The sequence below is a fragment of the Dyella sp. SG609 genome (assembly GCF_012275375.1).
Taxonomy (GTDB): domain Bacteria; phylum Pseudomonadota; class Gammaproteobacteria; order Xanthomonadales; family Rhodanobacteraceae; genus Dyella_D; species Dyella_D marensis.
Map to the genome: position 1 here is coordinate 115343 of NZ_JAAZQJ010000007.1, position 57671 is coordinate 173013.

The 57671-nt window shown below is 67.8% G+C and carries 38 protein-coding genes (2 of these 38 running past the window's edge); 23 read left to right on the forward strand and 15 right to left on the reverse strand.

Features of this window, described 5'->3' with window-relative positions; translation table 11 throughout:
- From FHW85_RS14245 to FHW85_RS14255, 3 genes are all read left to right on the forward strand, one after another.
- Positions 1-6388, forward strand: the 3' portion of a protein-coding gene (locus tag FHW85_RS14245; RefSeq protein ID WP_168648677.1) for an Ig-like domain-containing protein. Its footprint begins 32024 nt before the window's first position; only the last 6388 of its 38412 coding nucleotides appear in the window; its start codon lies off the left edge, out of view; it ends in the stop codon at positions 6386-6388.
- Positions 6389-6513: 125 nt separating this feature from the next.
- Positions 6514-7038, forward strand: a complete 525-nt coding sequence (locus tag FHW85_RS14250) for a hypothetical protein (RefSeq protein ID WP_168648678.1) — start codon at positions 6514-6516, stop codon at positions 7036-7038.
- A gap of 17 nt (positions 7039-7055) precedes the next feature.
- Positions 7056-7703 (forward strand): hypothetical protein, encoded by a 648-nt coding sequence (locus tag FHW85_RS14255; RefSeq protein ID WP_168648679.1) that lies wholly within the window; start codon positions 7056-7058, stop codon positions 7701-7703.
- 30 nt (positions 7704-7733) lie between these two features.
- Here the strand turns inward: FHW85_RS14255 and bamE are convergent, their stop codons facing one another.
- Positions 7734-8051 (reverse strand): outer membrane protein assembly factor BamE, encoded by a 318-nt coding sequence (bamE, locus tag FHW85_RS14260; RefSeq protein WP_168648680.1) that lies wholly within the window; start codon positions 8049-8051, stop codon positions 7734-7736.
- 567 nt (positions 8052-8618) lie between these two features.
- Between bamE and FHW85_RS14265 the strand changes: the two genes are divergently transcribed.
- Genes FHW85_RS14265 through FHW85_RS14280 form a run of 4 tightly spaced genes read left to right on the forward strand, consistent with a single transcriptional unit; the run spans position 8619 to position 15992 of the window.
- Entirely contained in the window at positions 8619-10019 is a 1401-nt protein-coding gene (locus tag FHW85_RS14265; RefSeq protein WP_168648681.1) for a TolC family protein, read from the forward strand.
- Positions 10016-11863 carry an HlyD family efflux transporter periplasmic adaptor subunit gene (locus tag FHW85_RS14270; protein WP_168648682.1) on the forward strand — a complete coding sequence of 616 codons (1848 nt, stop codon included), beginning with the start codon at positions 10016-10018 and terminating at the stop codon, positions 11861-11863. The genes FHW85_RS14265 and FHW85_RS14270 overlap by 4 nt, the downstream gene beginning before the upstream one ends.
- A gap of 3 nt (positions 11864-11866) precedes the next feature.
- The gene (locus FHW85_RS14275; protein WP_168648683.1) at positions 11867-14011 is read left to right on the forward strand and encodes a peptidase M50; all 2145 of its coding nucleotides are present in this window, start codon (positions 11867-11869) and stop codon (positions 14009-14011) included.
- Entirely contained in the window at positions 14004-15992 is a 1989-nt protein-coding gene (locus FHW85_RS14280) for a preprotein translocase subunit SecA (protein ID WP_168648684.1), read from the forward strand. The genes FHW85_RS14275 and FHW85_RS14280 overlap by 8 nt, the downstream gene beginning before the upstream one ends.
- Before the next feature lie 74 nt (positions 15993-16066).
- On the opposite strand, the gene FHW85_RS14285 is transcribed toward FHW85_RS14280, so the two are convergent.
- Positions 16067-16981, reverse strand: a complete 915-nt coding sequence (locus tag FHW85_RS14285) for a LysR substrate-binding domain-containing protein (protein WP_168648685.1) — start codon at positions 16979-16981, stop codon at positions 16067-16069.
- A 120-nt stretch (positions 16982-17101) separates the two neighbouring features.
- On the opposite strand from FHW85_RS14285, the gene mdcA reads away from it, so the two are divergent.
- The 9 genes from mdcA to mdcH are packed head-to-tail and all read left to right on the forward strand — an operon-like array spanning position 17102 to position 24408.
- Positions 17102-18754, forward strand: coding sequence for a malonate decarboxylase subunit alpha (mdcA, locus tag FHW85_RS14290; protein WP_167256119.1), 1653 nt, complete (start codon positions 17102-17104; stop codon positions 18752-18754).
- On the forward strand, positions 18754-19614 hold the full coding sequence (locus tag FHW85_RS14295) for a triphosphoribosyl-dephospho-CoA synthase (protein WP_168648686.1): 861 nt from the start codon (positions 18754-18756) through the stop codon (positions 19612-19614). Before mdcA ends, FHW85_RS14295 begins: the two co-directional genes overlap by 1 nt.
- 11 nt (positions 19615-19625) lie before the next feature.
- Positions 19626-19928, forward strand: a complete 303-nt coding sequence (locus tag FHW85_RS14300) for a malonate decarboxylase subunit delta (protein WP_167256123.1) — start codon at positions 19626-19628, stop codon at positions 19926-19928.
- A 3-nt stretch (positions 19929-19931) separates the two neighbouring features.
- The gene (locus FHW85_RS14305; RefSeq protein WP_168648687.1) at positions 19932-20783 is read left to right on the forward strand and encodes a biotin-independent malonate decarboxylase subunit beta; all 852 of its coding nucleotides are present in this window, start codon (positions 19932-19934) and stop codon (positions 20781-20783) included.
- Positions 20780-21589: a biotin-independent malonate decarboxylase subunit gamma gene (gene mdcE / locus FHW85_RS14310; protein WP_168648688.1), complete on the forward strand. Its 810-nt coding sequence runs from the start codon at positions 20780-20782 to the stop codon at positions 21587-21589. The genes FHW85_RS14305 and mdcE overlap by 4 nt, the downstream gene beginning before the upstream one ends.
- 46 nt (positions 21590-21635) lie before the next feature.
- Positions 21636-22034 (forward strand): malonate transporter subunit MadL, encoded by a 399-nt coding sequence (gene madL / locus FHW85_RS14315; protein WP_167256128.1) that lies wholly within the window; start codon positions 21636-21638, stop codon positions 22032-22034.
- 10 nt (positions 22035-22044) lie between these two features.
- Entirely contained in the window at positions 22045-22809 is a 765-nt protein-coding gene (gene madM / locus FHW85_RS14320; protein ID WP_168648689.1) for a malonate transporter subunit MadM, read from the forward strand.
- A 4-nt stretch (positions 22810-22813) separates the two neighbouring features.
- Complete coding sequence (locus FHW85_RS14325) at positions 22814-23488, forward strand: malonate decarboxylase holo-ACP synthase (RefSeq protein ID WP_210427806.1); 675 nt, start codon at positions 22814-22816, stop codon at positions 23486-23488.
- Entirely contained in the window at positions 23485-24408 is a 924-nt protein-coding gene (gene mdcH, locus FHW85_RS14330) for a malonate decarboxylase subunit epsilon (RefSeq protein WP_168648690.1), read from the forward strand. Before FHW85_RS14325 ends, mdcH begins: the two co-directional genes overlap by 4 nt.
- 90 nt (positions 24409-24498) lie before the next feature.
- On the opposite strand, the gene FHW85_RS14335 is transcribed toward mdcH, so the two are convergent.
- The 4 genes from FHW85_RS14335 to FHW85_RS14350 all read right to left on the reverse strand — a co-directional run bounded on the left by FHW85_RS14335 (position 24499) and on the right by FHW85_RS14350 (position 28776).
- Positions 24499-26247: a M4 family metallopeptidase gene (locus FHW85_RS14335; protein ID WP_246866766.1), complete on the reverse strand. Its 1749-nt coding sequence runs from the start codon at positions 26245-26247 to the stop codon at positions 24499-24501.
- 547 nt (positions 26248-26794) lie between these two features.
- On the reverse strand, positions 26795-27196 hold the full coding sequence (locus FHW85_RS14340) for a hypothetical protein (RefSeq protein ID WP_168648692.1): 402 nt from the start codon (positions 27194-27196) through the stop codon (positions 26795-26797).
- Positions 27197-27341: 145 nt separating this feature from the next.
- The gene (locus FHW85_RS14345) at positions 27342-27791 is read right to left on the reverse strand and encodes a nuclear transport factor 2 family protein (protein ID WP_167256138.1); all 450 of its coding nucleotides are present in this window, start codon (positions 27789-27791) and stop codon (positions 27342-27344) included.
- Between the two features lie 226 nt (positions 27792-28017).
- Positions 28018-28776 (reverse strand): SDR family NAD(P)-dependent oxidoreductase, encoded by a 759-nt coding sequence (locus FHW85_RS14350; protein WP_168648693.1) that lies wholly within the window; start codon positions 28774-28776, stop codon positions 28018-28020.
- A gap of 147 nt (positions 28777-28923) precedes the next feature.
- Between FHW85_RS14350 and FHW85_RS14355 the strand changes: the two genes are divergently transcribed.
- From FHW85_RS14355 to FHW85_RS14370, 4 genes are all read left to right on the forward strand, one after another.
- Complete coding sequence (locus tag FHW85_RS14355) at positions 28924-29517, forward strand: TetR/AcrR family transcriptional regulator (protein WP_168648694.1); 594 nt, start codon at positions 28924-28926, stop codon at positions 29515-29517.
- 82 nt (positions 29518-29599) lie between these two features.
- Positions 29600-30004: a response regulator transcription factor gene (locus FHW85_RS22510; RefSeq protein ID WP_343203706.1), complete on the forward strand. Its 405-nt coding sequence runs from the start codon at positions 29600-29602 to the stop codon at positions 30002-30004.
- 108 nt (positions 30005-30112) lie between these two features.
- Positions 30113-30649 (forward strand): DUF4199 domain-containing protein, encoded by a 537-nt coding sequence (locus tag FHW85_RS14365; RefSeq protein WP_168648696.1) that lies wholly within the window; start codon positions 30113-30115, stop codon positions 30647-30649.
- A gap of 52 nt (positions 30650-30701) precedes the next feature.
- Positions 30702-30959: a hypothetical protein gene (locus FHW85_RS14370; RefSeq protein WP_167256147.1), complete on the forward strand. Its 258-nt coding sequence runs from the start codon at positions 30702-30704 to the stop codon at positions 30957-30959.
- An 80-nt stretch (positions 30960-31039) separates the two neighbouring features.
- On the opposite strand, the gene FHW85_RS14375 is transcribed toward FHW85_RS14370, so the two are convergent.
- From FHW85_RS14375 to FHW85_RS14385, 3 genes are all read right to left on the reverse strand, one after another.
- Complete coding sequence (locus tag FHW85_RS14375) at positions 31040-32860, reverse strand: hypothetical protein (protein WP_246866767.1); 1821 nt, start codon at positions 32858-32860, stop codon at positions 31040-31042.
- Between the two features lie 254 nt (positions 32861-33114).
- Positions 33115-35004 (reverse strand): alpha/beta fold hydrolase, encoded by a 1890-nt coding sequence (locus tag FHW85_RS14380; RefSeq protein ID WP_168648698.1) that lies wholly within the window; start codon positions 35002-35004, stop codon positions 33115-33117.
- Positions 35005-35100: 96 nt separating this feature from the next.
- Positions 35101-35817: a GNAT family protein gene (locus tag FHW85_RS14385; protein ID WP_168648699.1), complete on the reverse strand. Its 717-nt coding sequence runs from the start codon at positions 35815-35817 to the stop codon at positions 35101-35103.
- Positions 35818-35858: 41 nt separating this feature from the next.
- Between FHW85_RS14385 and FHW85_RS14390 the strand changes: the two genes are divergently transcribed.
- Complete coding sequence (locus tag FHW85_RS14390) at positions 35859-37406, forward strand: PLP-dependent aminotransferase family protein (protein ID WP_210427807.1); 1548 nt, start codon at positions 35859-35861, stop codon at positions 37404-37406.
- 10 nt (positions 37407-37416) lie between these two features.
- Here FHW85_RS14390 and FHW85_RS14395 read toward each other — a convergent pair whose 3' ends face one another.
- Positions 37417-38940, reverse strand: coding sequence for an FAD-dependent monooxygenase (locus FHW85_RS14395; protein ID WP_168648700.1), 1524 nt, complete (start codon positions 38938-38940; stop codon positions 37417-37419).
- Between the two features lie 95 nt (positions 38941-39035).
- On the opposite strand from FHW85_RS14395, the gene FHW85_RS14400 reads away from it, so the two are divergent.
- Positions 39036-39680, forward strand: coding sequence for a TetR/AcrR family transcriptional regulator (locus tag FHW85_RS14400; RefSeq protein WP_168648701.1), 645 nt, complete (start codon positions 39036-39038; stop codon positions 39678-39680).
- An 86-nt stretch (positions 39681-39766) separates the two neighbouring features.
- Here the strand turns inward: FHW85_RS14400 and FHW85_RS14405 are convergent, their stop codons facing one another.
- The 5 genes from FHW85_RS14405 to FHW85_RS14425 form a co-directional block, all read right to left on the reverse strand.
- Positions 39767-41233, reverse strand: a complete 1467-nt coding sequence (locus tag FHW85_RS14405) for a carbohydrate-binding protein (protein ID WP_210427808.1) — start codon at positions 41231-41233, stop codon at positions 39767-39769.
- Between the two features lie 332 nt (positions 41234-41565).
- On the reverse strand, positions 41566-52452 hold the full coding sequence (locus tag FHW85_RS14410) for an autotransporter-associated beta strand repeat-containing protein (RefSeq protein ID WP_168648702.1): 10887 nt from the start codon (positions 52450-52452) through the stop codon (positions 41566-41568).
- A 714-nt stretch (positions 52453-53166) separates the two neighbouring features.
- Entirely contained in the window at positions 53167-54711 is a 1545-nt protein-coding gene (locus FHW85_RS14415) for a sodium:proton antiporter (protein ID WP_168648703.1), read from the reverse strand.
- Between the two features lie 40 nt (positions 54712-54751).
- Positions 54752-55474, reverse strand: a complete 723-nt coding sequence (locus FHW85_RS14420; RefSeq protein WP_168648704.1) for a FadR/GntR family transcriptional regulator — start codon at positions 55472-55474, stop codon at positions 54752-54754.
- A 194-nt stretch (positions 55475-55668) separates the two neighbouring features.
- Complete coding sequence (locus FHW85_RS14425) at positions 55669-56871, reverse strand: glycoside hydrolase family 27 protein (protein WP_208399779.1); 1203 nt, start codon at positions 56869-56871, stop codon at positions 55669-55671.
- A gap of 396 nt (positions 56872-57267) precedes the next feature.
- On the opposite strand from FHW85_RS14425, the gene FHW85_RS14430 reads away from it, so the two are divergent.
- Positions 57268-57671: the 5' portion of a DUF488 domain-containing protein gene (locus FHW85_RS14430; protein WP_168648705.1), read on the forward strand. Its footprint extends 145 nt past the window's final position; 404 of the gene's 549 nt are visible here — the first part of the coding sequence; its start codon is at positions 57268-57270; the stop codon falls past the right edge of the window.

A 57671-nucleotide genomic window follows, 5' to 3' on the forward strand; every position in this document is an offset into this window, starting at 1 on the left:
GACCTTCACCGAGACCGACAAGGACAAGAGCAACCAGACCATGGTGGCTGGCAACGACAAGGCCATCGATCTGACCGCCGCCCTGGTTACCTTGAAGACCACACCGGGTTTCGACCTGGCCGCCTTTACCGGCAATACCTGGAGCTACGGCAATGCAGCGGCGCTCACGGCGCTGCTGCCCAAGGTCAACAACACCAAGGGTGCCGACAACGAACAGGCTGCGCTAAGCGACTTCCTGTCGGTATATGGCACGACCCAGAACGAAGGCGCGGCCGGAGCCGGCAACCATGACGGCTCATGGGAGGAATTGAGCGGCTTGATCCACAACGGCAATGCCAGCCAGGCGGTGTCGTCGCTGTTCGGCGACGGCACGCAAGGTGGCGGCCTGATCAATGCGTCCAACGTAGGCCTGGGCGGCCTGGGCTGGTCGTGGCCGCTCACGGCCGAATCGCTGGCCCATGCGTTCAACCACTCGGTGGACAGCATGACGCCGTGGGTGAGCTCCATGAACAAGATGCTGACGGAGTTCCAGATCAATACGCCGGACCGGGCCGCTGCGTTCTTCGCCCAGGTCACGGCGGAGAGCGCCGGGCTGAGCCTGCTCATCGAAGATCCTGGTTACTCGGTGAGCTTTATCCTCAAAGCCTGGGGCAAGTACTTCCAGTACAGCGCGGCCAATGCAGCGGAATGCCCTAATCAGCCGGTGATTCCGCCCAACGCCACCACCGCGCAGAAGGACGCGGCGATCAAAGCTGCCGAGCAGAAGAACATCGAGTACTTCAAGGCCCACCACACCGCCGATCCGCTGGACCTGCTCGACTGGGTCTATTCGACCGATAAGGGCAACGGCACATCCAAGGGCACCTATTCGCAGCAGACGGGACGCTTGTATCGAGGCCGCGGCGCGACCCAGCTGACCGGCTGGACCAACTATCACAACTTCGCCCTGTACATGCAGGCCAATCATCCGGATATCGCAAAGGCCCCGGGTGGCGGCGACTTCGTCACCGACTTCATGAAGGATCCGGGCAAGTACATGAACCTCGACTCGGAGAGTGGACGGTTCTTCCTGCTAGCGGCCGGCGGCTGGCATTGGGATGTGAACCATGTAAATGCGATCGCCGATCGCGGTGCCAGCGCCATCAACGACGTCACGCTGGCGATCAACCCTGGCTTTGCCGGCAACGCGGCCAAGCTTACCGAGCGCGCAACCATCTACGCCGCTGTCCGCAAGGCCATCTTCGAAGGCGGCAATTCGTACAGCAACATGCGCCTGCTGCTCGGCAAGCTGGGCATCACGACCAAGGTCAGCCAAGGCGGACAGAGCGACTTCACCATCCACCTGCGCCGCCCCGCGTCCGCACCGACGGCGATTGCTCCACGCCGCGACACCGCCGCCGCGCCGGCCGATGCGCCGAACGGCCCGGTGCAGTCCACCAGCACGCAAGCCGTGGGCACGTGGACCAGCAGCCAGGCCAGCACCGGCTCCACGCTGGACACGCTGGTGCAGCAGGCCGCCGCGGCGACCACCGTCGCCAGCCTCGATGCCGGCGCGCTGGGCGAGGAACAGGGCACGGCGATCACGCTGGACGACGACGGCAACGGCTATGGCTGGTACATGGGTTCGATCGACGGCGCGGACGATTTCCTGCCGACGGCTGACCCCAATGTATGGATCGCCAAGGCCGGCAGCGCCGCCGACGGCAAGATGGACATGCTCAGCGTGCTGCTGCACGAATACGGCCACCTGCTCGGCTTCGAGCACAGCCCGGACGGCCGCGATTTCATGAACGCGACCCTGCAGCCGGGCGTACGCCGGCTGCCGACCCAGGCCGAACTGGCCGCCATGCTGCAACTGGCGGCGCAGTTGAAGTCAGCGCCAGCGAGTGCATCGAACGACAGCCACTACGACGTGGTCGTAGCGCCGTCCGGTTCGACGCCGTCCGCTTCGGCCACGCCGGCGGCGAACGCCGCCGGTCCCGCCCAGGCCTTGTCGGGCACGCTCGATGTCAACAACGGCTGGAGCAGCACGGGCAACGTCGCCATCGCCAACGGCACCGCGACCCTGGGCGAAAGCACCGGCACGCAGACGCGCATCAGCCAGAGCTTTATCGTCACGGCCGACGAGCAGTTCCTGCACTTCACCGTCAGCGGCGTGCAGCTGCAGAACCCGGGCGACATGCCCGAGGACGCCTTCGAAGCCGCCCTGCTCGATGCCACCACGGGCGCTTCGCTCGGCGGTGCGATCGGCCTGAGCCGTACCGCCTCGATGCTCAACCTGCAGGGCGACGGCAGCTCGTACCTCGGCCAGGGCGTCAGCTACGTCACCAACGCCGACGGCAGCCGCACCTACCTGGTCGACCTGCGCGGCATCGCCGCCGGCACGGCGGTGAACCTGTCGTTCGACCTGCTCGGCTTCGGCCCCGCCGGCAGCCACGTCACGGTCAGCGACGTGGCCCTGATGGGCCTGCCGCAGGCCAACGACGACCTGGTGCAAGGCCAGGAAGACAGCAGCGTCAACGTCAATGTGCTCGGCAACGACGTCAACGCCACCGGCGCCACGCCCTCCGTGGTCACCGGCCCCGCGCACGGCACGCTGACCTTCAACGCCGACGGCAGCTTCACCTACGTGCCCGACGCGCTGTACTACGGCAACGACAGCTTCACCTACCTGCTCGACAACGGTAAGGCGCAGTCCAACCTCGCCACGGTCAACCTCGCCATCGCGCACGTGAACCATGCGCCAGGTGCGAACGACCTGACGGTGACGCTGCAGGAGGACGGCACGGCGATCGTCGACCTGCGTCCGTTGAGCTCGGACGTGGATGGCGACGCCCTCACCTACCGCATCGTCAACCAGCCGCAGCACGGCTCGCTGACGCAGAACGCCGACGGCACCTACACCTACACGCCGGGCGCGCTGTTCTACGGCGACGACAGCTTCACCTACGTCGCCAACGACGGCACCGCGGATTCGCCGGTGGCCACCGTCAGCCTGGTGGTGATCCACGTCAACCACGCGCCGATCGCCATCAACGCGCAGGTGCATACGCCGGAGGAACAGGCCTACAGCGGCCAGGTGCTGAGCTACGGCACCGACGTCGACGGCGATCCGCTCACCGCGGTGCTGGTCAGCGGCCCGCAGCACGGCAGCCTGCAGTTCAACGCCGACGGCAGCTTCACCTACACGCCGGACGCGCTGTACCGCGGCACCGACAGCTTCAGCTACCAGCTGAGCGACGGGCAGCTCACCTCGGCCGTGGCGACGCTGACCTTCACCATGGATCCGGTGAACCACGCGCCGACCGTTGCCGACCTCAACGCCGTCGTTGCCGAGGAAGGCCTGCTGGCGATCGATCCGCGCAGCGGCGCCAGCGACGTCGACGGCGATGCATTGAGCACGGTGATCGTCAGCGGCCCGCAGCACGGCACCCTCACCCGCCTGGCCGACGGCAGCTACCAGTACGTGCCGGATGCGCTGTACCGCGGCGACGACAGCTTCAGCTACAAGGTGAACGACGGCACGGTGGATTCGAACGTCGCCACGGTGAAGATCACCGTGACGCCGATCAACCACGCGCCGACCGCCGCCAATGCCAGCGCCACCCTGCCGGAGGACGGCCGCCTGACGCTGGATCCGCGCAGCGATGCCAACGACGTCGACGGCGATGCGCTCACCGCTGTCATCGTCAGCGGCCCGGCCCACGGCACGCTCACGCAGAACGCCGACGGCAGCTTCACTTACGTGCCGGACGCGCTCTACCGCGGCAGCGACAGCTTCAGCTACAAGGTCAACGACGGCAGCGCCGATTCCAACGTCGCCACCATCACCTTGACCGTGACGCCGGTGAACCATGCGCCCACGGCCCAGGACGGCAGCGCCACGGTGGCCGAGGACGGCGCCGTCGTGCTCGACCCGCGTGGCAACGCCAGGGATGTCGACGGCGATCCGCTGTCGGTGGTGATCGTCAGTGGCCCGGCGCACGGCGCGCTGGTGCGCAATGCCGATGGCAGCTTCACCTACACCCCGGCCGCGTACTACGCCGGCGGCGACAGCTTCACCTACAAGGTGAACGACGGCACGGCCGATTCCAACGTGGCCACCATCGTGCTGACGGTGACGCCGGTGAATCACGCGCCGGTGGCGGTGAACGACACCGCCGCCACCGACCAGGGCGTGCCGGTGACCATCGACGTGCTGGCCAACGACAGCGACATCGACAACAGCACGGGCGTCAACGCCGGTTCCGGCCGCGCCGCCAACGCCGGCCTCACCGCGCGCATCGTCAGCCAGCCGGCCAACGGCACGCTTACCGTGAATGCGGATGGCACGCTGACCTACAAGCCGAACGCGGCCTTCAGCGGCACCGACAGCTTCAGCTACGTCGCCAACGATGGCGTGGTCGATTCGGCGCTTGCCTCGGTAACGATCACGGTGCGCGCCACCAACCATGCACCGGTCGCCAACGACGACACGTTCAACGGTAAGCAGGGCCAGCCGCTGAACTTCAACCCGCTGGCCAACGACGCCGACGCCGATGGCGATGTGCTGTCGCTGGTGCTGGTGTCCGGCCCGGCGCACGGCACGCTGACGCGCAATGCGGACGGCAGCCTGAGCTATGTCTCCAGCGGCAGCTGGACCGGCACCGACACGCTCACCTACCAGGCCAGCGACGGCAAGTCGCTGTCCAACGTGGCGACGGTGCGGCTGGTGGTGGCTTCCGCCAACCAGGCGCCGGTGGCGGCCAACGACTCGGCGCGCGTGCACAACAACCAGACCGCCAACATCCGCGTGCTTGCCAACGACACGGATGCCGACGGCGACGCGCTGAGCTCGCGCATGGTGGCGGGACCGAAGCACGGCAGCGTGGTGCACAACGCCGACGGCAGCTTCAGCTACACCGCCGACTGCGGCTACACCGGCACCGACACGTTCACCTACGTGGCCAACGACGGCAAGGCCGATTCCAACCTTGCCACCGTCACCATCACGGTGCTCGGCCCGAACTTGCCGCCGCTGGCCTTCGACGACGGCGCCTGGGTCAACGAGAACGGCGCGGTGAAGATCGATCCGGTCGCCAACGACTGGGACATCAACGGCGACCCGCTCACCGCGCGCATCCTGTGCGGCCCCAGCCACGGCAGCCTGGCGCTCAACGCCGACGGCACCTACACCTACACGCCGGATGCGAACTGGTACGGCCTGGACGGCTTCACCTACGCCGCCAACGACGGCCAGTTCGATTCCAACCCGGCGATGGTGTGGATCCATGTGGCGCACGTGAACCAGGCCCCGGTGGCTGCCAACGACGCGGTGACCGCGCGCACCGGCCAGGCCACGCGCATCGACGTACTGGCCAACGACAGCGACGTGGATGGCGACAGCCTGCATGCCACGGTCACCGCCACGCCGAAGCACGGCACGCTGACGCGTAACTGGGACGGCAGCTTCAGCTATACCGCGCAGGCGGGCTTCGTCGGCACCGACACGTTCGTGTACGTGGCCGACGACGGCCAGCTGAAGTCGGCTCCGGCCACCGTGACCATCACGGTGCTGGCGCCGAACCATGCGCCGGTGGCGCGCGACGACCAGGCCACGACGAACGCCGGCACGCCGGTGCGCATCGACCTGCTCGCCAACGACAGCGATGCCGACGGCGACAAGCTCGCCGCCCGCATCGTCTGCGGCCCCTGCCACGGCACGCTCAGCCTCAACCCGGACGGCAGCTACACCTACACGCCGAACAAGGGCTGGTATGGCACCGACAGCTTCAGCTACCGCGACAGCGACGGCACGGCCGACTCCAACACCGCCATGGTGTGCATCACGGTGGCGCCGGTGAACCACGCGCCCACCGCGCGCAACGCCAGCTTCCAAGTGCAGAAGGACGGCAGCGTGTGCATCGACTTCGGCTGCCTGATCGGCGACGTGGACGGCGACTGCCTGACGCTCACCCTGGGCAAGGCCGCGCACGGCACGCTGACGCGCAACTACGACGGCACCTACACGTACCGCCCCGCGCATGGCTATACCGGCACCGACGGCTTCGTGTACACGGTGAGCGACGGCAGGCTCAGCGCCACGGCGACGGTCAGCCTCAACGTGGTGGCCAATGGCGGTTGCTGGAACGGGCAAAGCGTGATGGTCGCCGCAAGTGCGCAAACCTACGGATGGTCGGCCGGCACCGGCGGCTATATCGTGGTCCTGCGCAGCACCGCCGACAGCAGCGCTGCCCCGTCCATCGACTGGCAGGGCGACGCCAGCACGGCGATCGGCAGCTCGGAGAACGTCGGCAGTGCCTGGTGGAACACCCTGGTAGCCGATCCGCTGCTGCCGCCGGACGATCTGGCGGCGCAGAGCGGCTTGTCGGTGAAGCGGTTGAACTGAGCGGCACAGGGGCGGGTCCAGGCCCGCCCCTGCGGCATCACTAAAGGAGAGGCCTCAGGGCCATGAAAACGGAACGCGTTTTTTGCTCAAGGACCCTGGCGCTGTGGGTGCTTGTCGCCGGAGCCATGCCCCATGCTCAGGCCCAGTCGTACTTCGGCAGCCCGGTGGAAGGCACCTTGTGCCATGCCGGCGAGACCGTGATGTTCGCCTGCCCTTCGGGACAGAAGCAGATCGCCGTGTGCGCGGCCGCCACCGGCGGCTCGCCGTTCGGCACGCTGCATTACCGTTTTGGCAGCAGCAGCAACACGGAGCTGGAGTTCCCCGCCCGGCCCATGCCCCCGCGCGAATTTGCCGGCGGCAACAGCCTCGGCGACGGCGGACGGGGAACCCTGGTCTACCTGCGCCTGAATAATGGGGACACCAGCTATACGGTGTACGCGGAGGCGGTCAATCCTACCTATCAGGGCACCGATGCCAGCGAGCGCAGCGGCGTCATCGTCGAAAGGCATGGCAAGCTGCTCGCCACGCGCAAGTGCGATGCGCAGGCGCGCACCTATTCGGGCATGCTGCTGGACCCGAAGTTCCTGGGCGACGCGGTGCCGCTGGACCCGAAAGTGCCGCCCGGCTTTCCCACTTACAAGCAGCCTTGAACCGCGGGGAAAACCTCATGACACCGGATCGCCGTTTTTCGCTGTATACCCTCGCGATCGCCTGCCTGTGTGCAGCAGGCTCGCCGGACGTCCACGCGCAATCCTCTTCCGACGGCCCCACCCAGGGCAGCCTCTGCCCCGCCGACCAGACCACGCTGTTCGCCTGCTCCTCCGGCCAGAAGCAGATCGCCGTCTGCGGCAAGCCCGGCAACGACACCTACGACGAGCTGCGCTACCGCTACGGCACCGAGCGCAACCTGGAAGCGGATTTCCCCAACGAACGCGAACCGGTGCCGCCGCGGCTGTTCGCCAGCGGCAACCAGGCGAGCAATGGCGCCGGCGGCACGCTGACCTATCTGCGCCTCAGCGACGGCCGCTCCAGCTTCACGGTGTTCTCGGAAACCAGCTCGCCCGCGGAGGGCGCGGTCGGTTACGAAAGCAGCGGTGTGCTGGTCGACAACCACGGCCATACCGAAACCCATCTGTGCGACGGGCAGACGCCCGCGCAGGTGGGGGGCCTGTCGGACAAGAAGCTGATCGGCAAGGCGGTGCCGCGGGACAACCGCGTGCCGGAGGGTTTTCCCACCTACCAGGCATCCGCGCAGCCGCCCGAGCAGGCATCCGCGCAGCCTTCGCCACAGCCGCCTGCCCAACCCACGCCCTGAGGAAACGCGGCGCGAGACCGCGCCGCGCCCTTACGATTCCGGCGGCACGATCACCACGTTGTGCAGCCCTTCGCGCCGCGCCAGCCCCGGCCCGAACTGCACCACGTGCCCTTCCTTCATCACCACGGTGTAGTCGGTGTGCGTCACCGACATGCGCGAGCGGTGCCGCGCCAGATAGGTGTAGACCTCGAAATCGCCCATCGTGCTCAAGGCGTCCGGACGGCCCAGGGTGGCGACCACCTGGTCGCGGCTGTTGCCCGGATCGAGCGTGGTGATTTTCTGGCCGGTGGTGTGGCAGCCGGCCAGCAAGGCGGCCGCCAGTACGGCCGCTCCCATGATGCGCTTCATGACTCCCCCTGAGACTGGCGCTGGATGCGCCGCGCGCTGGTGAACGAGGCGGGATGGTAGCGCAAGTTTGGATGCTTCGAAGCCTCACATCAGAGCCGTCATCCCGGCGTAGGCCGGACGAGCGCGCAGTGCGAAGAACGCCCGCAGGGCGGCCCCGAAGGGGTGAGCGAAGCGAATCATCCAGTGGCGAAAACGTTTGTCGATGCAAAAGCAGACAAGAGCGAGGCTCTTAAGCCTTTTCGCGACAACCGGATATCGCCGCTACTGGATCCCGGCCTGCGCCGGGATGACGAAATGCGAGGCGCCGCGCCACTCGCAAAACCTTGCGGAAAACCTGAACGCGCCAGCCCTTGGCACACCCCCGGGCCGATGCCAGAATGCCTGCGCTTCAGGGGGAAATCGTCGGAACTGACGCCAGAACGCACCGTGCGGTTTCCGGTGCGTGTCCAGTCGTTGCGGTCCACGACGGACCGGCCTCTCCCTCCGGGCACTACGAAGGGATTTGAGGTGCGACGCGAAAGTCTTTACGCGAGGGAGCAGGTTCCGGTACGTCCCGGAGGATCGCCGGTGCGCCGCCGCGCCCTGCCGCTGGCGCTGCTGTGCGCCAGCCTGCTCGTGGCGGTGCCGGCGCTTGCCGCCGACACCGTCACCTCGCTCGGCGAACTGTTTTCCATCGCCCACGACAGCGAGCCCGGCTATCGCGCCGCCAAGGCCAGCCTCGACGCTTCGCAGGCGCGCACGCGCCAGGCCTTCGGCGCGATGCTGCCGCAGATCTCCGCCACCGCCAGCAGCAATGGCAACCGCCGCCGCTACGACACGCTGGACCGCGTCACCCACACCTTGCACGACCGCTATCACGGCGACACCGGCCAGCTCAGCCTGACCCAGCCGCTGTGGCGCCCCGCCAACACCGCCAGCCTGCACCAGGCCGAACAAGTGGAGCGGCAGAGCGAATACCAGCTCAAGGACACCGAGCAGCAGCTGTACCAGAAGCTGGCCTCCGCCTGGTTCGACCTGATGGAAGCGCGCGACGCGGTGGAGTTCACCGCCGCGCAGCGCGACGCCTTGCGCGCGCAGTGGGATATCGCGCGCCGCGCCGTGGAACTGGGCGCGCAAGGCGAACCGCAGGCCGAGGACGCGCACGCCAAGTACGAGGAAGCCGCGGCCGATGCGGAGTCGGCGCAGGCCGACCACGCCACCAAGCTGGCCGCGCTCGAACAGTGGGTGGGTCCGGCGGAAGACCTGCAGCAGCCGTATCTGGACGACCAGCTCGAACTGCCCGACCTGATCGGCAACGACATCGACAGCTGGCTGGGCCAGATCGACGCCAGCAGTCCCGCCCTGCGCGCCGCCGCGCGCGCGGTCGCCGCGGCGGAGGACGAAGTGAGCAAGCAGCGCGCCGGCCACCAGCCGACCCTGGACATGGTGGCCAGCTACGGCAACACCGACCAGAACGTCGGCAACTTTCCCGGCCAGGCCGGCTATCGCATCCGCACCTTTACCGTCGGCCTGCAGCTCAACGTGCCGATCTATTCCGGCGGCACGCAGTCGGCCAAGGTCGCCGAAGCGCTGGCCCTGCGCGACAAGGCGCGCGACGACCTGGAAGCCGCGCGGCGGCAGGCCGTCCTCAACGTGAAAACTTCCTTTCTCGCCTGGCGCGCGGGCCTGGCCAAGGCGCGTGCCGCGCGCATCGCCATCGCCTCGGCGCAACGCGCGCTGGCGGTGGCCGAGCGCGGCACCGACCGCGGCCTGAAGACCGAAGCCGACACCCTCGCCGCGAAACAGCAGATCGCCGCTTCCCAGCGCGACATGCGCAAGGGCCGCTACCAGCAGCTCACTGCATACATCAAGCTGCGGGCGACCCTGGGCGACCTGAGCATCGCCGATATCGACGAGCTGGATCAGTGCTTCGTGCCCGCGCGCATGAACGCTACCGCCTCGCTCAAGCCGGAGCGCGCGCCGCGATGAACGCCCTGCCCGCCACACCCGATCCTTCCGCGCCCACGCCCTTGCCGCTGGACGGCTGGACGCGCTTCATCACCGCGCGCACCTCGGCCGAATTCTGCGACGCGTGGCTGGCGGTGCTGCGCGACAAGTTCGCGGTGATCGCGCAGGCGGCGATCCTGGTCGAATCCGCGGACGGACAGAACTTCGTGCCGATCGCGGTGTTTCCGCAGGCCAACAGCGATATGGCGCGCATGGGCGAAGCGGTGCAGCGCACGCTGGCCGAGCGCCGCGTGGTGGTGCAGCCCTGCGCCGAACCTGCGGGCTTGTGGCATGTAGCGGCGCCGCTGTCGGTGCACGACCGCGTGGCCGGCGCGGTGGTGCTGGAGCTGAATGCGCACGACGAAAGCCTGCCGCTGCTGCTGCGCGAGCTGCATTGGGGCAGCGCCTGGCTCAGCAATCTGTTCGCGCGGCGCGAGCACGATGCCGCGCTCGCTTCGAGCGTGCGCTCGCTGGGCGTGCTCGAAGCCATAGCGATTGCGCTGCGCCACGAACGCTTCCAGCAGGCGCTGTTCGACCTCAGCAACGAATTGCGCCGGCGTTTCGGCGGCACGCGCGTGGCGATCGGCCTGATGCGCCATGGCGAAGCCAGGCTCACGGCGCTGTCGGAAGCGGCCACGTTCGAGAAATCCTCGCCGCTGGTGCACGCCTATGCCGCCGCGATGAACGAGTGCTGCGACCTGGCCCAGCCGGTGGAAGCGGCGGCGCCCGAACACGAGGCGCCGGACAGCTTCCGCGCGCATACCGCCCTGCTGCAGCGCACCGGCGCCGGCCGCCTGCTCTCGCTGCCGATCGCGCAGCAGGCCCGCTGCGTGGCGGTGGTGACGATCGAGCGCGAAGCGCCGACGCCGTTCGGCGACGACGAGCGCAAATGGATGGACACCTTCGGCGCGCTGCTGGCGCCGGTGATCGCCCAGCGCGTGGATGCGGAGCGCGGCTCGTGGCAGCGCCTGCGCGACGAAGGCCGCCGTTTCCTGGCCGCCTTGCTCGGCCCGCGCTATCTGCTGTGGAAGGCCGGCGCGCTGGCCGCGGCGCTGCTGCTGGCCGTGCTGGTGTTCCTGCCGGTGCCGTACCGCGTCTCCGCCAAGACCGTCACCGAAGGCGAGATCCAGCGCGTCGCCGCCGCGCCATTCGAAGGTTTTCTTGCCGCCAGCTTCGTGCGTGCCGGCGACACCGTCGCCAAGGGCCAGCCGCTGGCCCAGCTCGACGACCACGATCTGCGCGTGGAACGCAGCAAGTGGGCCAGCGAGCGCGATCAGTACGACAACAAGCTGCGCGAGGCGATGGCCGGGCACGACCTCACCGCCATGCAGGTGGTCGGCGCGCAGTTGCGCGAGGCGCAGGCGCAGCTGGACCTGCTGGACGACAAGCTGTCGCGGGTAAAGGTGCTGGCGCCGTACGACGGCGTGGTGGTCACCGGCGACCTGAGCCAGCAGATCGGCACGCCGCTGGAAGCCGGCAAGAAGCTGTTCGAGATCGCGCCGCTGCACAGCTACCGCATCATTCTTCAAGTGGACGAGCGCGATATCGCCCAGGTGCGCGAAGGCCAGGACGGCCAGCTGGTGATCACCGGCCTGGCCGGCGCGCCGATGCCGTTCACCGTCGCCAAGATCATGCCGGTGGCCACCGCGCAGGACGGCCGCAACTTCTACCGCGTCGAGGCGCGCCTGAAGCAGGATTCGCCGCTGCTGCTGCCGGGCATGGAAGGCGTCGGCAAGATCGGTGCGGGCCGGCGCAAGCTGGGCTGGGTGCTGCTGCATGGCCTGTTCGACTGGCTGCGGCTGAATCTGTGGAGCTGGGGCCTGTAGCCCATGGCGCGCAGTCCGTTCAGTCCGTCCTGGCATAGCGTGGCGCAGCTGCGGCCGCGGCTGATGCCGTATGCCACGGTGCAGCGCGTGGTGTTCCGCGGCAAGCCTTGGTACGTGGTGCAGGACCAGACCGGCGGGCGCGTCTATCGCCTGTCCACCGCGGCGTATGCATTCATCGCGGGCATGGATGGGCGCCAGACCGTGCAGGCCTTGTGGGAGCGCGCCAACACCTCCGAATCGCGCGATGCATGCACGCAGCCGGAAGTGGTCGACCTGCTGGTGCAGTTGCATGGCGCGGATCTGCTGCAGACCGACGTGGCGCCGGATTCCGCCGAAGCACTGGACCGCCACAAGCGCAAGCGCACCGAGACCATCCGCCAGTGGCTGCTCAATCCGATGAGCGTGAAGCTGCCGCTGCTCAATCCCGACCGCTTCCTTACCCGCCTGTCGCCCTACCTCTCGTGGTGCTTCGGCCCGGTCGGCGCACTGCTGTGGCTGGCCGTGATGCTGCCGGCCACGGTGCTGGCGGCGCAGCATTGGGGCGAGCTGACGCATAACCTCTCCGACCGCGTGCTGTCGTCGAGCAACCTGCTGGTGATGCTGGCGGTGTATCCGGTGGTGAAGCTGCTGCACGAGCTGGGGCACGGCTTTGCGGTGAAACGCTGGGGCGGCGCGGTGCGCGAGCTGGGCGTGATGTTCCTGATCTTCGCGCCGGTGCCGTACGTGGAGGCGTCGTCGTCCGCGGCGTTTCCGTCGAAGTACCGGCGCGCCTTAGTGGCCGCCGCAGGCATGCTGGTGGAGCTGCTTCTTGCCGCGCTGGCGCTCTACGTGTGGCTGGCGGCCGAACCCGGCGTGCTGCGCGCGGTGGCGTTCAACGTGATGGTGATCGGCGGCGTGTCCACCTTGCTGGTCAACGGCAACCCGCTGCTGCGCTACGACGGCTATTACATCCTGGCCGACCTGATCGAGATGCCCAACCTGGCCCAGCGCGGCACCGCCTGGTGGACCTGGCTGCTGGACCGCCATGCCTTCGGCTCCACCGACGCGGTAAAGCCGGACGAGACGCCGGCCGAGCAGCGCTGGCTGTTCTTCTATGCACCGCTGGCATGGTTCTACCGCACTACGGTGACGCTGTCGGTGATCTTCCTGGTGGCGGGCAAGTACTTCATCGTCGGCGCGCTGATGGCGTGCTGGAGCGCGTATGGCCTGCTGGTGGGGCCGATCCGCAAGGGGCTGAAGCATCTGCGCACCGCCGGTGCGCTGCATCGCGTGCGTGCCCGTGCCTATCGCCGCACCGCCGTCGCGGTTGGCGTCCTGCTCGCCGTGCTGCTGTTCGTGCCGGTGCCGTTGCATACGCGCGCCGAAGGCGTGGTGTGGCTGCCGGACCGCTCCATGCTGCACGCGCAGGAGAACGGCTTCTTCCATGCCTGGATGGCGGCGCCGGAGCAGGCCGTGCGGCGCGACCAGTCCGTCTACCTGATGGACAACCCGCAGCTGCAGGCGGAGCTCGCGGTCGACCGGGCCAAGCTGGACGAAGCGCAGGCGCGCTACGACGCGGATGCCTTCATCGACCCGGTGAAAGCCCAGGTCAGCGGGCGCCAGTTGGCCGAAGCGCGCGAAGTGCTCGAACGGGCGGAACTGCGCGCCGCGCGCCTGATCGGCCATGCCGGCGGCGACGGCCGCCTGATCGCCGCCACGCCGCAGGACATGCCGGGCCACTACTACAAGAAGGGCGAGCTGCTCGGCTACGTGCTGGCGCCGCGCGACCTGATGGTGCGGGTGGTGGTACAGCAGGACGATATCGATCTGGTGCACCAGCGCCTGCACGGCGTGCGCTTGCGCCTGGCCGATTCGCTGGGCGAGGAACGCGCCTCCCGCGTGGTGCGCAGCTTCCCCGGCGCGGTGGACGAATTGCCCACCGCGGCGCTGGGGCTCAACGGCGGCGGCGCCATTCCCACCAACCCGAACGACAACAACGGCGTGAAGACGCTGCAGCGCGTGTTTATCGTCGACGTCGCCCTGCCCGCCGGCATCGCGCCGCCGTTCGGCGAGCGCGTGCACGTGCGTTTCGACCATGGCAGCGAATCGCTGGCGCGCCAGGGCCTGCGGCGCCTGCGGCAGGTGTTCCTGGGGCATTTCGGTGTCTGACGTGCGCGCCCTGCTGGCGGATCGGGATCTGCGGCTGGGCGATGGGCCTTATCTGGAACGGCTGGATGCGAAGCGCTCGCGCTGGGAGGACCGGCTGCGGGCGATGCTCGACAGCCTGCCGAGGTTCGACCGGCGACGCGTGCGTGATTTCTTGGCCGCCACGGCAGCGCGCGAGGAGGCCGCACGTGCGGCCAGCGACGAGCAGGTGCGCGAACGCCTGCGTGCCGCCGCCCACCGCATGCATCTGGAAGGCTTTACCGATGCGATCCTGCCGGAGGCATTCGCGCTGATCCGCGAAGCCTCGCGCCGCACCCTGGGAATGCGCCATCACGACGTGCAGCTGCTCGCCGGCCGCGCGCTGCTGCAAGGGCGGCTGGCGGAGATGTCCACCGGCGAAGGCAAGACCCTGGCCGCCACCCTCGCCGCCTGCGCCGCGGCCGCGACGGGCGCCGCGGTGCACGTGGTGACGGTGAACGACTATCTCGCCGAGCGCGATGCGGAACACAACCGCGCGCTGTTCGATTTCCTCGGCATGAGCGCCGGCGTGGTGCTGCAGGACATGGCGGTGGCGGACCGGCGCAAGGCCTATGCCTGCGACATCGCCTATGTATCGAACAAGGAGTTGACGTTCGACTATCTGAAGGACTGCATTGCGCTGGGGGAAATCTCGGCAACCCAGCAGCGCCTGCGCGAGCTGGCCGGCGGCGCGCGCGGGGAGCCGCCGATCCTGCGCGGCCTGCATTTCGCCATCATCGACGAGGCCGACAGCGTGCTGATCGACGAGGCCAGCACGCCGCTGATTATTTCCGAGACGCTGCCGGACGATCTCGATCCGGCCGTCTATACGCAGTCGGTGGAGCTGGCGCGGACGCTTCAGGCGGGTACGGATTACATCAAGGGCCCGCGCCGCGATATCTGGCTGACCGAAACCGGCCGGCAACGCGTGCGCGAACTGACGGCGTCGTTCGGCGGCCTGTGGCGCTCCCCGCTGTGGCGCGACGAGTTCGTGCAGAAGGCTTTGTCGGCCGTGCATTGCTTCACCCGCGACCAGGACTACATCCTGGCCGAGGACAAGGTGCAGATCGTCGACGAATCCACCGGCCGCGTGATGCCGGACCGCACCTGGGAGCGCGGCCTGCACCAGATGATCGAGTGCAAGGAAGGCTGCGAGATCACCGGCCAGCGGCGGACGCTGGCGCAGATCACCTATCAGCGGTTCTTCGGGCGCTATCTGCTGCTGAGCGGCATGACCGGCACCGCGCAGGAAGTAGCGCTGGAGGTGAAGCAGACCTACGGCCTGCCGGTCACGCGGATTCCCACGCACAAGCCGAGCCGGCGCCGGCGGCTGGCGGACCGCATCTGCGCCGACAGCGCGCAGCGCTGGCGCGAGGTGGCGCGGCGGGCGATCGAGCTGGCCGCGAACGGGCGCGCCGTGCTGGTGGGCACGCGATCGGTCGAGGCCTCCGAGATACTCGGGCGCCTGTTCGAGCAAGAAGGCGTCGAGCACATCGTGCTCAACGCGCGGCAGGACAAGGGCGAGGCGGAGATCGTCGGCGACGCCGGCCAGCCCGGCCGCATCACCGTCGCCACCAACATGGCCGGCCGCGGCACCGACATCAAGCTCACCAAGGAGGTCGAAGCCGGCGGCGGCCTGCACGTGATCCTCACCGAGTTCCACGAATCGGCACGGGTGGACCGGCAGCTGTTCGGGCGCAGTGCGCGCCAGGGCGATCCCGGCACGACCGAGGCGATCGTCAGCGTGGACGACGACCTGTTCAAGCGCTTCGCACCTGCTGCCGGGCGCCGCCTGATGGCGCTGCTGATCCGCGATATGCAGCACAGCGAGCGATGGTTCCGGCGCTGGGTCACCTATGTGCAGGACCGGGCCGAGCGGCATTACCGGAAGCAACGGGTGGAAACGACGCGGAGGGATGCGGAGTGGGTGCGCGCACTCGGGTTTGTCGGAAAGACCAGGAAATAGCGGGGAACAACCAAGATTCCGGTCTTGCGCGCCAAGCCTTCATAGCGACTGCCTTAAAGGTTTGAGGCAGGGACTTACGCCCCGCCGAGCGCGGCCAGGCGCCGGCATTCTTCCGCCAACGTCACCAGGTATGGATCGCCCTCGCGCCTGCGCAGCATCAGCAAAGTGATGGTCTGCTGCGACGTATACGGCGGCACCAGCGGGATCAGCCGCACGCGTGCATTGAACGACTCCATCCGCCCCGGCAGCAGGCTGTAGCCGACGCCGCCGCTGATCAGGTTGGTCAGCGAGAAGATGTCGCCTACACGCATCGCCACCTGCGGCTGATAGCCCGCGCGCCGAAACGCCTGCTGGAAACTCGCCGCCGTGGCGAAGTCGTCTTCCAGGCAGACGAACTTCTCGTTGCGCACCTCGGCCAGGTCGAGCGAATTCCGCCGCGCGTAAGGCGAATCGGCAGGCACGGCGAAGAAGATGCTGTCCTCGAACAAAGGCACGGCCAGTAACTGGTCGTCGTTCACCGGCTCGCTGAGCGCGATCACGATGGCATCCAGCCGCCCTTCCCGCAGCTGCTCCAGCAACAATCGGTTGGAGCCGAGCGTCAGGTCGATGTCCAGGGCCGAGTTGCGCAGCTTCATGCGCACCAGCAAGGGCGGCATCGTGCGCGTGGTCAGCGAATACAGCGACCCCACCTTCAGGCGCGGCGCGGACAAGCCGGCGATCTCCCGCACCCGCCGCACGCCCTCCTCCGCCTCATGCAGGGCGCGCTGCGCATGTTCGGCCAGCGCATAGGCCGTCTGCAGCGGAATCAGCTTGCGCCCGTCGAGCTTGAACAGCGGACAGCCCACCGCCTGCTCCAGCGAATGCAACGCGCGGTGCACGCTGACCACGCTGTAGGAAAGCCGCTCCGACACCTTGGGCATGTTGCCCAGCTGCATGAAGGCCAGGAACACCTCCAGCTTCTTCAGGGTGAAGCCATCGTCGATGGCCATGCCACGCTCCCAGCCACCGGCAATCATTAGCTTGAAGCTAATGAAATTACGCTTAGCTTGATTGAAGCGCAACCGGGCGCCGCCTAGAGTCGCCCTCGCCTTTTCCGCGAGAGCCACCCGATGACGGCCCCCTCCGCAGCCACCGCGCGCTGGACCACCCGCCGCACCGAGAAGCAGCGCCGCCTCGCCGCCGTCAGCGGCCTGGCCCATGGCAACCAGCTGCCGGCCGCGCGGCTGACCGAAGCGCTGGAACGCCTGATCAGCCCGGGCGACCGCGTGGTGCTGGAAGGCAACAACCAGAAGCAGGCGGATTTTCTCTCCCGTGCATTGGCCCAGGCCGACCCGGCCAGGCTGCACGACCTGCACATGATCATTCCCAGCGTCAGCCGCGCCGAGCATCTGGACCTGTTCGAGCGCGGCATCGCGCGCAAGCTGGATTTCGCTTTCGCCGGCACGCAGAGCCTGCGCATCTCGCAATGCCTGGAAGACGGGCTGCTGGAGATCGGCGCGATCCACACATATATCGAGCTGTACGCGCGGCTCTACGTCGATCTCTCGCCGAACGTGGTGCTGGTCGCCGCGTACAGCGCCGACCGCGAAGGCAATCTCTATACCGGCCCCAGCACCGAGGACACGCCCGCCCTGGTGGAAGCGGCCGCCTTCCGCGACGGCATCGTGATCGCCCAGGTCAACGAGATCGTCGACCAGCTGCCGCGCGTCGATATTCCCGGCTCCTGGGTGGATTTCGTGGTGCCGGCGGACAAGCCGTTCTTCATCGAGCCGCTGTTCACCCGCGACCCGCGCCTGATCACGCCGATCCAGATCCTGATGGCCATGATGGCGATCCGCGGCGTCTACGAACGCCACCAGGTGCAATCGCTCAACCACGGCATCGGCTTCAATACCGCGGCGATCGAATTGATCCTGCCCACCTACGGCGAACGCCTGGGCCTGAAGGGCAAGATCTGCCGGCACTGGGCGCTCAATCCGCATCCCACCCTGATCCCGGCCATCGAGAGCGGCTGGGTCGACAGCGTGCATTGCTTCGGCGGCGAGCTGGGCATGGAGGCTTATGTGGCGGCGCGTCCGGATGTGTTCTTCACCGGACGCGACGGCTCGCTGCGCTCCAACCGCCTGCTGTCGCAATTGGCTGGGCAGTATGCGGTCGACCTGTTCATCGGCTCCACCTTGCAGATGGATGGGCTGGGCAATTCGTCCACCGTCACGCGCGGCCGCCTCACCGGCTTCGGCGGGGCGCCGAACATGGGCCACGATCCGCACGGCCGCCGCCATGCCACACCGGCGTGGCTGGACCTGATCCAGGGCGACGATCCGCTGCAACGCGGCCGCAAGCTGGTGGTGCAAGTGGTGGAAACGTTCCAGGCCGGCGGCAAGCCCAGCGTGGTCGAATCGCTGGATGCGGTGGCGGTGGGGCGCGAGGCCGGCATGCCGCTGGCGCCGGTGATGATCTACGGCGACGACGTCACCCACGTGCTGACCGAAGAAGGCATCGCCTACCTCTACAGGGCCGAGTCGGTGGAGCAGCGCAAGGCAATGATCGCCGCGGTGTCCGGCGTCACGCCGATCGGCCTGCAGCGCGACCCGAAGGCTTTGGCGCAATTCCGCCGCGACGGGCTGGTCGCGCTGCCCGAGGACCTGGGCATCCATCCCGGCGAAGCCGACCGCTCGCTGCTTGCCGCGAAGAACATGGCGGAACTGGTGGCCTGGTCCGACGGGCTGTATCAGCCGCCTGCGCGCTACCGGAGCTGGTAATGGAAACCGCCATCCGCTCATCGGCAGCCGTCACGGAGCAGGCGCAGTTCGCCGCCTGGCTGGCCGGCCAGGTCACCGGCGCGCTGCTGGACGAAGTGATGCTTGCGCCCAAGCCGGGGCTGGTCGATCCGCGCCATCGCGGCGCGCACAGCGACATGCACTGGCAATTGCTGAGCCGCTCCGCGCATGCATTGCGCCCAGGCTTTCAGGCGATGGCGCTGGCCGCGTATCGCCAACCCGCCGGCAGCGCACTGCGCGAGCGCATCGGCGCGCTGGGACGCGAAGCCGAGGCCGCGATGCTGGCCGCGACCGGCGGCATCAATACGCATCGCGGCGCGATCTGGGCGCTGGGCCTGCTGGCCGTGGCCGCGGCGCAAGCGCCGGACGAGCTGACACCGGCGGCCATCGCCGCGCGCGCCGGTTCGCTCGCGCGCATGCCCGATCGCCATGCGCCGGAACACACCGGCCACCCGGGCGAACGCGCCTGCCGCCGCTACGGTGTCGGCGGCGCACGCGGCCAGGCGCAAGCCGGCTTCCCGCACGTGCTCGGACACGGCCTGCCGACCCTGCGCGGCGCGCGGGCGCAAGGCGCCACCGAACACGCGGCGCGGCTGGATGCCCTGCTCGCCATCATGGCCACGCTGGACGACACCTGCGTGTTGTCGCGCGGCGGGCCGGAAGCGCTGCAGGCGCTGCAGGCGGGCGCCCGCCGCGCGCTGGCGCATGGCTGCGCCACGCTGGCCGGCCGCCGCGAACTGCGCCGCCTGGACCGCGAACTGCTGAGCCGCCACGTCTCCCCCGGCGGCGCCGCCGACCTTCTTGCCGCCAGCCTGCTGCTGGACCGCATCTCCCGCGCTTAAGAGGACTGCCGATGCAAACCCTCGCCTTCACCTTCCCTGCCGCCGCACCGGCGCATGGCCGCGCGCTGGCCGGCGTGGTCGCCTCCGGCGACCTCGAAGTGCTGCTGGAACCGGCGGCCGACCGGCACATCAGCATCGAAGTCACCACCTCGGTCGAAGGCATGGAGCGCACCTGGGCGGCGCTGTTCGCACGCCTGTTCGCCGAGCCGACGCGGCCGGCGGTGCGGCTGCAGATCAACGATTCCGGCGCCACGCCCGGCGTGGTGAGCCTGCGCATCGCGCAAGCCTTCGACGCACTGGCGCAGGAGCACTGAACGATGGACGCACAACGCCTGCTGGCCCGCCGCAGCTTCACCGAACTCCATGCCCGCGCACGCGCGCAGGCCTTGCTCGATCCCGGCAGCTTCCGCGAGCTGATCGATCCATTCGAACGGTTGGCGTCGCCATGGCTGCCGCGCCAAGGCATCGTCACCCAGGCCGACGATGGCCTGGTGGTGGCGCGCGGCCTCCTGGATGGCAACCCGGCCGTGGTGCTTGCCATCGAGGGCGCGTTCCAGGGCGGCAGCATGGGCGAAGTGTCCGCGGCGAAGATCGCCGGCAGCCTGGAACTGGCGGCCGAGGACAACCGCCAGGGCATCCCTACCCGCGCCGCGATCGTGTTCGAAACCGGCGGCGTGCGCCTGCAGGAAGCCAACCTCGGGCTGGCGGGCATCGCGGAAATCCAGGCCGCCATCGTCGATCTGCGCCGCTACCAGCCCGTGGCCGGCATCGTTGCCGGGCCGGTCGGCTGCTATGGCGGCATGTCGATCGCCGCCGGCTTGTGCAGCTATCTGCTGGTCACGCGCGAAGCGCGGCTCGGCCTCAACGGCCCGGCGGTGATCGAACAGGAGGCCGGCATCGCCGAGTTCGACTCGCGCGACCGCGCCACCATCTGGGGCCTGAGCGGCGGCGAGCAGCGCTATCGCAGCGGCCTGGCCGACCGCTACGTGGAAGACGATGCGGCGCAGATCCGCCAGGCCTTGCTGGTCTGCATGCGCGCGGGCCGGCCCGGGCGTTGCCGCAGCGAACGCCACGATGCGTTCCTGCCGCCGCTGTCGCAGGCCGACGGCGCCCGTCCGGCGGAGCCCGCCGAGGTCATCGCCGCGTTCGGCGAGGAGTTGCGCGCATGAATACCTCCAGCCAACGCGGCCTCGTGTGGTGGCAGGCACTGACGGGCGGCACCGAACCACTGGCCGGCTACGCGGCTTCGCTGCGCGTGGCCGATGCAAAGCTCGGCGATGACATGGCGCGCTACATCGCGGTGGTGCCCGATCCGCACAATCCGTTCCCGCGCGCCCGCCGCGGCGAAACCGGCCTGATCGAAGGCTGGTCGCTGGCGCGGGCGGTGCGCGACGCCATCGAAGCCGACCGCGACCGCGACCTGCGCCGGCCGATCGTCGCGGTGGTCGACACGCCCAGCCAGGCCTATGGACGCAACGAGGAAGCCTATGGCATCCACCAGGCGCTGGCCGCCGCCGCGGACGCCTATGCCACGGCACGGCTGGATGGCCATCCGGTGATCACGCTGCTGGCCGGCAAGGCCATGTCCGGCGCCTTCCTCGCGCACGGCTATCAGGCCAACCGGCTGATTGCGTTCGACGACCCGCAGGTCATGGTGCACGCCATGGGCCGCGACGCGGCGGCGCGCATCACCCTGCGCAGCGTCGACGAACTCGACGCGCTCGCCGCGGATATCCCCCCGATGGCTTACGACATCCACAGCTATGCCTCGCTCGGCCTGCTGTGGAGGCTGCTCGCCGTCGACAACCCGGCGGCACCCGGCGCCGATGCCATCGCCAAGGTGGCGAACGTATTGCGCGAAGCGGTCGCCGATATTCGCGGCGACGCCTCCCGCGGCCTCGAAAGCCGCCTGCACGGCCCGCTGCGCAAGGCCTCGGCCGACGTGCGCGCACGCCTGCGCGCGCAATGGCGCTAGCGCATCGTCTTCCACTCATGGCGCGCCGCGGCGCGTGGAGGTGCTTGTGATCGTCTACGGAACCACCCTGCTCGCCCTGTGCTATCTGGCCGGCCTGCTGCTGGGCGAGGGGCTAGGCCGCCTGATCGGCGTGGGCACCAATGTCGGCGGCGTCGGCATCGCCATGCTGCTGCTGATCGCCGCGCGCATCTATCTGCACCGCCGCGGCGCGCTGCCCAGGGAAACCGAGGCCGGCGTCGGCTACTGGGGCGCGATGTACATCCCCGTGGTAGTGGCGATGGCCGCGCAGCAGGATGTGGTCGCCGCCTTGCGCGGCGGTCCCGTGGCCTTGATGGCCGCGCTGGGCGCGGTGCTGGTGTGCGGCGGCTGCATCGCCTTGCTCACCCGCACGGGCCGCGACGACACCTCGCTGCCCGAATCCACCACCGAACAAGCGCTGAGCTGAGGACGCACCCATGCTCGAAATGCTGGACAAGATGCTCAACAAGAACGGGCTGGTCGCGGCATTCGCGATGGTAGGGCTGGTGATGTGGGCTTCCGTGCTGCTGTCGCGCAAGCTCACTTTCGGGCGCGTGCACGGCTCGGCCATCGCGATCCTGATCGGCCTGCTGCTGGCGTACTGGGGCGGCGTGCAGACCGGCGGCCAGCACGGCCTGGCGGACCTGACCCAGTTCGCCGGCATCGGGCTGATGGGCGGCGCCATGCTGCGCGACTTCGCCATCGTCGCCACCGCCTTCGAGGTGCAGGTGGACGAGGCGCGCAAGGCGGGCCTGATCGGCGCGATCTCGCTGCTGCTCGGCACCGTGCTGCCGTTCATCGTCGGTGCGTCCATCGCGCATGCGATGGGCTATCGCGACGCGGTGAGCATGACCACGATCGGCGCCGGCGCGGTCACTTATATCGTGGGGCCGGTAACCGGTGCGGCGATCGGCGCCAGTTCCGACGTGATGGCGCTGAGCATCGCCACCGGGCTGGTCAAGGCGATCATCGTGATGGTCTTTACCCCCGTGGCGGCGCGTGCGCTGGGCTTGTCGACGCCGCGCTCGGCCATGATCTTCGGCGGCCTGGCGGGAACGGTAAGCGGCGTCAGCGCCGGCCTGGCGGCGACCGACCGGCGGCTGGTGCCGTATGGCGCGCTGATCGCCACGTTCCATACGGGCCTCGGTTGCCTGCTTGGACCGTCGGTGCTGTTCCTGGCGACCAAGGCCCTGGTGGGTTGAGCGCGTGGCCGCCGTGCCGAATCCACCGGCGGTGATGGCGGAACGGGAAGCACCGCGTCCGCACGACCTGCTGTGGGCAAGCGACACGCTCGAGGTGCTGCGCTCGCCCTCGCCGCTTCCGGGCTGGGTCGATGCGGCCTGGTTTGCGGCCGCGCCGCTGGTGGTGCGCCGCGAACGTGCGCCAGCGGGCCTGGTGCCGGTGGGCCTGCGTGGCGAGCAGCGCCATCAACGGCATGCCGCTTATCTGCCGGCGAGCGCGATGACAAGGCGCACGCCGCCGGAAATCCTGGCGCGTACGCGCGCGTGGGAACCTTGGGGCGATGCCGCCGGCCATCGCTGCCGCCTTGCCCTGCGCGTGCTGGCACCGCTGCTCGACGAACTGCCCTGGGCCTGGGGCATCACCGGCGGAGCCGGCTTTGCGATCGCGAGCGGCCTGCCGGTGCTGCGCGAAAGCAGCGACCTGGATCTGCTGCTGCGCATCCCGCGGAAGCCGGATCCCGCAGCGCTGCAGAAGCTGTCGCATCATTTCGCTGCAATGCCGATGCGTGTGGATGCGCAGGTGGATACCGGCCACGGCGGTTTCGCGCTGGCCGAGTGGCTGCGCGGCGGCCCGGTGCTGCTGAAGACCGGTGATGGCCCGCGGCTGGTGGCCGATCCCTGGGGCGCGGCGGCGCCATGAGCGTCCTCTTCACCTTTCCCGGCCAGGGCGCGCAGCGGCCCGGCATGCTGCATCGCCTGCCGGATACGCCGGGCGTGCGGGAGACGCTGGATCGGGCCGCCGACGTGCTGGGCCGCTCCATCGATGCGCTGGACGACGAAGCCAGCCTGCGCTCCACCGAGGCCGTGCAGCTGTGCCTGCTGATCGCCGGCGTTGCCGCCGCGCGCCTGCTCGCCACCCTGGGGGCGCTGCCCACCATGGTGTGCGGTTTGTCGGTCGGCGCGTTTCCCGCAGCCGTCACCGCGGGGGCGCTGGATTTTGGCGATGCCTTGCGCCTGGTCGCGCTGCGCGGGCGCCTGATGGAGCAGGCCTATCCGCACGGCTACGGCATGACGGCCATCGATGGCCTCGCCGCTCCCGCCTTGGAATCGCTGCTCGCCGGGCTGCGTGCGGATGGATGGCCGGTCCACCTCGCCAATATCAACAGTGACACCCAGCTGGTCATCGCCGGCAGCGACGAGGCGATGGCCATCGCCGCCGAACAGGCGCGCAAGCTGGGCGCGAGGCGCAGCCAGCGCCTGCGCGTGGCCGTGCCGTCGCATTGCGCCCTGCTCGACGCGGCTGCCGCCGCCTTCGCGCGCGCCTTCGACGGCGTACCGCTGGCGCGGCCGCGCATCGCCTGTCTCAGCGGCAACCTGGCCCGCCCGCTGTTCCGTCCCGAACACATCGCCGCCGACCTTGCCGCCAATATGGCGCGTCCGGTGCTATGGCTGGACAGCATGCGCGCGGCCTGGGAACGCGGCGCGCGGCTGGCCGTCGAAATGCCGCCGGGCCGAACGCTGACCCGCTTGGCCGGGAGCAGCTTCGACGGCCTCGCCATCGCCGTGGATGACCACCGGCTGGACAATGTCGCCGCCGCGGTGGCGGCGTCCACTTCATGAAAAAGCCGGTGGACGCATCGCGCCCACCGGCTTCGCACTCACTTCCCTGCACGATTCACCACCGCCGCAGCGGTGGTTTCGGCATGCCGGTCAGGGAGTCCAGGTTGCCTTCAGCGTCACGCCCGAGAAGGACGTATAGCCGCGGATCATCACGTAGTACGTGCCGGTCGACGGCGTGCTGAAGCTGCAGCTCTCGTTGTTGCCGTTGAGGTACGGACGGCAGTTGAAGCTGGACGTGGTCGGCGCGGAGCCGAACTTCACGTACAGGTCGCCGTCGCCGCTGCCGCCCGAGATCGCGATCTTCAGGTTGCGCGCACCCGCCGGGATCGCCACGGTATAGGCCAGCTGCGTACCGGTGGAGCCCGACAGGCCGGTGACCGGCACGCCGTTCTGCAACGCGGTGCCGCCACCGCCGCCGCCCGAGCAGCTCACGCCCACGGCGGTGAACGCCGCGGTCACGTCGGCCTTGGTGTAGCCCTTGTCCACCGCGGCCTTCTCCACGCCGCAGGCGCCGTCCTTGTAGTCCGACGTCGCGGTCCAGTACACCGCATTGGCGCCTTCGAACACTTCGAACGCCTTGCGGGTGTTCCAGCCGCTGGTCTTGGCCAGCACGCAGAACGCCTTGTTGTACACGCCGCTGGAGTAGTGCACGTCCAGGCCGTCGTAGTAATCGGCCGCGTTGTCGATCGACGAGCCGTCCTGAGTCGGGTTGCACATATAGCGCAGCGCGCCGCTGCTGGACTTGAAGATCTCGGCGCCGACCAGGAAGTCGTTGTTGCCGTTGCGGTCGAAATACTCGGCCGCTTCGCCGGCCATGTCCGAGAACGCCTCGTTCATGCCGCCGGACTGGCCGCTGTACTCCAGGTTGGAGTGCTGTTCGGTGAAGCCGTGGCTGATCTCATGGCCGGTCACGTCCAGCGACACCAGCGGATAGAACGTGGTGGCGCCGTCGCCGAAGGTCATCGAGCTGCCGTCCCAGAAGGCATTCTCGTAATTGCTGCCGTAATGCACCTTCATCACCAGCACCTGGTTGAGCGGCGGTGCGCCGAACCAGCTCTGGTAGAGGTCATGCACCACGCCGCCAAAGTGGTGGGCGTCGTTGATCGGTGCATAGGCGCCGTTGACGTCCGGCTCGTCGCTGTTGGAGCAGGTGAAGCTCCACAGCGTGCCGGTGCCGCTGGTGGAGTGGTTCATGTTGTAGGTCTTCACGTTCGCGTTCTGGAACGTGCAGGTGCTGCCCGACTGCGTGACATTGAGATACGGATACTGCGTACCGTTGTACTGGTACATGCCGGTCTTGGCATTGCCGCCAGGGCCGGTGGCATTGGCATTGGTCAGGCCTTCCCACTGCTTGATCACCTGCCCGGTGTTGGCGTCGACGATGGCCGTCGGGCGCGAGGCCTTGGGGCTGTCGACCACATACGAGGTCAGGTACACCAGCCGCGCGCGGCCGCTGGCATCCGGATACACGTACAGGTCGGCGCGCTCGTTGCGCGGCGCCGTCGCGCTGGTCGGCAGGAAGCCCTTGGTGGCGCGCAGCGCCGACAAGGCCTGCGCCGTGCTCAAGCGCGGCGTGACCGAGCTCAGGTCCACCTGCACGTTCTGCAGTACGGCGCCGTCGGCGGTCAGCGAGTTGCCGGCCGCGTCCTGCTCGACCGCGATGCTGCGGCCGTAGACCGGCACGCCCTTGTAGTACTGCTGCATGCGCACCTTCTGCGTGCCTTGCACGGTCTTGACCGCACTGCCCGCGACGAAGGTGTTGTCGGCGCTCAGGCCCAGCTTCGCGGCGAGCTGATTGCCCGGCGCAGCACCCAGGTTTTGCGCCTGGAGATGCTTCATATCAGCTGCATGCACGCTGGTTACGCCGATCAGCCCCATCACGGCGAGCCACAGACATGCACGCTTTTGCCCCATCTTTGCACTATTCATTTGCGGTGTTCTCCAAAGGGTTATGAGAAACCACCGGGCAGCGCGAAACACTCCCCAAAACAGGAACGTTTGCTTGCAAATACGATTGTGAGAAGCAAGCCGTCCCCATTCCTGCCTGTCGGAAAACAGGCAAGAACCTACGCCGCACCGGCGATGCGCTTCTGTGCAAACGAGTTACCAGGAATAGCCGCCGAGCCCCTATTCGACGGCGGGGGGACGCTATCACGCGGGCCGGTCAATGAAACGTGACAATCTACGGTTTACGCAAAGAAGTGCGAACTGGGTCGTGAATCATACGAATCGGCGAGAGAACCTGCCTTTTCGATTGGAGCGATCCAAATTCTTGCGGCGGACGGGCACCGCTTATGGCGTCTTCCAGGCCGCAGTTGTCAACCGATCGCCAAGCGCCGTATCCGCATTTATGCGAGAGCCGGCGCGGTCACCAGCGCCAGGCAGATCAGACGTAACGCGCTGCTGCCATCGTCACGATCGCAATCATCAGCAGGCCGGCGGCGACGCGATGCGCGATCAGGACGCGCGCGGGCAAGACGGCATCGCCAGCTTCGGCGCGCGCCTCGCGCAAGGCGCCGCCCACCACCGCCACCTGCACGATCAGCGCCGCGAAGGCGCTCAACGCGCCGATCATCAGGCTGCGCTCCATCGGTCCGACGGCTCCTTGATGGATCGTATGCCACAGATAGCCGCCCGTAAGAATGGCAACCGCGGCAGCTCCCATCTGCGGCCGGAACAGGCGCTTCGTTTCACTGCCGCCGGTGCGTGCCAGCGCGGCGGTACTGCCTGCCCAGAACACGGCGGCGAGAACGTGGAGAGAGATGGCGACGACTAATACGTATGACATCGGATGGCTCCAGCGTGGCGGATTGTATTGACTATACATTCTGTATATGTAAACACAAGGGCCGCCGGAACCACGGCATCGGCGCACTAAAAAAGGCCCGTGTCTGCCGCGGGCCTTCGCACTGCGCATGCCGCTTCAAGCGTGCTTATTTGACCGGATGGATCTGCGTAAAGATCACCTGCCACTGCCCGTTGCGTTTCGCCCACACATCGACGAAGCGTCCGCGGAAAGTGAACTCCTTGCCCTGGCTGCTGCCCTTCGCATCCACCATGCCGGCGAGCACCGCGCCATCGCTCCACACCTTGCTGACCTGATCGTAGAGATTGACCGAGATGGTCTTGTTGCCGGGCGCGGTCTGGTCGGCGATGAACTGCGCCTTGGTCAGGTTCTTTCCGGCGGTGCCGGCCAGCGTGTAATCGTCGGCGAGCACGCGTTCGAGTTCGGCCTTGTCGGCCTTGAACTGCGCGACGTCGTAAGCGGTAGCCGCGGCGGCGAGGTCTTTGGGCAGCTTGCTGTAGTCGCCGATTTCCTTGGCTTGTGCCGCGGTGGCGATCAAGGCGACGCAGATCGATGCGAGTACGAGCGATGTACGCATATCCCCTCCCAAGTGGATGTTCACGAGCACGACGAGCCGGAAAATCGGGAACGGAAATCGGGGGAAGCCAAGGCCGGCATTGGACTACCCGCCCGCCGCCGCTGCCTATGGGCCAGAAGTCAGTGGTGGCAACCGGTTGGCCATATCGCCATCCGGATAAAACGGCGAAGGGCCGGATCCTCCCGCAAGAGAAACCGGCCCTTCCCTGCTTCAGCGTTTATGTCTTTCAGGCAGCGCCGAACAGCGCCATGGCCTGCTCGTTGAAGCCGTTGACGAAGCCATGCTCGTTCGGCCCCACGTTGGCGCGGAACGCCTTGGCGTTCTCCACCAGCACTTCGTCCACATCGGTGCCCAGCACCTCGATGGTCTCGGCGATGAACTCGTCCAGCGGCATCGCCTGCTCCGCCTCCTGGCTGTTGAGCAGCTCGGTGCGCACCCACGGCGGCGCGATCTCCAGCACGCGCACGCCAGTGTTGCGCAGCATGAAGCGCTGCGACAGCACATAGGAATGCAAGGCCGCCTTGGTCGCCGAATAGACACCCGACACCGCCAGCGGCACGAAGCCCAGCACCGAGCTGGTGTACCCAACCACCGCGTTCTGTTTGGTCTTCAGATGCTCGATCAGTGCGGACGTCATGCGGATCGGACCGAGCACATTGGTGTCGACAGTTGCGGTGAGCATGGCGTCGTCGACCTTGCCGCCCACGCTGTCGATCTGCATCACGCCGGCGTTATTGATCAGCACGTTCAGATCGGGATGCGTGCGCACCAGCTGCGCGGCGACGCGCCCGATGCTGGCCGGATCGGTGATGTCCAGCTCGACCGCCTCCATGCCGGGGTTGGCCGCGATCACGGCATCGAGATGCCCGCGCCGGCGCCCGGCGATGATTACCTTGTTGCCGCGCCGGTGCAGCGCTTCGGCCAGGCCGCGGCCGATGCCGGAGGCGCCGCCGGTGATGAAGATGGTGTTGCCGCTGAGTTTCATGAGAGGTGTCCTTGCAGGAGGGGATTCACAATGGCGATCACCATTGACGTGGCGTAGAATCCGCTCGCGCCCGGATGATTGTCAATGGCGATCACCATCGTATTTTTTAATCGGTCCGATAGACGGCCACCGGAAAGGAGCGCGCCCATGGGCGTCACCAAGCAGCAAGCCATTGAAAACAAAAAGGCTATTGTCGAAGCTGCGGAGAAGCTTTTCCGCGAACGCGGCGTCGCCGCGGTGGGCCTGGCCGAGCTCACCAAGGCCGCCGGCTTTACCCAGGGCGGCTTCTACAACCACTTCAAATCCAAGGACGCCCTGGTCGCCGCCGTGATCGACAAGGCGATGGAAGACGGCGCCACCCTGTTCAACTGCGGCCTGCAGGCCGCCAAAGCCGCCAAGGCCGCGCCGGTGAAGCGGCACGTGGAGTGGTACCTGTCGAAGGAGCACCTGGCCAATATCGAGCAGGGCTGTCCGCTCACCGCGTATGCCGGCGACGTGCGCCGCCTCGGCGCGGAGGCGCGGCAGTCGTATGCGCACGGCCTGCAATGGAATATCGAGCAGTTGGCAAGCCTGATCGACAACGGCGACCCGCAAGCGAAACGCCAGCTGGCGGTGGCGCTTTTCAGCCAGCTGGTGGGCGCCTTGGTGTTGTCGCGCGCGGTGGCCGAGGCGGATCCGGCGCTGGCCGAGGAGATCCTGGAAGCCGGACGCCAGCAGTTGCTGCTGGCGCTGGAGAAGTAAGCGCGGCGCCCCGCTGCCGTCCGCGCCCCGGCGCTAAGATGCCCCTCTCAAGGGGAGCCGGGGGGCAGCGATGTGGAAGCGGGTGGCAGGTTACGGCGCGCTGCTGGCGGCGGGAACGCTGGCCCTGCAGTGGCTGGACTACCAGCGCATGGCGCGCCTGCACTCCGGCGACATCTATGTGTTCCTGATCGCCGCGGCCTTCCTGGTGCTCGGCATCGTGCTGGGGGTACGGGTATTCGCCAGGCCCGCCGAAGCCCCCGCCTTCGACGGCAACCCCAAGGCGCAGACGGCGCTGGGCCTCAGCGGCCGTGAGCTGGAAGTGCTGCACGAACTGGCCGCCGGCCACTCCAACAAGGAGATCGCCGCGCACCTGTACGTATCGCCGAACACGGTGAAGACCCACGTGGCGCGGCTGTTCGAAAAACTCGGGGCAAAGCGTCGCACCGACGCAATCCGGCGGGCACGCGAGCTGGGCATCGTGCCCTGAGGCCGCTGCTTTTGAGGTGAAAACACCCGAATCATCCATTCGGGCGATTGCCGCAGGACGCCGGATCGCGGCCAATGGCGCCACCATCCATCGCTGAGGAGCAGCACCGTGTTGCGCACCATCCTGAAGTACGGCCTGATCGCCGGCCTGGTCGTCGGCGGCTTCGAACTCGCCACCTTCGTGCTGTTCTCCGGCATGCCGCCGCTGAAATACGGCATGGTGGTCGGCTACACCACCATGCTGATCGCCCTGAGCGCGGTGTTCGTCGGCATCAAGCGGCACCGCGACGTGGACCGCGGCGGGGTGATCGGCTTCTGGCCCGCGCTCGGGGTCGGGCTGGGCATCAGCTTCATCGCCGGCATCTTCTACGTGGCCGCGTGGGAAGCGGTGCAGTCGATGATGCATATGGATTTCGCCAGCTCCTACGCGCAGGCCATCATCGCCAGCCAGAAGGCCAAGGGCGCGAGCGCCGAGGCGCTGGCGAAACTGACCACCGAGATGGAGGCGTTCAAGGTCCAGTACGCGAACCCCATGTACCGCCTGCCGATGACCTTCGCGGAGATCTTCCCGATCGGGGTGCTGGTGTCGCTGGTCTCGGCGGGGTTGCTGCGCAACAGCCGCTTTCTGGCGGTGCGGCGGGGATAATGAGCATAAGCTTGAGGTCATGGATCGAAACCTGAAACGGAGAAGAAACGCCATGACCAGGGATGACGCCGAGCGCTTGAACGTGGTGTTCCTGCAGATCGTCGGCCGGCTGGACGAAACCGCGGCTTTTGTGCAGGAAAAAAGCGACAAGACGGAGTGGCACCTTTATCGCCAGGCCGTGGGCAGCGCGATGGCCGGGGTCTTCGAACTCGCGGAGGGGCTATGGGCGCGCTTCCCTGATCTCAGGCCCGAGCAGCTCGGCGGCACTTACCAGGTCGATCTGCTTATCTACGAGCCGCGTTTTTACTGAATTGCGATAAGCAGCGCTTGGAAATGGAACAGGCGCGGTGAAGTATTTTCACCGCGCCCGCTGTTTTCTGCTCTTGGAACTCAGAGCCCGATCGCCGAAACCCGCGTCGCCCAATTACCCAGCGCGCCGCGCGTGCCGCCGCACTGGAACAGCGGCGGCGTCAGGTACTGCGCCAGCGTGCAGGTCTGCGCGATGTACTCCGAAGCCAGCCAGATCGTATTGCCGTCGGCCGCGGCCGCGCCGTAATCGCCCCAGCGCGGACGGTTGTCGCCCAGGTAGGGAATGCCGGTAAAGCCATCCCACGGACCCGCGCCCGCCGCGGCGATATGCACGTCGCCGGCGCCGGCCTTCGCATCCAGGCTGGCATAGCCCGCGCTCGGATAATCGTTGGGTCCGACCACGGTGAACGCGATCACGCCCCGCCCGCTCTGTGTCACGGCTGCCGCGCCGTAGGTGAGGTTGGCATCGGGCAAGGCCAGGGTGCCGTTGGCGAAGATGCCGCCGGAATCCGGATTGATCACGAAGTAGTTGATGCCCGAACCATGGCTGCCATCGCCGAGCAGCACGTCGGTATCCAGTGTGCCCCACAGCTTGCCGTTGGCATAGCTCACCTGCTGCATGCGCGAGTCGTTCACCGCCAGGTCGCGTGGCGCGGGATAGACGAAGTTCGGATAGCCGAGGTAGGCCGGTGCGCAACCGGTCAGCGCAAAGCAATCGCGCAACGGCGTACTGCCTGGCTTCTGCTTCGCAAGACTGCTCGGCACGGCATACGGTTGCACGGTCAGCGGCGCCACGTTCAGCGACACGGCTGACGGCGTGGTGTCGATCGCCCGCGTATTCGTCACGGTCCACAGCCACAAGGTGTTGGACGTGCCCGAGTCGTAGAACACGGCATCGGAACTCAGCAGGTATTCGGTGCCGTTATGGCCGCCGGCGTATTGCCCGCCGGAGGAGATGGCCGGCCATACCGTGAATGCGGGCGCGGGGATATCCGGATCGCCGCCGTTGAACATCGCCACATTCGCCGGCTGGCCCGACGCCAGCGCCTGCTTGGAAAGCACGTAGATCTGCGCGCCATAGAAGCCGTCGGCGAACAGCGCGAACTCATTGGTGGTCAGGAAGATCGCGTTGGCGTCGGCGCCGATATGCGGATAGTCGCCCAGGCAGAAGCCGCCCGCGCAGGCGTGATCGGGCGTGCCCTGCGTGCCGTTGTTCTGCACCGGCAAGCGGTAGATGTTCCAGGCGCCGGTGGGGTCGGCGGTCTGGCTGACCGCGATGTCCAGGTGATTGGTGCCGGCGAAGGACGACGTGGTGCCGAAGCGGTCCAGCGTCAGCACGACATGGAACCAGCGCCGCGTGCCCGCATCGTAGTAGCAGCTGGGGTCGGTGATTTCCGGTCCATAGGCGCCCGTGGCGCGATTGATCGCCGCCGGATAGTGATAGAAGGTGTTGAGATCGACCGGCCCGACCAGCTTGTTGCCGGCGCTGCCGTAGATGGCCATCACGTCGTTGACGCTTTCCACGACGAAGCCGTTGCCCGCGCACAGGCCCTGATCCGGCGGCTCGATCGAAAACTGGTTGCCGCCATTGGCATAGCGCTGATCGTGGAAATTCAGGCCGTCGAAGCCGCCGAGCAATTCGGGGCTGGATTTGGCCCGCTTCGCATTCGCCTGCCGGTTGCTGCCGGCGTTCCCGTGCGGAAGGCCGCGGTTGATCACCGGTTTCGAGCCGACGTCACCCACGTCGCCCGAATCGGCATCGCCGGCGCTGGTCGCCGGATCCAGTTCCAGGCTGGTGATCGGTGCGCCGCCCAGCGGCGTGGTGACCGGCACCGTGGTACCGCCGCGTTGCAGTTTCAGCGTGGCTGGCGATGCGCCCAGGGCGCACGTGGCGAACGCCATGGAAGCCATGGCGAAAAGCAATCGAGTCTGCATAGCACTGGGTCTCCCGTTCGTATCGATAGGTGACCGCGCCCCCGGTAGAACGCCCAGATCGGCTGCGCCGACCAGCGCTCGCGCAAGTACGCATAGGTTGCATATGCGTGCGGGGACGATAGGCGCATCGGCCGATCGGCGCCATCGTCCATAAGGCCGGGAACAGCGCTTAAAAGACAGCTATGCGTAAGCCTGGCAGCCCTGGCGGGTTCGCGCTGGCTTCAGCGCTGCGCTCCGGTCGCCGCCATGTGCACGCGCAGGATCCGCCGCAACTCCAGAATCGCCGCCGGCGTCTCCTGCACGCTATGCCACGAAGGCACTGCCAACTCCGACTCGGCACCTTCCAGGTGCGCGCTCTTGTACGGCACCACGCCGTCGCTGCTGTCAGCCAATGGCCCCGGCGGCGTATAGACACCGACGATGGTGTGGTAGCGCACCGCGGGCGACATCGGCAGATCCGCCGCGGCCATGATGAAAGGATCGGTATCGCTGAGGTTGTCGACGCTGTTGGGAATGCGCACCGGCGTGCCGCCCTCGCCGTCCTTCAGCAGGTCGGCCACGCCGGCCACTTCCTTCAGCACATTGGCCGGCAGGCGGATCAGGTTGGCCATCCAGCGCGCCAGCGTGTTCTGCGCATAGGGCGTACCGCGCTGCGGCGAGGCCAGGAATACCGCGCGCGTCACCTGCGGCATCGGCGTGAACTGCAGATACGGCGCCAGCCGCTCGCGCAGGCGCGCCTGCTTTGCCTTCGAGAGATTGTCGCGCGCCGGCATCAGGCTCCACAGCTTGTCGCCGCTGGAGGACACCAGCAGGCGCGCGATCACGCCGCCCATGCTGTGGCCGATCAGCACCACGTTATGGGAAGCCCTCGCCTGCCCGCCCGGATCGAAATGCTGGAAGGTGGCGTCGAGCGCCTTGCGGATATTGGCGAGGTTCACCGCGATCGGCGCATTGGTCGGGTAATAGATTTCCCACACCTGGTAATTGCTGCGCAGCTCCTCGTCGCCCATCACCTCGTTGGATACGTTGATCCATGCCTCCGGGCTGCTGGCCAGGCCGTGCAGCATGACGACGGTCATGCGGCTGGGATCGTAAGGCTGCATCAGCAGCACGCGCGGCGTCTGGATGCCGCCTTCCCTGCCCAGCAGCGAACGGATCGACTGCGTGGCGAAGCCCGAACGCGCCAGCCACACACCGTAGGCCGCGGTGAAGTTGCCGGCCAGCGGCACCTCGTGCCCGGCCACGGTCATGGTGTCGTCGTGATAGGGATCCTCGACCTGCACCGTCGCCCGCCTGGTGGCGAGCACTTCGTCCAGGTTGGCGCCGTCGAACAGGATGGCGCCGGTCATCGACACATAATCGGGATCGCGCCACGGCACATCCCTGGATGGCGCGTCCGGCGGCGCCACCGCTACGAATTCCGAACCGAAACCGTCGCGCCGGTACACATTGCGCACGCCGTTGAAGCGCAGCGTCGAGGCGGGAATCAGCTCCGCCGGATCGGTAGCCGCACCTGCCCAGCGCACCGCCGGCTCGTTGCCGGTGACATGCCAGCCGGCCAGCTCGGCATGCCTGGCATGCCGCTCCAGCCGTGGCAGCTCCTGGAAGAAGCGCGTCATCGAGCGCTGTACGGCAAAGTTGTAGAAGCCGATCACCCGCACCTGGCGCAATTCGAAGGAGCGCTCGGAGGGTTGGCGCTTCGTATAGAACAGGTAGGCATAGGCGTAGCGCCCCGCCTGCAGGTAGGCATCGAGCGCCTGGTCGCTCATCTGGGTATCTCGCGTGCTGCGGTCGGTGCGGATGGCCAGGCCCAGCCACAGTTCGGACAGCGCGGACAGCCGCTGCTCGTCGTCCAGGCCCGGCGAATGCAGCACGGTGTCCACGCAGGCCGGAAAGGCCCGCTCGCAATCGCGCGCCGCCAGCGCCACCACGTTAAGCGATTGCACGGTCTGGTCGCTCAGGCGCCCGGTGCTGATCACGTCGCCGCGCTGCTCGCTCACCGAATCGTGGGCATTGATGCGGCTGACGCCGACCATGGCGCAGCCGTGCAGGCATAGCAGGGCAGCCAGCACGACGCAGCGCGCGAGCAAGGCGTGGCTTGGGTGTTTCATGCGTGCACAGGCCCTTGGGTGCTTCGGAATGAAGCACGCGTGGGCGGATTTTGTCACAGGAAGGTTGCCGTTCCGCAGGGCACCCCCTCCCCTGCGTTACGCCTGTTCGGCGCGAATCGCCGCCAGCGAGCGGCGCTGGTTGCCTTGCTCGTCGAAATTGGCAGGCGCCAGCCAGGCGTCGAAAGCCGCCGACAGCGCCGGCCAATCGCGGTCCGTCATGGCGAACCATGCGGTGTCGCGGTTGCGTCCCTTGTAGACGACGGCCTGGCGGAAGGTGCCTTCGTACTGGAAGCCGAGCCGTGCGGCGGCCGCGCGCGAAGGCGCGTTGAGGTCGTCGCATTTCCATTCGTAGCGGCGGTAACCCAGCCCGTCGAATACATAAGTCATCAGCAGGTATTGCGCTTCCGTCGATACCGGCGTGCGCTTCAGTGCCGGCGAGAACGCCACGAAGCCGACTTCGATCGAGCCGTTGGCCGGGTCGATGCGCAGCAGCGCAAGGGTGCCGACCGCGCGGCCGCTGGCGCGATCGATCACCGCGTAATGCAACGGGTCCGCGCTCGCTTCCACTTTGTGCGCGTGGACCAGGTAACTGGCTTCGTCCTCGAACGGACCGACGGACATATAGGTCCAGTCGCGCCCGTCGGGAGCCATGGCGTAGGCGGCATACAGCTCGGCCCCGTGGCGTTGCGCATCGAGCGGTTCGAGGCGGCAGTAGCGGCCGTCGAGCGTCACGCGGCCGGGGCGCGGGCGTGGGGTCCAGCCGGACACGGGCAGTCCGATGGGTTGTCCGTAGGTGTTGGCGGTGTGGGACAAGGCGCGGTCTCGCTGGGTGAGCCGGCGGCGGGCCGGCGTGTTTGAAGATCGTAGGCAGGCCTAGGTACCATGAAAAGCGCCAGATCATGGCAGTTTTATGGTGCCACACGATGACGCTTCCCCGTGCCCACCGCCCGACCCGGCAGCAGCCATTGGATGCACCGCTATCGCGCGCCCGCAGCGCGCCATCGCTGCAACGCCAATTGCTGCTGCGGCTGCGCGAAGCCGTGCTCGGCGGCACGCTGCCGGCCGGCAGTCCCTTGCCGGGAACACGCGCGCTGGCGGAGGCGCTCGGCATCTCGCGCAACACCGTCATGGCCGTCTATGAGCAACTGCTGGCCGAAGGATTCGTGCAATCCGACCGGCGCGGCACGCGCGTCACCGAGCTGACCCGGCCGGCGCGCACCAGGCAGGCGGCGGCGCCGCCGGTGGTTGCGCGCAGGGTGGCGAACCTGCGTCCACGCGCAGCCACGCCACCCGCGCACGAGGGCGGCCATTTCCGGCCCGGCGTGCCGGCGCTCGCGCAATTCCCCACCGGCACATGGCGGCGCGCACTCGATCGCGCCATGCGCGACCACGGCCCCGCCGCACTGGGCTATGGCGACCCGGCCGGCGAACCCGCATTGCGCGCGGCGATCGCGCGGCATCTCGCCGTCACCCGCGGCGTGCACTGCGAACCGGCCCAGATCGTGGTGACCGAAGGCGCGCAGGACGCGCTGGCCTTGTGCATGCAGTTGCTGACCAATCCGGGCGACGTGGCCTGGACCGAGGAACCCGGCTATCGCGGCGCACGCACGGCCATGCATGCCGGCGACCTGGAGGTGGTACCGGTGCGCGTCGACGCGCAAGGCATGTGCGTGGAGGCTGCCGAGGCGAACGCGCCGGCGCCGCGGATCATCTATACGACGCCGTCCAATCAATATCCCACCGGCGCGGTGCTCTCGGTCGCCCGCCGCCTCACGCTGATTGAAACGGCGCGCCGCCATGGCGCCTGGGTGATCGAGGACGATTACGACAGCGAGTTTCGCCACACCGGCGAACCGGTGGGCGCGATGCAAGGCCTCGTGGCCGATGCACCCGTGCTGTACCTGGGCTCCTTCAGCAAAACCATGTTTCCCGCGCTGCGGATCGGCTTCCTCGTACTGCCGCATGGCCTGATGCTCGTAGTCGCCGACGCGCTGCGCGAGCTGCAGCGCGGTGCGCAACGCCATGCGCAACTGGCGCTGGCCGACTTCATCGGCAGCGGCGAATACGCGCGCCATCTCGGGCGGATGCGGCGCTTGTACCGCGACCGGCGGCAGGCGCTGCTGCAAGCCCTGGAAGGCGTTTTCTCCATCGAGCATCAGGTCGAGGGCGGCCCCTGCGGCTTGCATCTGACGGTGCGGCTGCCGGCCCGCTATCCGGATCGCGAACTGGTCGGCGCAGCGCGAGCGCACGGCGTGGGTGCGCTCGCGCTGTCCTCGTTCATGGGGAAGCCAGGCCCGGCCGACAATGGCCTGGTGCTGGGGTACGGCAACACGCCCGAGCATCTGTATCGGCCGTTGCTGCGTACGCTTGCGAAGCTGGCTCGCGGCATCGGCGCGCGTTGAGCCCTGGTCATCAATGGAGGGACTGGCCGAACCATCGAGCCACGGCGTTCCCTGCTTCGCCAGCATGCAGCTCGCCTTCGCTGGCCCAGGCGACGAAGCCGTCGGGGCGAACCAGGAGGACGCTCACGCCCAGGCTGTTTTTCGCATGGCTTGAGATATAGGCGACCCGATCGCTCCAACGTTCCGCCAGCGACTGCAGCGGCGCGCTTGCATCGAAATCGACGACCAGGCCCTTGCCCGCTTTCAGCCATTCCCCAAGCCTGGTTCCATCGGCCAGCTCGAAATCCGGCGTACTGTATCCCGCCAGCGGGTGGCTTTCGCCGAGCTCATAGCGAAGCGCCACGCCCCATACGCGCTCGGCGAAATACGTCGCGCCGTCGCGCGTATCGATCAGGTCGCGGATGATCGCCTCCAGTGCACGCGAGCTGGCACTCGGCCGCATCAGCGCCACCTGCGCACGCGACCAGTCCAGCACCTTGGCGCCTATCGGATGGCGTTCGCTGGTGTAGGTATCGAGCAGACCTTCGGGTGCGTGGCCGTGGATGGTGGCGGCGAGTTTCCATCCAAGGTTCATCGCGTCGCCGATACCGAGGTTGAGGCCCTGCCCGCCCAGCGGCGAATGGATGTGCGCGGCGTCGCCGGCGAGCAGCACGCGTCCGTTGCGATATGCCGTCGCCTGTCTGGCGCGATCCGTCCAGGTGGTTGCCAGGCGCAGGGCGGTGACGGTGACCTCCACGCCGGAGACGCGGCGCAGCACGGACTGCACATGTTCGAGCGCGACCGGCTGGGTACGGTGATAGGCGCCGCCATCGAAGTCGACCATCGCGATCGTTCCGGGTGCCGTGTAGGTGTACATGCCCGTGGCGGTGTAGTGGCGTCCGGGGCGCAGTTGTTGGGGATCGGCCAGTTCGACTTCGACCGAATAGCCGGTGAATTCCGGATCGGTGCCGGCAAACTCGAAGCCGCCCAGCTTGCGTACCTTGCTGCGGCCACCATCGCAGCCGACGAGCCAGCGTCCGTGAAAGGTTTCACCTCCCGCCCGAATCGCCACGCCGCCATCCGATTGCTCGAAGCCCTCGACGGCAAAGCCACGCCGCACCTTCGCTCCCAATGCGTTCGCACGCGCGGCCAAAGCGGTTTCGAGGGATTCCAGCTCGACCATCATGCTGGTGCCTGCCGGCGTGGGCAGGCGGTACGGCCACTTCGAAATGTCGACCTGGTCCTGATAGAACTGGATGCCGGCGAAATGCCCCGCCGGCTGGCGCGGCTGGCCCAGCCAATGCGCCGCTGCCGTGCCGTTGGCGCCATCCTTTGAAAGTTTCGGCACGGGAATCCCGTCCAGCAGCCCGCGGCGATAGAAAGCTTCGATGGTAGGCGCGGACAGGCCGCGCATGCCGAACGGCAGGCGCTTCAGCGGCGAATGCGGATCCTCGGCCTGCTCCAGCACCAGCACCGAAACATGGGCCAGGCGCAGCTCGCAGGCCAGGAACAGGCCGACCGGGCCGGCTCCGGCGATAACGACGTCGTAGATCAAGGCGATTTCCTTGGGCGGAGGCCGGATTGAAGGGGGTGTCGGATGCCCGGCCAAAATGTTACACTGAGTGTAAGTTTTGCGGGACGAGCATCGACATGTCAAATCCGCCCGGTCTGCGGGACAGCAAGAAGGCAGCCACGCGCCAGATGATTTCGGACGTGGCGACGCTGCTTTTCGTCGAACGCGGCTTCGAGAACGTCTCCGTGGACGAGATCGCACAGGAAGCCGGCGTCTCCCGCAAAACCGTGTTCAATTACTTCCCGCGCAAGGAAGACATGGTGTTCGACCGCGAGGACGAAAGCCGTGAGCTGGTGCGCCAGGCCATCGCCGCCAACGGAGACCAGCCGCCTGTGCCGGTATTCCAGGCCTTGATGCGTGCATTGCTGGATGAGCAGCACCCGATGTTCCGCATCAACAAGCGCCCCATCCAGTTCTGGAGCACCGTCGCCGACAGCCCCGCACTCACCGTGCGTGCGCGCGAGCTGCAGGGCACGCTGGCCGACGATCTGGCGGCGATGCTCGCCGATGCCGTCGGCCGCCCGCATGCCGATCCCGAAGCGCGCCTTGCGGCGACCATGCTGGTCGGCACGCTGGTGGTGGCATATGGCGAAGCGCTGCGCGCCTTCCGCGCGAAGCGGAAGGCGCGCGAGGCATTCGCGAGCGTGATGGAACGGGGCTTCGCCGGCGTGAACGCCGCACTCTCAGCCACCCCCTACATCGAAGCCAGCACCCCAAGGTAGGTTGGAGTGAACGCAGCGAACTCCAACAGGAACGCCACGGCCGGGCGCCCGTTGGGGTTCGCCACAGGCTCACCCCAACCTACACGTCAGAGCTGCGAAAGCGTCGTCGCATTGAACTTCATGCCCAGGTTGCTCTCGAGATTCCCGATCGCGAACTCCAGCACGCTGAAGAGCTTCGCCCGATCCGCCGCATTGCCGATATCCAGGCTCGCCGTGCCGGCCACACCTGCCTGCCCCAGCGCCGCATTGAACGCCGCCTGCGCCTGCGCCGCCGAGATATAGCTGGACGAAGTGCCGGAAGCGTTCGCGTAAGCCAAGGTCTGGAACACGCTGGAGAACACGCTTCCCAGCGTTCCCGCGCTGACATACACGTGATTGGCCGGCGTCACCAGCGTGGTCGCGCTGGTCGTCGGTATCGGCTTGTCGTACAGCTGGTCCAGGTAATAACGCACCTGGTACGGATACTGCCGATACGTATCCTGCACGCCCCAGATCGAGCTGTACGCATCCACGGATGCCACCGTCGCCGGCGTGGCCGTCGCCCCCAGCCGGCTGTAGCTTCCCACCAGGCCGCCGTAATAGCCCTGGTTATAGGCCACGTTCAACAGCACGTCGAAGAAGTTGTTCGGCAGCGTCTTGAAATTGACCAGCGCATTGTTGAAGGCCGGCTGCCATGGCGTGACCCATCCGCCCTCGCCGGTGCCGGTCACGATCAGCGCGACAAAATCGTTGTAGTGGAAATAGGCCGTCAGCATCGGCCCGTAGTACTTGTTGTTGAACGAGGCCGGCGTCGGCTTGCTGTACTGCGTGGCGGCGGTGGCCATGGTGTAGCCGATATGCTTCTGGATCGCGATGTAATTGATCAGCGAATGCCCGGCCGGCGCATAGCTGCCGGACACCATGTCCGCGGCGTAGTTGTTGATCTGGTACGGACCGCCCTGCCCAACGCCCATCACCGCCTGCTGGTCGGGCGAGGGATCGATCAGCGGACCGCTGCCGACATAATCCTGCGTGGCGATATTTTCCTGCAGCAGCTGCGCCAGCACCGAGCCGTAGACGTAGTCCTTGTTGAACTGCAGGCCGGGGTAGTACTCCTGCACCAGATGGCCGTACATCACGCCGGCGATCAGGTTGGACACGATCAGGTCGGTGTAGTTGTCGCCGGTGAGAACCAGCTGGTCCTGCGCATTGCCCACGCCCAGCAGCAGATGGAAGTTGATCGTGCCGGAAGTGCTGCCAACCGGCGGCGGCGGTGGCGGCGGCGGATTGGTGCCGCCGCCGCAATTGGCCACCACCGTCCACGGCTGGCCGCTGCCGGAAGCGCCGCTGTGCGTGGCTGGGTCGTCGCCGCGCGTCCACCAGTTGGCGGCGTAATTGACGCCGTTTTCGCTCGCCTGGTCGCCGCCGACGTAAATGGTCGAAGCGTTCCAGGCGACCGAACAAGCCGGTTGCGATTGCGCATGCGCACCGATGGACACCGCGGTCAAAGTCGCCGTGGCGATCGCGCGCATGCCGAGGGTGGACCACTTCGCCAGATGCTGCTTGCTGGGCATGGACATGTCTCCGAGTGAAGGCTGCTGATGGGCCGTGGTATCCATCGGCCGGGATGACAACGATTCCCCTCTTTCCCGTCAGCCGCGCGCAGCCTCACGCATCCACCCCCTTACCGGGCTGGATGAAAGAAGCCAAAAATACGAACAGCAGCGCCCGTCGAACGGCGATGACAACGTTGTCTATCGTTGCGCCGTTATCGCGCCAGCGACCGTGATGCGGATCGCAAAGGCGGGGATCGTCGCGCCTGGCCAGCAGACGCGATCGAATGCCTGGCGCAAGCATCAGCCGGAGAAAAAGCCCCTCTCCCATGCGGGAGAGGGACTTGGGGCCGTCACCACCGCATGCGGAAGCCCAACGTCCCGTTGAGCGCATGCGAATCCCCGAAGTGCTTCAAGCCGGTCGAAGCCTGCACTTCGCCGTAGACCGAATAGCGTCCGTCCGCCCAGTCCAGCGACGCGCCCAGGCCGAAGCCGCCCCACAGGCGCTCGTTGCGCGAGGTGAAGTCAGTGCCTGCCACGTTCACGCGCGCATCGCCGCCAAAGTTGCGATACAGATTGGCAATGGCATAGACGTGCGTGGCGACCGAACCCGACTCGCCCTGGCGCGCACTGCGGTAATCGGCCATCACGCCGGCACGTGCGGTGGTCGTGGTGCCCTGCTGCTGCGCCACGTGCGCGCCGAACGCATCGTTGAAGCTGTCGAAGCTGGCCTTGCCGTACGTCAACTGCGCCTGCGGAACCAGCGACCACTGGTCGCCCAGCCGGAAGCGCCGGCCGGCTTCCACGCCCAGCGCGTACGCGCTGCCCTTGTTGCCGTCTTCCAGCAACTGCGCCAGCGTGGTCGAACGCAGATCGGTATCGAGACTGGACCAGCGCGCCTGGCCGTCGACATAGAAACCGTTCTCGCCGTACCAGGTAAGCGTGCCGCCGATGCCGTAGCTGCGCGTCTTCAGGCGGCCCTGGCCGTATACCGACTGCGCATTCGACTGATAGCGGCCGTATTGCAGCGTGGCGCCGCCCACCAGCTTGCCGCCCTCGCCTTCGCTCAGCGTGGTGTCGATGCCGGCCTCGGCTTTCCAGGTCGACAGGTCGTAGCGCGTGGCGCTGGTGCTGGTCTCGGGCTTGAAGCTCTGGTCGCCGCCCTCGACGCGCATCCACAGGCCTTCGCCGGGTTTCATGTTGTCCTCGGCCTGCACGCCGGTCCACAGGCGGTCGCCGGTGCGCTGGAACAGCGTGCCCAGCGTATTGACCTGCTGCAGGATGCCGGCATAGGCCTCGTACAGCGGCACGCCAGGCTGGTACAGCGGCTGCGGATTGCCGGGGTTGCCCGGATCCGTCGGTCCGGTGGAACCATTCACCAGCGCCGAGCGCAGATACCAGTCGCCGTCGTTCGCATTGGCCGTGCCCTGGTACAGCCGATACGCATATGCGCCGGCCACCACCGCCTGCTGGCCCTGGAACACGTAATCGCCCTGCAAGGCGAATGTGCCGCCGGACGTGCCCTGCACATCGATCAGCTTGATGCCCTGCGCGGTCTGCGCACCCGCGCCGCCGACGTTGTTGACGCGCACCACGGTGTTGCCGGAGGTGTTGCCGGCGACCACCAGCTTGTCGGTGGCGGAACTGTCGTCGCCAAGCACGGTGTTGAACAGCAGCGTGCCGCCCTGTCCGGTGTAATCGCCGCGCACCGTCAGCGTAGCGCCCGGCGCCGCACCGAAGTGCACCGTGCCGGCATTGCTCAATGCGCCGATGCTTTGCGCGTGGCCGGCGAGATCGAGCGTGGCATTTCCCTGCACGGTGAACGCGGAAGCGGCGTTGAACGCATGGTCCACCGCCGCCGCCAGCGTGCCCGCCGCCACCGTGGTGGCGCCGCCGTAGTTGGACGTGCCGGCCAGCACCAGCGTGCCGTTGCCCACCTTGGTCAGGCTGCCGCTGCCGCCGATGCCGTTGGCCAGCTGCAGCGTGGTGCCGTCGTCGGCGTCGATGGTGGCGGCGCCGCCTACGCCGACCGTGCGGCTGCTGAGGATGTTGCCGGTGGTGTGCAGCGTGCCGTCGTCGATCGACAGGTTGCCGGAGGATTGGCCGAGACTGCCGTCGTTCGATATCTGCAGCGTGCCGGCGTGCACCGTGGTGCCGCCGGTATAGGTGTTGACGCCGGTCAGCACCAGGGTGCCGAGATCGTCCTTCACCAGCATGCCGCTGCCGGTCAGCGCCGCATCGATCGTGGCCGTCATGCCGGCACCAGCCGCGGTGCCGTCGCCCACGCGGATGGTGTCGGCGCCGCCGGCCAAGGTGACGGAGCCGCCCGTCACCCGGTAGCCGTCCACCTGGAACTGCATGCCCGACGCGCTCACCTGCCCGTTGGCGTTGTCCACCGTGACCGTGCCGCCCGCGCCGCCGAACACCGCAAACGTGCCATTGGTGTACGGCGCATTGAGCGCGCCGCTGGCGTCGGTCCAGTAGTCGTTGTCGGCCAGGCGCCAGGTGCCGGTGCCGCCGTTGATGGCGCCGTCGTTGGCGTGGCCCGGGCCGTCCCAGAAGCTCAGCGTCAGCCCGGCGCTGTTCACCAGATTGACCTGGTGGGCGATCGAGGTCTGCACGAAGGCATCGCCGCTCGGCACCGCACCGAGCGCGAGGCCGTTGTCGGTCAGCGCGCCGTCGTAGCTGAAGAGCCGATACACGCCCGCGCCGAAGCTGCCGCCCGCGGTGGCGGTCACGTCGAGCGCGCCGTCCAGCGTGAGGTTGCCATGCACCACGGTGAGGTCGTTGAGCGCGCCACCGGGCGTGCCGGCCTGGCCGAGCTGGTAGGCAAGCTTGCTGTTGGCGCCCAGTGCGAGGTTGCCGTTGATGGTGAGCGTACCCGCCGCGCCGGCATCGCCCGGACTCAGCGTGGCGCCGTCGGCCACCGTTACATTTCCGCCGATGGTGCCCATGCCGCCCAGGGTGGCGCCGCTCTGTACCGCGGTGGCGCCGGTGGCGCCGGACTGGTTGCCGTTCACCAGCAAGCTGCCCGACTGCACCGTGGTCGCGCCGGTATACGTGTTGGCGCCGCCGAGCACGGTGGTGCCGCTGCCCTTCTGCACCAGCGCGCCGGTGCCGGAAACCACGCCGCCGAACGCGTAGCTGTCCGAGCGGTTGAATGCCAGCGTGCCGTTGTTCGCCACATCGCCCAGGACCGAGCCGGCCGCGCCGCCCTCGCCCAGCTGCAGCACGCCATCGGTGACGGTGGTGCCGCCGGTGTAGGTGTTGTCGCCCGCCAGCACCAGGCTGCCGAGATCGGACTTGGTCATGCCACCAGTGCCGCTCAGCACCGAAGCAATGGTCGCCGTCATGGCGGTGCCGGCCGTGGTGCCGTCGCCGACGCGGATAACCGTCGGCGATGCACCGAGCGCGATGCCGTCGCCCTGCACGCGATAGCCGTCCACCGCGAACTGCATGCCGCCGCTGTTCACCGCGCCGAGGCTGCCGTCCACCGTCACCGTGCCGCCGGTGCCGCTGAAGATGGCGAAGGCGTTGTCCTGGTACGGCGCGTTGATGCTGCCGTCGGTCACCGTCCAGTTGTCGTTGCCGGCATTGTTCTGCCACACGCCGTCGCCGCCCTGGATCTGGCCATCGCCGCGCGCGCCGTTGCCGTCCCAGAAGTTGACGTTGAGGCCGGCGGTGTTGACCAGGTTTACCTGGTGCGCGATCGAGGTCTGCAGGAAGTAATCCGGCGACGGCACCGAGCCGATGCTCATGCCGTTGTCGGTAAGCGCGCCGTTGTAGCCGACGACGCGGTAGATACCCGGATCGAAGTTGCCGCCGGAAGACACCGCCACGTTGAGCGTGCCGTCCAGCGCGAGGTCGCCGTTCACCTGCACCAGGTCGTTGAGCGGACCGCCCACCACGTTGGCCTGGCCCAGATTCACGTTGAGATTGCTGGCGTTGCTCATGCCCAGGTTGCCCTTGACGGTGAGCGTGCCCGGCGCGCTGCCCACGTCGCCCGGGCTCAGCGTGGCGCCGTCGGCCAGCGCCACGTCGCCGCCGACGATGCCCTTGCCGCCGAGCGTGCCGCCGGCATCGACCGAAGTGGCGCCGGTCGCCGCACTCTGGTCGCCATTGATGAACAGGCCGCCCGCACGAACGGCGGTGATGCCGCCGTAGCTGTTGTTGCCGCTCAGCACGGTGGTGCCCGCGCCCTGCTGTTCCAGCGAGCCGGTGCCGGAGATCTGGCCGGCGAACGCCAGGGTGTCGGCGCGGTTGAAGACCAGCGTGCCGTTGTTGGCCACCGCACCCAGGAGCGAACCGCTGGCGCCGCCGTTGCCTACCTGCAGCGTGCCGGCCTGGATCAGGGTGCCGCCGGTGTAGCTGTTGTCGGCACCCACGATCAGCGTGCCGCTGCCGTCCTTGTTCAGCGAACCCGCGCCCGCGATGGCGCCGTTGAGCGTCAGGTCGGCATCGTTGAGGAGGCGCCCGCCCGCGCCGTTAAGCGCGACCGCGCGGCCGGAAGTGATGGCGGCGGTGTTCTCCAGCACACCGTTGTTGAACGTCAACGCGCCGCTCGCATCGCCGAGGTTGGCATCGCTGGACACGATGATGCCGCCTGCGTTGATGATGGTGCCGCCCGTATAGGTGTTGCTGCCGTCCAGGGTGAGGCTGCCGCTGCCGGTCTTGGTGAGCCCGCCCGCGCCGGTGACGGTGCCGCTCAGCTCCAGGTTCGCCTGCGTCTCGAAGGTGGCGCCGCCCTGGTTGATCGTCACCGCGCGCGCAGTGGAGATCGCCGCGGTATTGCGCAGCGTGCCGCCGTCGAAGGCCAGACCGCCCGCCGCGTTGCCGAGATTGGCATCGCCCGCCACCTGCAGCACGCCACTGTTGACCGTGGTGCCGCCGGCATAGGTGTTGGCGCCGCTCAGCACCAGGGTGCCGAGATCGTCCTTCACCACACCGCCGGTGCCGGCCAGGACCGCGGCGATGGTCGCCGTCATGCCCGCGCCCGCGGCGGTGCCGTCGCCCACGCGGATGATGTTCGGCGCGCCGCTCAGGGTGAGCGCGCCACCAGCGACGGTGTAGCCGTTCACCGCGAACTGCATGCCCGAGCTGGTCACCGCACCCAGGCCGTTGTCCACCGTGACCGTGCCCGGCGCGCCCATGAAGATGCCGAACTCGCCATCGGTATACGGCGCATTGTACTGGCCGGTCTGGTCGGCCCAGTTGGCATTGCCGGCCGAGTTCTGCCAGACGCCGCTGCCGCCGTCGATGGTGCTGTTGGCATTGCCGCTGGGGCCGTCCCAGAAGTTGAGCGTGAGTCCGCCGCTGTTGAGCAGGTTCACCTGGTGCGCCACCGAGGTCTGCACCTGGAAGCTGCCGGACGGCGTGGTGCCCAGTGCAAGGCCGTTGTCGGCAAGCGAACCGTCGTAGCTGATGATGCGGTACAGGCCCGGGCCGAAGCTGCCGCCCGGCGTCGCCGCCACGTTGAGCGTGCCATCCAGGCTCAGGTTGCCGTGCACCACGGTGAGGTCGTTGAGCGCGCCGCCCACCACGTTGGCCTGGCCGAACTGGTAATTCATCGCGGCGCCGGCATTCAAGGCCAGGCTGCCGTTGACGGTGAGCGTGCCCGCCGCGCCGGCATCGCCGGGATTGAGCGCGCCGCCATTGGCCACCGTCACGTCGCCGCCGACGATGCCCTTGCCGCCCAGCGTGCCGCCGTTCTGCACGGTGGTGGCGCCGGTCGCACCGGTCTGGTCGCCATTGACCAGCAGCGTGCCGGCCTGCACGGTCGTCGCGCCCTTATAGGTGTTGGTGCCGGTGAGCACGGTAGTGCCGTTGCCCAGCTGCGTCACGCCGCCGGTGCCGGAGACCAGGCCGCCGAACGTATAGATGTCCGAACGGTTGAAGGCCAGCGTACCGTTGTCCACCACGTCGCCGAGGATGCTGCCGTTGGCGCCGCCATTGCCCAGCTGCAGCGTGCCGGCGGTAATCGTGGTGCCGCCGGTGTAGGTGTTGGCGGCGGTGAGCACGGTGGCGCCGCTGCCTTGCTGCACCACGTTGCCGGCGCCGGAGATGGTGCCGGGCACGGTCGAAGTGTCGGCACGGTCGAACGCCAGCGTGCCCGCCGCGACGATGACGTTGGCGCTGGCGATCGAACCGGTGGTGCCGCCGGCGCCGAGCTGCAGGATGCCGCCGTTGATCACGGTGTTGCCGGTATAGGTATTCGTGCCCGTGAGCGCCCAGGTGCCGGCATCGTTCTTCGCCACCGTGGTGATGCCGCCGGAGGCGTCGATGATGCTGCCGCCCATCACGTTGAGGCCGGTGTTGGTGCCGCCCAGGCCCAGCGTGCGGTTGCCGGCGCCGGCATAAGCCGCCGAACCGGTGTTGGCGAACACGATGGCGCCGGTGCCGGAGGACTCGATCACGCTCGAGCCGGTGGACAGCGTGAACAGGCGGTCGGTGGTGTCGCCCGCGCCGGTATAGCGCAGCGTCGCGCCGCTGCCGATCACCAGGTTGGCGGCGGCAGCGGAGGATTGGCCAAGGCTGCTGACCTGGCCGCCGTTGGCGAGCTTGTCCACGCCCAGCACGCCACCGATGATCGTGGTAATGCCGGTATAGGTGCTGGCCGGGTTGCGCAGGATCCAGGTGCCGGTGCCGGTCTTGCGCACCGAGGTCTTGCCCGTGCCGTTGTCGGACAGCTGCAGGGCCAGGCTGTTGTTGCCGGTGCTGGTGCCGGTGAGCGTGACCGTCTGCGTGGTGTTGGGGCTGCTGAAGGCGAGCGCGCCGGTGTTGGTGAACTGCACGGCGCCAGTACCTGAGGCATCCAGCGCGCTGCTGGCGGATGCGCCAAGCGTCAACAGGCGATTGGTACTGTCGCCGGCGCCCACGTACATCAGCGTGCCGCCATTGAGCACCAGGTTGCCGGCGCCGACGCTGGACGCGCCGATGGAGCTGGCGGTGCCGCCATCGGCGAGCTTGAACACCTGCAAGAAGCCGGCGTTGACCGTATTGGTGCCGGTGTACGTGCTGGTGCTGCCGGAAAGGTATTCGAAGCCGCCGCCATTCTTGACCAGGCCGCCGGTGCCGGTGATTGCACCGGCGTAATTGGCTGCCGCCTGGCTGCTGGCACCGTTGGTCACCGTGAGCGTGGCGCTGCCCAGGTCGATATTGCCGCCCGTAGTGCCGCCGCCGTAGAAATAGCTTACGTTGGTGTTGAAGCTATTGAGGTCGACCAGCACGCCAGCGGTGTTGTCCAGCGCCAGATAGCCGGTGCCGAACGCGTTGGCCGCGGCAGCGCGCAGGATACCGCCGCGATTGTAGGTGCCGCCGGTGTAGGTGTCGGCGCCGCTCAGCACCAGGGTGCCCGGGCCCTGCTTCTGGAACTGCCCGCCGCCTTGTATCGGGCCGCTGACGCCGAGCGTGGTGGCCGCATTGCCGATATTGATAGCGCCGTTGCCGCTGAGCAGGATGCCGCGGTCGATCGCCACGCTCGCGCCGGTATAAACCAGCGTGCCGCCGTACAGCGTGAGGTTGGCGGGCGCGCTGCTGGAAGCGCCCACGCCGCTGGGCTGGCCGCCGTTGGCAAGGCAGTCGGTGCTGAGCGTGGAGGAGTTGAGCGTGGTGGCGCCGGTATACGTGTTGCCGCAGCCGCTCATCGTCTGCGTGGCGCCGTTGATCGACACGCCGCCGGTGCCGCTGATGGCGCCGCTGAAGTTGCCGGTGGTGTTGGTCTGCAGCGTGCCGGCGCCGAGCGTGACATTGCCGGCGCCGTACAGGCCGCCCACCCATACGTTGTGGCCGGCAAGATCCGCGGTCGCACCCGCATTGACCGTCAGGCGCCCCGCGCCCGAGCCATTGGCGGCGCCGCCGAACGCCTGGTTGGAACCGGCGCGCAGGATGCCGGCATTGACCGTGTTGCCGCCGTTGTAGGTATTGGTGCCGGACAGCACCAGCACGCCCGCGCCGTCCTTGGTGAGCGAACCCGCGCCAGTCACCGTGCCGCTGTCGGTAAGCGTGGTGGACGCCTGCGCGACGTCGACATGCCCACCACCGGAACCGAGCGTAAAGCCGCGGTCGATCGATGCGGTGGCGCCGCTGTATTGCAGGCTGCCGCCGGTCTGCAGCACCAGGTTGGCCGGATCGCTGCTACCGGCGCCGATGCCGCTGGCCGTGCCGCCGTTGGCCAGCGTGCCGACCGACAGCGTGCCGTTGCTCACCGTCAGCACGCCGACGAAATCGTTGACCGCATTCGCCAGCGTCAGCGTGCCGGTGCCGGTCTTGTTGAAGCCGGCGTCGTCGGGGCTGGTGACCACGCCGCCGAGGGTCACGTTGGCCGTACCGTCCACCTGGATGGTGCGCGACGGACCACCATTGACCAGGGTGAAGCCGCGGTCGCTGCTGGCGGTGGCGCCGATATAGCGCAGCGTGCCGTTCTCGATGATCAGGTTGGACGACGCATTGCTCGACGCGCCGAGCGCACTCGCCGTGCCGCCGTCGGCGATGCTGTTGATCCTCAGCGTGCCGCCGCTGACCGTGGTCGCACCCGTATACGTGTTGCTGCCGGTGAGCGCCACCGAGCCGGCACCCGAGCCCCCCGAGGCGAAGCTGGTGGCACCACCGTTATCGACGATGGTGGAGCTGATACTGAATACGCCCCCGCCGTTCTGCAGCACACCCAGCGGACTGCCACCGGCTCCGCCGGTCATACTGCCGCCCTGGAAGACCTGCGACGCGGTACCCGACAACGGCGAGACGATGATGCTGCCATCCACGCTCAGCGTATTGCCGGCGCCGATGGTCACCCCCGAGTTGGACGGCGCGGTGACCTTGAGGCCACCCAGCGCGACACTGCCGTTGACTGTGCCGAAGTACGGCGTGTTGGCATTGCCGCCTTCGTCGCTGACGATGTCGCCGTTGAGCCAGGTGCTGGCGTCGTCCTTGTTGGCATACGCGGTGAAGGCGGTGATCACGCCGCCGGTGACTTGCGCGTAGTCCGTGCCGTTGACCGTGGCCCAGCCGCCGAGCGCGCCGTCGGCATGCGTGGTGGTGATGGTGCCGCCGGTGTTGAAGCCGAAATCGACCAGGCCGCCGCTGCGGTTGATCGCGCCCAAACCCAGCGTCAGCGTGCCGCCGGTGCCGGCGGTGGCGCTGATGCGGTTGCTGCCGGCGGTGACGTTCAGGCCGTTGAAGCTCTGGCTGTTGGCGCCCGCCTTGCCCTTGATCGAGAGCGTGCCGCCGGCCAGGTTGAGCGACGAGCTGGCGCTGACGATCTGGCTTGCCGGCGCGCCGGCCACGGTGAAGTCCAGCGCCAGCGTACCGCCGCCGATGGAAGTGGCGCCGCTGTAGGTGTTGGCGCCGCTGAGCGTCTGCGTGCCCGCGCCGAGCTTGGTCAGGCCACCGCTGCCGGCTATCGCGCCGCCATAACCGGTGGTGCCGCTGGCGGCGTTGAGCGTGAGCGAGCCGCCGCCGAGCTGCAGCGTGCCACCGGTGCCGGCGAGCGAAGGCGCGGTGATGTCGAAGTTGTTGAAATCCAGCGTGCCGCCGTTGACGACCAGGCCCTTCGAGTTGCCGAACGCATTGGCGCCGCCCGCGGTGAGCGTGCCGGCCTGCACGGTGGTGGTGCCCGCGTAGGTGTTGGCGCCACTCAGCAGCCAGCTGCCGCTGCCGTTCACCACCAGGTTGCCGGTGTTGGATATGACGCCGCTTACCGTATTGGCGCCGGCGTAGCTGCCGCCAAGGGTGAGCGTGTCGGTGCCGCCGTTGACGAAGGCGATCTGGCCGGTATAGGAGAGCGCGCCCGTGCCGTCGTTGTAGAAGGCGCTGAGGCCGTCCGAGGTGAGCGTGCGGTTGGTCGAGGTGGCCGCGCCGACATAGCGCAAGGTGGCGCTCTGCAGGTTGAGGTTGCCGACGTTGTTCAGGCCGAACGAACTGGCGGTACCGCCATCGGCCAGCACGGAAGCGACCACCGTGATGGTGTTGATGGTGGAGGGGCCGGTGTAGGTATTGGCGCCGCCGAGGGTGATGGTGCGGCCCGCGCTGCCGGTATACGAGACCGTGCGGTCCGACGTGCTGCTGATCGTGCCCAGCAGTTGCATGTCGCCCGATACCGCCTGGAAGTTCTGGCCGGTCGTCCATGCGCCGGTCAGTCCGATATTGCCGGTCAACGTCAGCGTGCCGGTGCCGATGTTGCGCAGCGCGTTGCCGCCGCTGGAAGTGTTGGCGAAGCGCCAGTCGCGGTTGGACACATTGCCGGCGCCGCCGTAATTGAGCGTACCGCCCAGGCCGCCGCCGGCCTGCACCACGATCAGGCCGTTGGCCGCCGTGGTCGGCGCACCGACCGCGCTCGCCTCGCCAATATTGCCGACGGAGGTGATGCCATAGGTTCCGCCGGTATAGAAGTTGGTCACACCGTCGTAATTGCTGGCGGCATTGCCCATGACCACGCCGCTGCCGGCATTGACGTTGCCGGTGCCGGTGAAACGGGCATAGCCGACACCGTTGCCGGTCAGCACCACGGTGCCGCCGGTCAGCGTGACCACGCGAGTCGAGGCGAGTTGACCGCCGCTGGCGGAAAGCCCCGCGCCATTGGCCATGGTGATGCCATTGCTGGCCACACCGAGGGCGGCATCGTTGGTGACCGAGATCGAACCACCGGTGATGTTGATGCCGCCACTGAAGGTGTTCGCTCCGTTCAGTGCCAGCGCGCCACTGCCGCTCTTGGCCAGCCCCGCGGTGCCGGCGATCACCGAGTTGATGGTGGCCGAGCCGGACACGCCGGGCGTGGTGCCGGCCAGGGTCAGCGTACCGCCGTTGATGCCGTAGCCGGCCACGTTGAAGGTGAGCGTGTTGACCGTGATCGGCGCCTTGAGCGTGACGATGCCCGCGGTGCCGGCGAAGATCGCGTTGTCGAGCGCGGTGTTGTTCCAGCTGTAGAACGGTCCCGCCACGCCATCGTTGGCGGCATTCCAATACGGTGAGACGAGCTCCCAGTCGCCGGTGCCGCCGCTGCCGTTGGAGCCGCCGTTGACGTCCCAGTAGCGGTCGGCGGCATGCACCTGCGGCACGGCCAGCGCGGCGAGCACCGCCAGGCGCAGCGTCCATGCGCCAAGGTTCGAGCGCGCCGGCGCTGCGCGCTCGTCCGCACCCGCAACGCCGCAGCGGCCACGCCCCTTGCCATGCTTCCCGGTGAGTTCGGAGGCAACGACCCAGGCGTTCAAGGCGCGCGACCACACGATGCGGAATACACGATTCATAGGTTTTCCCCTGTAAGGAGCAGCAAGCGTCCGCACGGCGGCGCACGGCCACCGACGATGGAAACAAAATGGAGTGCGCGGCGTGCCGCGCCTGGCGATAGCCGGAGCGGCCGGCTCAGCAGCGCGGCGGCGGCCGCGCCTGGTCGACGCGGCTCAGCGCCATGGGCGCGAAGCGGCGCTGCGGATTCGCACAGCTGCCCGCGAAGCAGATCGCTCGCGCTGCGTGCGTCATGGGTTGCCTGAACACATCGGCCCTGCCAGTTGAAGAACTCACGATCCCCCTCCGGCGCTGCTCCATGCGAGCGCCAGTGTCTTCAAACACGTCGGACGGCGGCCGGCAGATGCCGGTGTCGGTAGCCAGCAAGGCGAGACACCCCTGTCCCTTGTCGGACCATCATACGAAAAATATTACCCGCGTAAGGTGTGCGTAAGGTCACTGCTTTACGCATCCGCTTATTCACGTTGATTTCGCGGGCAGTACGCCTGGCGCCGTATGCAAAGCATGGCGAACGCGACGAAGTGAGCGCCCATGTCCCAGCCAGTGAGTGCACTTGCGGTTGGCGGCAAGCGATCGGGACCGGTGCGGCGCGCTGATGAGGTCGGGTCCGGATTCCCGCGTTTCACGCCGATCTTTTGCATAGACAGAGCAATCGCGCGCCATGCATGACGCAAAATCACGACCGGCGTGACGAAGCCCGCCGGCGCGGCGGCGTTTCAGGCCGGACGCTCCGGCTCGCCCGTGCTCAGCTCGACCCAGTCGAGCTCGGCCTCGACCTGCCGGAACGCATCGTCGCCGATCGCACCGGACAGGCGCAGGTCCTGCACCGCGTGGCGGGACTTCGCCACCAGGCAGCGGCGCAGCACGTTGTCTTCGTGGCCGCCGGGGGCGCGGCCGCGTTCGACGTTCTCCAGCGCCGCGGCAAGTTCGGCGCGCACGCGCATCGATGCCGGCGTCGGATCCGCGGGCAGCTCGTCCATCGCGGCGCGGATCGCGGTGGCTCGCGCCAGTTGCAGTTCGCGCTGCACGGTGCCGTCCGACGGCAGGCGCACCAGCTTCAGCAGCGGGCCCAAGGTCAGGCCCTGGATCACCAGCGTGCCCAGCACCACCACGAAGGCGGTCAGCTGGATGAAATCGCGATACGGAAATCCCACCGGCAGCGCCATCGCCGCGGCCAAGGTGACGATGCCGCGCATGCCCGACCAGCCGATCACGGCCGCGCCCTTCAAGGTGGCCGGCGGCCCGGGCTTGCCGGACTGGCTGCGGCGCAGGCTGTTGAGGCGCACCAGCAGGTGGTGCACGAACACCCACGCCAGGCGCACCCCGATCACCACCGCCAGGATCACCATGGCCATGCCCAGCGAGTGCAGCCGCTCGCCTGCGCTCGACCTCTCCAGGATCGGACCCAGCTGCAGGCCGACCAGGGTGAACGCCAGCACGTTGAGCACCACGGTCGCCGTTTCCCAGATCGGGAACGACGCGGTGCGGATATGCGTCTGCATCGGCCGCGTGCTCAGCCGCGACATGGTCAGCGCGAAGGTCACCACGGCCACGATCGGCGACAGCCGCAGGCGCTCGCTGAGCAGCCAGATGCCGAAGGTCAGGCCGAACTGGAAGATCACCGCGCTGGGCGCTTCCTCGAAATGCCGCATGAAGCGGGTGATCGGCCAGGTCAGCGCCAGGCCGAACAGCACGCTGCCGAACACCACCAGGACGAACATCGGCAAGGCATCCGCCGCGTGAAATCCGCCCGCCGCCACCGCACTCACGGCAAGGCGATAGATCAGTAGCGCCGACGCGTCGTTCAGCAGGCTCTCGCCTTCCAGCACCATGCGCATGCGCAGCGGCACCGGCAGCCGGCGCAGGATCGCGGTGGCGGCCACCGCGTCCGGCGGCGCCAGCAGCGCACCCAGCGCGATGGCGGCCGCCCACGGCATATCCGGAAACAGCCAGCGGGCCGCCAGCGCCACCGCCACCGTGGTGAGCACCACCGCCACCAGCACCAGCGACAGCACCGGCAGCCACATCGCGCGCAGGTCGCGCAGCGAAGTGTCGAAGGCGGCGTCCATCAGCACCGGTGCGACGAACAGCACCAGCACCAGGTCGGGCGGGAATTCCAGCTTCGGCGGATCCGGCAGGCAGGCCAGCAAGGCGCCGCCCACCGCCAGCAGCACCGGATAGGGAATATTGATGCGCTTGGCGAACGAGGAGACAACCGCTGCGCCGAGCAGAAGCACCAGGATGGTTTCGAAGACCTGCATGGGCCGGGACTCTACATCACCAGCCACCGCACCCGCCGCTTTACGCTCCGGCCTTGCGCGCCTTGCCGCGGCTGCGCCGCACATTGGCCAGGGAGTCGCCGATCATGGCGTGCACGGCCGCGTGCGCCAGCTTGGGCTGCTTGCGGCGGATCGCCTCCAGCACCTTCTGGTGGTGCGGCAGCGAATAGCGGAAATCGGTGGCGTTGCGCGCGGACAGCACGAAGAAGGTGCCCAGCGCAGTATCGATCACCGCGAACAGCGAGGACAGCAGCTCGTTGCCGGTGGCCTGCAGCACGGCTTCGTGGAAGCGCAGGTCGGCTTCGGCCCAGGCCTCCAGTGTCTGCGCCGCGTCCATCGCCTCGTAGGCGGACTGGATCTCGGCCAGCTGCGCATCGGTGCGGCGGCGCGCCGCGGCGGCCGCAGCCGCCGGCTCGATGACTTCGCGCATTTCCACCAGCTTGTCGATGAAATCGTCGGTGGGCATGGAAGCGCAGCGCCAGGCCAGCACGTCGGCGTCGAGCTGGTTCCAGTGGCGCGGCTCCTGCACGCGCGCGCCGACGCCGGCGCGCGATTCGATCAGGCCCTTGGCCGACAGCACCTTCATCGCCTCGCGCAAGGCGGTGCGGCTGACCTTGAGGCTTTCGGCCAGGGTCTCTTCGCGCGGCAACACCTCGCCCGGCTTGACCTGGCCGCTGACGATGCGCTGGCCGATCTCCTGCATCACGTGTCCGTACAGGTTGCGAACGGGGTTCGGCTTCCTCATGGAGGGCGCGTCCTTGGCGGGGTGGCAATGGTGTATGGCGGCGCGATCTTGCCAACTTTTTGCGGCACCCGCGACCGGCGTAGGTTGGGGTGAGCGCAGCGAACCCCAACAGCCAGGTCTTGGCAGGTGCCATGTTGGGGCTCGCTGCGCTCACCCCAACCTACGCCAACGTCGGCGCCGGATGGCCGGCCGGCTTACATCGCCGAGATCCGGTACATCACCGTCGCATGCGGCTCCAGCTTCACCTTGATGGAGCCGTCGCCCTGCGCATCGGCGTGCTTCCACAGATCGCGCATGCGGTACTTGCCGGCCTTCAGCCCCACTTCCCGGGCCGTTACCGCCACGTCCTGCGCGGCATCGCCTTCGTTGAACACCGCCACCGCACTGCTGCCATCCTTCAGCGGCTTGACGATCACATGGATGCCCTTGGCATCGCGCACCTGCTTGCCCTGCTTGCCCAGCGGGTCCTGGTCCACCGCAATCACGTCCTTGTTCAAGAGGATTTCCAGCGCGGACGGGCTGATCTTGCGAAGGTCCGTGCCGATCAGCAGCGGCGCGGCCATGATCGACCACAGGCTGAAGTGCGAGCGGTACTCCACGTCGGTCATGCCGCCGTTGCCCACTTCCAGCATGTCAGGGTCGTTCCAGTGGCCGGGGCCGGCATAGGCGTCGAGAACCACGTTCTCCTTGAAGATCTTCAGCATCGAGTCGTACTTGTCGCTGATGTCGCCGGTGGTGCGCCACGACGAGGCGCCGACAGCCGGGTCGGTGCCCCACAGCCAGGCCTTGTTCTCGCCCCACTCGCACAGGCTGTAGAAGATCGGCCGGCCGGTGGCGCGCAGCGCTTCGCCCATGGCGGCGTAGCGCTCCTTGGCGGGCTTCTTCTCGTTATTGCAGTTGTCGTACTTCAGATAGTCCGCGCCCACGGAGGCGAAGAATGCCGCGTCCTGCTTCTCGTGGCCCAGGCCGCCGGGGAAGCCGCGGTTGGCCTGGTGCGGTTCGCAGGTGTTGGTGCCGGCGCTGGAATACAGGCCGAAGGCGAAACCCTTGGAGTGCACGTAATCGGCCAGCGCCTTGATGCCGTGCGGAAAGCGCTTGAGGTTCGGCTGCAGGTTGCCCTGCTTGTCGCGCTGCCAGTCGGCCCAGCAGTCGTCGAGGTTGATATGGCGATAGCCGGCGTCGCGCAGGCCGCTGCTGATCATCTTGTCCGCCACGCCGCGGATCATGTCTTCGTTGAATTCGTCGCGGCAGTGGGTGGAATTCCAGTTATTGAAGCCCATCTGCGGCACGGCCGCGCTGGACCATTCCGGCTTGACGTCCTCGGCCGACGCCGCCGTGGCGAAGCTCACGGCGACACAGATGGCGAGGCGGGTCATCGTTGCGGAAAACACTTTCATCGACTCTCTCCAGGCGGCATTCAAAAAAACGACGGGCGGCGCGCAGAAACCTGGGGGAGGCGCGCCGCCCGTCCGGGGAAACTCGCTGCGAAGCTCGGATGGTGCTGGGCGGGTGTTCGAACCGTGCTGCTCCGTCGCGCATCGAGCGCGACGGGCTCAAGTCGTTGTACTCCCCTGACGTCCCCAGATAGTCAGTTAATCATACAAATATGAGCGAGGCCCGAATCATTGGTTGGGCATGCCCATGAGATCAAGCTGCGATGCAACATCCGCATGCAATGGCTTGTGTTCGCGGCAGGAATCGCTGGTCGGATCACATGCAGTCGATGAAAATTAGACGTCCAAATCGACGGGCATGGGGCAGGATTGGATCGCGTATCGACGATGGAGCGCTGCATGGCTTTGCCATTTTTCACGATTGGCCATTCCAACCGGAGTCTTGCGGACTTCATCGCGCTGCTGCACGAAAACGAGGTGGGCCTGATGGCGGATGTCAGGGCGTTTCCGCGCTCGCGCACCAACCCATCATTCAATGACGACGTGCTGCCAGCGTCCCTGGCGGCCGAAGGCATCGCCTATCGGCACCTGGCCGAACTCGGCGGCCGGCGGCGCAAATCCGAAACGGTGCCGGTCGAGACGAATGGCTACTGGACACACCAGAGCTTTCACAACTACGCCGACTATGCCTTGACCCATGTCTTCCAGGTCGGGCTGGAAACGCTGATCGGCCTGGGCCGCGAGCAGCGCTGCGCCGTGATGTGTTCGGAAGCGGTGTGGTGGCGCTGCCATCGGCGCATCGT

Coding starts and splice junctions, on each gene's coding strand:
- FHW85_RS14250 (WP_168648678.1), top strand. CDS start 6,514: ATGCCCCATGCTCAGGCCCAGTCGTACTTCGGCAGCCCGGTGGAAGGC.
- FHW85_RS14255 (WP_168648679.1), top strand. CDS start 7,056: ATGACACCGGATCGCCGTTTTTCGCTGTATACCCTCGCGATCGCCTGC.
- bamE (WP_168648680.1), bottom strand. CDS start 8,051: ATGAAGCGCATCATGGGAGCGGCCGTACTGGCGGCCGCCTTGCTGGCC.
- FHW85_RS14270 (WP_168648682.1), top strand. CDS start 10,016: ATGAACGCCCTGCCCGCCACACCCGATCCTTCCGCGCCCACGCCCTTG.
- FHW85_RS14275 (WP_168648683.1), top strand. CDS start 11,867: ATGGCGCGCAGTCCGTTCAGTCCGTCCTGGCATAGCGTGGCGCAGCTG.
- FHW85_RS14285 (WP_168648685.1), bottom strand. CDS start 16,981: ATGGCCATCGACGATGGCTTCACCCTGAAGAAGCTGGAGGTGTTCCTG.
- mdcA (WP_167256119.1), top strand. CDS start 17,102: ATGACGGCCCCCTCCGCAGCCACCGCGCGCTGGACCACCCGCCGCACC.
- FHW85_RS14295 (WP_168648686.1), top strand. CDS start 18,754: ATGGAAACCGCCATCCGCTCATCGGCAGCCGTCACGGAGCAGGCGCAG.
- FHW85_RS14300 (WP_167256123.1), top strand. CDS start 19,626: ATGCAAACCCTCGCCTTCACCTTCCCTGCCGCCGCACCGGCGCATGGC.
- FHW85_RS14305 (WP_168648687.1), top strand. CDS start 19,932: ATGGACGCACAACGCCTGCTGGCCCGCCGCAGCTTCACCGAACTCCAT.
- mdcE (WP_168648688.1), top strand. CDS start 20,780: ATGAATACCTCCAGCCAACGCGGCCTCGTGTGGTGGCAGGCACTGACG.
- madM (WP_168648689.1), top strand. CDS start 22,045: ATGCTCGAAATGCTGGACAAGATGCTCAACAAGAACGGGCTGGTCGCG.
- mdcH (WP_168648690.1), top strand. CDS start 23,485: ATGAGCGTCCTCTTCACCTTTCCCGGCCAGGGCGCGCAGCGGCCCGGC.
- FHW85_RS14335 (WP_246866766.1), bottom strand. CDS start 26,247: ATGAAGCATCTCCAGGCGCAAAACCTGGGTGCTGCGCCGGGCAATCAG.
- FHW85_RS14340 (WP_168648692.1), bottom strand. CDS start 27,196: ATGTCATACGTATTAGTCGTCGCCATCTCTCTCCACGTTCTCGCCGCC.
- FHW85_RS14345 (WP_167256138.1), bottom strand. CDS start 27,791: ATGCGTACATCGCTCGTACTCGCATCGATCTGCGTCGCCTTGATCGCC.
- FHW85_RS14350 (WP_168648693.1), bottom strand. CDS start 28,776: ATGAAACTCAGCGGCAACACCATCTTCATCACCGGCGGCGCCTCCGGC.
- FHW85_RS14355 (WP_168648694.1), top strand. CDS start 28,924: ATGGGCGTCACCAAGCAGCAAGCCATTGAAAACAAAAAGGCTATTGTC.
- FHW85_RS14370 (WP_167256147.1), top strand. CDS start 30,702: ATGACCAGGGATGACGCCGAGCGCTTGAACGTGGTGTTCCTGCAGATC.
- FHW85_RS14375 (WP_246866767.1), bottom strand. CDS start 32,860: ATGGCGTTCGCCACGTGCGCCCTGGGCGCATCGCCAGCCACGCTGAAA.
- FHW85_RS14380 (WP_168648698.1), bottom strand. CDS start 35,004: ATGAAACACCCAAGCCACGCCTTGCTCGCGCGCTGCGTCGTGCTGGCT.
- FHW85_RS14400 (WP_168648701.1), top strand. CDS start 39,036: ATGTCAAATCCGCCCGGTCTGCGGGACAGCAAGAAGGCAGCCACGCGC.
- FHW85_RS14405 (WP_210427808.1), bottom strand. CDS start 41,233: ATGCCCAGCAAGCAGCATCTGGCGAAGTGGTCCACCCTCGGCATGCGC.
- FHW85_RS14410 (WP_168648702.1), bottom strand. CDS start 52,452: ATGAATCGTGTATTCCGCATCGTGTGGTCGCGCGCCTTGAACGCCTGG.
- FHW85_RS14415 (WP_168648703.1), bottom strand. CDS start 54,711: ATGCAGGTCTTCGAAACCATCCTGGTGCTTCTGCTCGGCGCAGCGGTT.
- FHW85_RS14420 (WP_168648704.1), bottom strand. CDS start 55,474: ATGAGGAAGCCGAACCCCGTTCGCAACCTGTACGGACACGTGATGCAG.
- FHW85_RS14425 (WP_208399779.1), bottom strand. CDS start 56,871: ATGAAAGTGTTTTCCGCAACGATGACCCGCCTCGCCATCTGTGTCGCC.